At 38.8% G+C, this 51,810-nt stretch carries 56 protein-coding genes, 1 pseudogene and 2 riboswitches; of the genes and pseudogenes, 15 read left to right on the forward strand and 42 right to left on the reverse strand.

Features of this window, described 5'->3' with window-relative positions:
- The first annotated feature begins 54 nt into the window (after positions 1–54).
- The 4 genes from GJU40_RS12775 to GJU40_RS20715 all read left to right on the forward strand — a co-directional run bounded on the left by GJU40_RS12775 (position 55) and on the right by GJU40_RS20715 (position 2,914).
- Positions 55–1,416: an HNH endonuclease family protein gene (locus GJU40_RS12775; RefSeq protein ID WP_154308210.1), complete on the forward strand. Its 1,362-nt coding sequence runs from the start codon at positions 55–57 to the stop codon at positions 1,414–1,416.
- 2 nt (positions 1,417–1,418) lie between these two features.
- The gene (locus GJU40_RS12780; RefSeq protein WP_154308212.1) at positions 1,419–1,985 is read left to right on the forward strand and encodes an SMI1/KNR4 family protein; all 567 of its coding nucleotides are present in this window, start codon (positions 1,419–1,421) and stop codon (positions 1,983–1,985) included.
- Positions 1,986–2,522: 537 nt separating this feature from the next.
- Positions 2,523–2,621, forward strand: a complete 99-nt coding sequence (locus tag GJU40_RS21555) for a DUF6431 domain-containing protein (protein WP_425481226.1) — start codon at positions 2,523–2,525, stop codon at positions 2,619–2,621.
- A 29-nt stretch (positions 2,622–2,650) separates the two neighbouring features.
- On the forward strand, positions 2,651–2,914 hold the full coding sequence (locus tag GJU40_RS20715) for a hypothetical protein (RefSeq protein WP_170289400.1): 264 nt from the start codon (positions 2,651–2,653) through the stop codon (positions 2,912–2,914).
- A 27-nt stretch (positions 2,915–2,941) separates the two neighbouring features.
- Here the strand turns inward: GJU40_RS20715 and galU are convergent, their stop codons facing one another.
- From galU to GJU40_RS21265, 22 genes are all read right to left on the reverse strand, one after another.
- Positions 2,942–3,847, reverse strand: a complete 906-nt coding sequence (galU, locus tag GJU40_RS12785) for a UTP--glucose-1-phosphate uridylyltransferase GalU (protein ID WP_154308214.1) — start codon at positions 3,845–3,847, stop codon at positions 2,942–2,944.
- 329 nt (positions 3,848–4,176) lie between these two features.
- Positions 4,177–4,614, reverse strand: coding sequence for a VanZ family protein (locus GJU40_RS12790; RefSeq protein WP_154308216.1), 438 nt, complete (start codon positions 4,612–4,614; stop codon positions 4,177–4,179).
- Positions 4,615–5,041: 427 nt separating this feature from the next.
- A complete protein-coding gene (locus GJU40_RS12795) occupies positions 5,042–5,395 on the reverse strand; it encodes a GDP-mannose 4,6-dehydratase (protein WP_154308218.1) in 354 nt (117 codons plus the stop codon).
- A 75-nt stretch (positions 5,396–5,470) separates the two neighbouring features.
- The gene (locus tag GJU40_RS12800; RefSeq protein ID WP_154308219.1) at positions 5,471–6,496 is read right to left on the reverse strand and encodes a GDP-mannose 4,6-dehydratase; all 1,026 of its coding nucleotides are present in this window, start codon (positions 6,494–6,496) and stop codon (positions 5,471–5,473) included.
- Positions 6,471–7,847, reverse strand: a complete 1,377-nt coding sequence (locus GJU40_RS12805; RefSeq protein ID WP_154308221.1) for a UDP-glucose dehydrogenase family protein — start codon at positions 7,845–7,847, stop codon at positions 6,471–6,473. Before GJU40_RS12805 ends, GJU40_RS12800 begins: the two co-directional genes overlap by 26 nt.
- Before the next feature lie 282 nt (positions 7,848–8,129).
- Positions 8,130–9,425, reverse strand: a complete 1,296-nt coding sequence (locus GJU40_RS12810) for a lipopolysaccharide biosynthesis protein (protein ID WP_154308223.1) — start codon at positions 9,423–9,425, stop codon at positions 8,130–8,132.
- Positions 9,426–9,507: 82 nt separating this feature from the next.
- Positions 9,508–10,674: a glycosyltransferase family 4 protein gene (locus tag GJU40_RS12815; RefSeq protein WP_154308225.1), complete on the reverse strand. Its 1,167-nt coding sequence runs from the start codon at positions 10,672–10,674 to the stop codon at positions 9,508–9,510.
- A gap of 14 nt (positions 10,675–10,688) precedes the next feature.
- Entirely contained in the window at positions 10,689–11,933 is a 1,245-nt protein-coding gene (locus GJU40_RS12820; RefSeq protein WP_154308226.1) for an O-antigen ligase family protein, read from the reverse strand.
- A 55-nt stretch (positions 11,934–11,988) separates the two neighbouring features.
- The gene (locus GJU40_RS12825) at positions 11,989–13,065 is read right to left on the reverse strand and encodes a glycosyltransferase (protein ID WP_154308228.1); all 1,077 of its coding nucleotides are present in this window, start codon (positions 13,063–13,065) and stop codon (positions 11,989–11,991) included.
- 46 nt (positions 13,066–13,111) lie between these two features.
- Positions 13,112–13,759: a DUF1919 domain-containing protein gene (locus GJU40_RS12830; protein ID WP_154308230.1), complete on the reverse strand. Its 648-nt coding sequence runs from the start codon at positions 13,757–13,759 to the stop codon at positions 13,112–13,114.
- Between the two features lie 39 nt (positions 13,760–13,798).
- Positions 13,799–14,896: a glycosyltransferase family 1 protein gene (locus GJU40_RS12835; protein ID WP_154308232.1), complete on the reverse strand. Its 1,098-nt coding sequence runs from the start codon at positions 14,894–14,896 to the stop codon at positions 13,799–13,801.
- A 129-nt stretch (positions 14,897–15,025) separates the two neighbouring features.
- Complete coding sequence (locus GJU40_RS12840) at positions 15,026–15,919, reverse strand: ATP-grasp fold amidoligase family protein (protein ID WP_154308234.1); 894 nt, start codon at positions 15,917–15,919, stop codon at positions 15,026–15,028.
- 24 nt (positions 15,920–15,943) lie between these two features.
- On the reverse strand, positions 15,944–16,813 hold the full coding sequence (locus GJU40_RS12845) for a glycosyltransferase family 2 protein (RefSeq protein WP_154308236.1): 870 nt from the start codon (positions 16,811–16,813) through the stop codon (positions 15,944–15,946).
- Between the two features lie 18 nt (positions 16,814–16,831).
- Positions 16,832–17,701 carry an NAD-dependent epimerase/dehydratase family protein gene (locus GJU40_RS12850; RefSeq protein ID WP_154308238.1) on the reverse strand — a complete coding sequence of 290 codons (870 nt, stop codon included), beginning with the start codon at positions 17,699–17,701 and terminating at the stop codon, positions 16,832–16,834.
- On the reverse strand, positions 17,702–18,325 hold the full coding sequence (locus GJU40_RS12855) for a sugar transferase (RefSeq protein WP_154308240.1): 624 nt from the start codon (positions 18,323–18,325) through the stop codon (positions 17,702–17,704).
- Positions 18,326–18,863: 538 nt separating this feature from the next.
- On the reverse strand, positions 18,864–19,244 hold the full coding sequence (locus GJU40_RS12860; RefSeq protein ID WP_154308242.1) for a prepilin-type N-terminal cleavage/methylation domain-containing protein: 381 nt from the start codon (positions 19,242–19,244) through the stop codon (positions 18,864–18,866).
- 496 nt (positions 19,245–19,740) lie between these two features.
- Positions 19,741–21,561: a polysaccharide biosynthesis protein gene (locus GJU40_RS12865; RefSeq protein WP_154308244.1), complete on the reverse strand. Its 1,821-nt coding sequence runs from the start codon at positions 21,559–21,561 to the stop codon at positions 19,741–19,743.
- Positions 21,562–21,832: 271 nt separating this feature from the next.
- Positions 21,833–22,597, reverse strand: coding sequence for a tyrosine-protein phosphatase (locus tag GJU40_RS12870; RefSeq protein WP_154308303.1), 765 nt, complete (start codon positions 22,595–22,597; stop codon positions 21,833–21,835).
- Positions 22,598–22,731: 134 nt separating this feature from the next.
- Complete coding sequence (locus tag GJU40_RS12875) at positions 22,732–23,439, reverse strand: CpsD/CapB family tyrosine-protein kinase (protein ID WP_425481225.1); 708 nt, start codon at positions 23,437–23,439, stop codon at positions 22,732–22,734.
- Positions 23,429–24,175, reverse strand: a complete 747-nt coding sequence (locus GJU40_RS12880; protein ID WP_154308246.1) for a YveK family protein — start codon at positions 24,173–24,175, stop codon at positions 23,429–23,431. The genes GJU40_RS12875 and GJU40_RS12880 overlap by 11 nt, the downstream gene beginning before the upstream one ends.
- Before the next feature lie 247 nt (positions 24,176–24,422).
- On the reverse strand, positions 24,423–24,554 hold the full coding sequence (locus GJU40_RS21260; protein ID WP_281350705.1) for a hypothetical protein: 132 nt from the start codon (positions 24,552–24,554) through the stop codon (positions 24,423–24,425).
- Between the two features lie 22 nt (positions 24,555–24,576).
- Positions 24,577–24,662, reverse strand: a riboswitch (cyclic di-GMP riboswitch).
- A gap of 144 nt (positions 24,663–24,806) precedes the next feature.
- Positions 24,807–24,935, reverse strand: coding sequence for a YwzD family small protein (locus GJU40_RS21265; protein WP_281350706.1), 129 nt, complete (start codon positions 24,933–24,935; stop codon positions 24,807–24,809).
- A 225-nt stretch (positions 24,936–25,160) separates the two neighbouring features.
- On the opposite strand from GJU40_RS21265, the gene GJU40_RS12885 reads away from it, so the two are divergent.
- Both GJU40_RS12885 and GJU40_RS12890 read left to right on the forward strand, forming a co-directional pair.
- Positions 25,161–26,765 carry an SWIM zinc finger family protein gene (locus tag GJU40_RS12885; protein ID WP_170289401.1) on the forward strand — a complete coding sequence of 535 codons (1,605 nt, stop codon included), beginning with the start codon at positions 25,161–25,163 and terminating at the stop codon, positions 26,763–26,765.
- Positions 26,758–29,511, forward strand: a complete 2,754-nt coding sequence (locus GJU40_RS12890; RefSeq protein ID WP_154308250.1) for a DEAD/DEAH box helicase — start codon at positions 26,758–26,760, stop codon at positions 29,509–29,511. The genes GJU40_RS12885 and GJU40_RS12890 overlap by 8 nt, the downstream gene beginning before the upstream one ends.
- A gap of 289 nt (positions 29,512–29,800) precedes the next feature.
- Here GJU40_RS12890 and GJU40_RS12895 read toward each other — a convergent pair whose 3' ends face one another.
- Positions 29,801–30,148 (reverse strand): single-stranded DNA-binding protein, encoded by a 348-nt coding sequence (locus GJU40_RS12895; protein ID WP_343031544.1) that lies wholly within the window; start codon positions 30,146–30,148, stop codon positions 29,801–29,803.
- 1,412 nt (positions 30,149–31,560) lie between these two features.
- On the opposite strand from GJU40_RS12895, the gene GJU40_RS12900 reads away from it, so the two are divergent.
- Positions 31,561–32,001 carry a YwpF family protein gene (locus GJU40_RS12900; RefSeq protein ID WP_154308252.1) on the forward strand — a complete coding sequence of 147 codons (441 nt, stop codon included), beginning with the start codon at positions 31,561–31,563 and terminating at the stop codon, positions 31,999–32,001.
- A gap of 56 nt (positions 32,002–32,057) precedes the next feature.
- Here the strand turns inward: GJU40_RS12900 and GJU40_RS12905 are convergent, their stop codons facing one another.
- The 5 genes from GJU40_RS12905 to GJU40_RS12925 form a co-directional block, all read right to left on the reverse strand.
- Entirely contained in the window at positions 32,058–32,324 is a 267-nt protein-coding gene (locus GJU40_RS12905; RefSeq protein WP_154308254.1) for a hypothetical protein, read from the reverse strand.
- Between the two features lie 241 nt (positions 32,325–32,565).
- Positions 32,566–33,000: a 3-hydroxyacyl-ACP dehydratase FabZ gene (fabZ, locus tag GJU40_RS12910; protein WP_154308256.1), complete on the reverse strand. Its 435-nt coding sequence runs from the start codon at positions 32,998–33,000 to the stop codon at positions 32,566–32,568.
- Positions 33,001–33,089: 89 nt separating this feature from the next.
- Positions 33,090–33,371 carry a DNA-directed RNA polymerase subunit beta gene (locus tag GJU40_RS12915; RefSeq protein ID WP_154308258.1) on the reverse strand — a complete coding sequence of 94 codons (282 nt, stop codon included), beginning with the start codon at positions 33,369–33,371 and terminating at the stop codon, positions 33,090–33,092.
- 23 nt (positions 33,372–33,394) lie between these two features.
- Positions 33,395–34,213 (reverse strand): flagellar hook-basal body protein, encoded by an 819-nt coding sequence (locus GJU40_RS12920; protein WP_154308260.1) that lies wholly within the window; start codon positions 34,211–34,213, stop codon positions 33,395–33,397.
- 15 nt (positions 34,214–34,228) lie between these two features.
- Positions 34,229–35,068, reverse strand: a complete 840-nt coding sequence (locus GJU40_RS12925; RefSeq protein WP_154308262.1) for a flagellar hook-basal body protein — start codon at positions 35,066–35,068, stop codon at positions 34,229–34,231.
- A gap of 316 nt (positions 35,069–35,384) precedes the next feature.
- Positions 35,385–35,473: riboswitch (cyclic di-GMP riboswitch) on the forward strand.
- Positions 35,474–35,515: 42 nt separating this feature from the next.
- Here GJU40_RS12925 and GJU40_RS12930 point away from each other — a divergent pair.
- On the forward strand, positions 35,516–36,391 hold the full coding sequence (locus tag GJU40_RS12930; RefSeq protein WP_154308264.1) for an amidase: 876 nt from the start codon (positions 35,516–35,518) through the stop codon (positions 36,389–36,391).
- 408 nt (positions 36,392–36,799) lie between these two features.
- Positions 36,800–37,279, forward strand: a complete 480-nt coding sequence (locus tag GJU40_RS12935; protein WP_154308266.1) for a DUF4825 domain-containing protein — start codon at positions 36,800–36,802, stop codon at positions 37,277–37,279.
- A 38-nt stretch (positions 37,280–37,317) separates the two neighbouring features.
- Here the strand turns inward: GJU40_RS12935 and mreB are convergent, their stop codons facing one another.
- Both mreB and spoIIID read right to left on the reverse strand, forming a co-directional pair.
- Positions 37,318–38,319: a rod shape-determining protein gene (gene mreB / locus GJU40_RS12940; RefSeq protein WP_154308268.1), complete on the reverse strand. Its 1,002-nt coding sequence runs from the start codon at positions 38,317–38,319 to the stop codon at positions 37,318–37,320.
- 147 nt (positions 38,320–38,466) lie between these two features.
- The gene (gene spoIIID / locus GJU40_RS12945) at positions 38,467–38,742 is read right to left on the reverse strand and encodes a sporulation transcriptional regulator SpoIIID (RefSeq protein ID WP_343031545.1); all 276 of its coding nucleotides are present in this window, start codon (positions 38,740–38,742) and stop codon (positions 38,467–38,469) included.
- A gap of 363 nt (positions 38,743–39,105) precedes the next feature.
- Here spoIIID and GJU40_RS12950 point away from each other — a divergent pair, with 363 nt between their 5' ends.
- From GJU40_RS12950 to GJU40_RS12960, 3 genes are read left to right on the forward strand one after another with little or no spacing between them, the layout of a single operon-like run.
- On the forward strand, positions 39,106–39,831 hold the full coding sequence (locus tag GJU40_RS12950) for a tryptophan-rich sensory protein (RefSeq protein ID WP_154308272.1): 726 nt from the start codon (positions 39,106–39,108) through the stop codon (positions 39,829–39,831).
- A complete protein-coding gene (locus GJU40_RS12955) occupies positions 39,828–40,568 on the forward strand; it encodes an NADPH-dependent oxidoreductase (protein WP_154308273.1) in 741 nt (246 codons plus the stop codon). The genes GJU40_RS12950 and GJU40_RS12955 overlap by 4 nt, the downstream gene beginning before the upstream one ends.
- A gap of 53 nt (positions 40,569–40,621) precedes the next feature.
- Positions 40,622–41,062: a GNAT family N-acetyltransferase gene (locus GJU40_RS12960; protein ID WP_154308275.1), complete on the forward strand. Its 441-nt coding sequence runs from the start codon at positions 40,622–40,624 to the stop codon at positions 41,060–41,062.
- Positions 41,063–41,078: 16 nt separating this feature from the next.
- On the opposite strand, the gene GJU40_RS12965 is transcribed toward GJU40_RS12960, so the two are convergent.
- Both GJU40_RS12965 and GJU40_RS12970 read right to left on the reverse strand, forming a co-directional pair.
- Positions 41,079–41,591 (reverse strand): hypothetical protein, encoded by a 513-nt coding sequence (locus GJU40_RS12965; protein ID WP_154308277.1) that lies wholly within the window; start codon positions 41,589–41,591, stop codon positions 41,079–41,081.
- A 67-nt stretch (positions 41,592–41,658) separates the two neighbouring features.
- On the reverse strand, positions 41,659–42,219 hold the full coding sequence (locus tag GJU40_RS12970; protein WP_154308279.1) for a hypothetical protein: 561 nt from the start codon (positions 42,217–42,219) through the stop codon (positions 41,659–41,661).
- Positions 42,220–42,535: 316 nt separating this feature from the next.
- Here GJU40_RS12970 and GJU40_RS12975 point away from each other — a divergent pair, with 316 nt between their 5' ends.
- On the forward strand, positions 42,536–43,468 hold the full coding sequence (locus GJU40_RS12975) for an SH3 domain-containing protein (RefSeq protein WP_170289402.1): 933 nt from the start codon (positions 42,536–42,538) through the stop codon (positions 43,466–43,468).
- A gap of 741 nt (positions 43,469–44,209) precedes the next feature.
- Positions 44,210–44,410, forward strand: a complete 201-nt coding sequence (locus GJU40_RS12980; RefSeq protein ID WP_154308283.1) for a helix-turn-helix domain-containing protein — start codon at positions 44,210–44,212, stop codon at positions 44,408–44,410.
- A gap of 329 nt (positions 44,411–44,739) precedes the next feature.
- On the opposite strand, the gene GJU40_RS12985 is transcribed toward GJU40_RS12980, so the two are convergent.
- Positions 44,740–45,075: an Imm32 family immunity protein gene (locus GJU40_RS12985; RefSeq protein WP_154308284.1), complete on the reverse strand. Its 336-nt coding sequence runs from the start codon at positions 45,073–45,075 to the stop codon at positions 44,740–44,742.
- A 15-nt stretch (positions 45,076–45,090) separates the two neighbouring features.
- On the reverse strand, positions 45,091–45,558 hold the full coding sequence (locus GJU40_RS12990) for a hypothetical protein (RefSeq protein WP_170289403.1): 468 nt from the start codon (positions 45,556–45,558) through the stop codon (positions 45,091–45,093).
- A gap of 67 nt (positions 45,559–45,625) precedes the next feature.
- Here GJU40_RS12990 and GJU40_RS12995 point away from each other — a divergent pair, with 67 nt between their 5' ends.
- Positions 45,626–45,826, forward strand: a complete 201-nt coding sequence (locus GJU40_RS12995) for a helix-turn-helix domain-containing protein (RefSeq protein ID WP_154308288.1) — start codon at positions 45,626–45,628, stop codon at positions 45,824–45,826.
- A 368-nt stretch (positions 45,827–46,194) separates the two neighbouring features.
- Here GJU40_RS12995 and GJU40_RS13000 read toward each other — a convergent pair whose 3' ends face one another.
- The 8 genes and pseudogenes from GJU40_RS13000 to GJU40_RS13035 form a co-directional block, all read right to left on the reverse strand.
- A complete protein-coding gene (locus GJU40_RS13000) occupies positions 46,195–46,728 on the reverse strand; it encodes a hypothetical protein (RefSeq protein WP_154308290.1) in 534 nt (177 codons plus the stop codon).
- 11 nt (positions 46,729–46,739) lie between these two features.
- Positions 46,740–46,991 carry a hypothetical protein gene (locus tag GJU40_RS13005; protein WP_154308292.1) on the reverse strand — a complete coding sequence of 84 codons (252 nt, stop codon included), beginning with the start codon at positions 46,989–46,991 and terminating at the stop codon, positions 46,740–46,742.
- A gap of 148 nt (positions 46,992–47,139) precedes the next feature.
- Positions 47,140–48,302 (reverse strand): annotated as a pseudogene (locus tag GJU40_RS13010) (IS110 family transposase).
- A 148-nt stretch (positions 48,303–48,450) separates the two neighbouring features.
- Positions 48,451–49,227, reverse strand: coding sequence for a recombinase family protein (locus GJU40_RS13015; protein WP_154308294.1), 777 nt, complete (start codon positions 49,225–49,227; stop codon positions 48,451–48,453).
- 574 nt (positions 49,228–49,801) lie between these two features.
- The gene (locus GJU40_RS13020) at positions 49,802–50,257 is read right to left on the reverse strand and encodes a hypothetical protein (RefSeq protein WP_154308296.1); all 456 of its coding nucleotides are present in this window, start codon (positions 50,255–50,257) and stop codon (positions 49,802–49,804) included.
- Between the two features lie 12 nt (positions 50,258–50,269).
- Positions 50,270–50,542, reverse strand: coding sequence for a hypothetical protein (locus tag GJU40_RS13025; RefSeq protein WP_154308299.1), 273 nt, complete (start codon positions 50,540–50,542; stop codon positions 50,270–50,272).
- 301 nt (positions 50,543–50,843) lie between these two features.
- Positions 50,844–51,302 (reverse strand): hypothetical protein, encoded by a 459-nt coding sequence (locus GJU40_RS13030; protein ID WP_154308301.1) that lies wholly within the window; start codon positions 51,300–51,302, stop codon positions 50,844–50,846.
- A 14-nt stretch (positions 51,303–51,316) separates the two neighbouring features.
- Positions 51,317–51,810 (reverse strand): EndoU domain-containing protein (locus GJU40_RS13035; RefSeq protein ID WP_212029832.1); only part of this gene is annotated, 494 nt, incomplete at its 5' end.

Genomic DNA, 51,810 nt, shown 5'->3' on the forward strand with positions numbered 1-51,810 from the left:
ACAAGCGTGAAGCTGCCAAAGTTAAAGGTAGAGAAATCTGAAAGTCAAACCGTGATGCAGCCTGCACTGGCGGGAGTGCCTGCATATGGTTATAAGATCCCATACAATACATTTAACTCAAATACCTTTTTGAGCGATTTGAGAAACGGTTTGACTGTGAAGTTTGCTTGGGATGGTGGTAATAAGGGTCCAGTGGGTCCGGTTAAAGCAGGTAAGAATGATGCCGGTAAAACTAATGTTGATGAATATAGGAACAAATCCAATGTGTCAAAAACTGAAACAGCTCCAATCGTCGGAACAAAAGGAGTGGATAAGCAGGTAGAAGGCAGCAAGCAGCCGAGTACGATTACAAAAGAAAGACCTGAAGGTCAAGCTGTGATGCAGTCTGCAATATCGGGAGTGTCTGTTGATCAATTAAGGAAAAAATTCAATCTGTCAAAATCTGTAGCTCCTGTGGTTGGAACAAAAGGAGTGGATAAGCAGGTAAAAGGCAGCAAGCTGCCGAGTAATACTGCAAAAGAAAGACCTGAAGGTCAAGCTGTGATGCAGTCTGCGATATCGGGAGTGTCTGTTGATCAATTAAAGAACAAATTCTATCTGTCAAAATCTGTAGCTCCTGTTGTTGGAACAAAAGGGATGGATAAGCAGGTAAAAGGCAGCAACCAGCCGAGTAATACTGCAAAAGAAAGACCTGAAGGTCAAGCTGTGATGCAGTCTGCAATATCGGGAGTGTCTGTTGATCAATTAAGGAACAAATTCTATCTGTCAAAATCTGTAGCTCCTGTTGTTGGAACAAAAGGAGTGGATAAGCAGGTAAAAGGCAGCAAGCAGTCGAGTACGATTGACGAAGAGACAATACCTGAAGTTCAAACTGCTAGGCAACTGGCAGTTTCGGGATTGCCTGAAAGAATGAATGATATTCCTTATAACACATCTATTGAAAATACGGTTTTGAAAGATTTGAAGCCCAATGTGAAGTTTGATGGTGATGGGGGTAGTAAGAGTACTAAGGGTATAGATAATCCCAAAACAAGGTTACCAAGAACAAATGGTAAATGGGAAGGAGAACCTGGTAATGGGAAATGGTATTCTGATAAACCTGAAGTTAAAAAAATAACGAATGGTGAGGGTGTAGAATTTATTAATGGTAGACCTAACTTCACACCTTGGAGTAAAGGTTCTATTAAATTTAAAGAAGGTATGTTAGATGGCTCTAAAAATGATTTTAATTTAGTGTATGAAAAAATTATGCAGTTAAAAGGTTTTAAGTCACAAAATCAAGCAAAGTCCTGGTTAAAGGAAAAAGGCTTAACGCCTCATCATAAAAGTTCTACTGAAATTGAGTTAATTCCAACAGATTTACATGCTAATATACCGCATATAGGTTCAGCATCAGATTTAAGAGGAGGAAAATAAAAATGAACAAAATAATAAAGCAAAAATTAGATGTAATAATTGATTCAGAAGTGGTTGTATCAAAAAAAGAAAATTCATATAAGTCAATCGAAACAATTGAAAGGTTGTATGGAGTTGATTTACCATTAGACTATAAAGAGTTTTTACTTGAATATGGAGGATGTTTTGTTAAAGAAAACAGAATGTATCAGCCAATTGAAGCTACCCCTGTAACTCCAGAGGATGGTTTCGATTCGATAGGTGGCTTTTATGGTATTAGTAATAGTGCTTATAATATTGAATCAATAATTCAAACGTATAAAGGAACTTTAGGAAATATTGTAATGCCTATCGCAGATGCAGATGGGGGAGATTTAATATGTATAGGCTTAAAAGATAAATACAGGGGTAAAATTTATTATTGGTATCATGAAAACGAAACGACTGATGAAGGTGGAAAAGAATATTATTACCTTATAGCAAACTCATTTGAAGAGTTTATTTCAAAGTTTTCATTTCATGAAAGAAAAAAAAATGTCAATTTAGATGACATCGAACTCTTCTTAGACGAAGATTTACTAAAAGATTAGTATCCATCAATAAATTAGAAAACCTTGATTGGGTGGGGCTACCTAGTGCCGAATAAACAGCATTCTAGCTGCAAGAAAGAGATAACCCATATTAGCCCTCTATGATGTATTTCCAAATTATAAAGTACGTACAACAACTATAAAACGTATAACCTATTTAATGTATCCCATAATGTATCCTAGCTATTAGAAGTTGTTAATGCTGTTTAAATACGTCCAGATATTGACGGTTTTGTCTGACCGGGAATTGACGGATATAATGTCCTTCATCACCCTGAAGAAAGGAAAAGACGCCTTCCATAATGTCGGCCATTACCAGTGGCGCGACGGAAGACGTCCCTCAAAAAATATGATTGTTGTAAACAAATTATATCATATTGAAAGCTGCCGATTAAGGGGTTTTTTATTAAATGTGCAGAAAAGGTTCCTTGTCCCTGTTGTAATCATCAGGTGTTTAAGGGAGAGAAAGTTAAAAGATGAAAGAGGCATGACAGAACAATTATCATCAGGATGCTGCGTTGCCAGCAATGTAAGTAGATTCACCACGAGCTTCCTGATTTAATGATCCCATATAAGCGATACGCTGCAGATGTTATTGAGGAAACCATTTACCCAGCTGACGGTGGCAGCAGATGATTCTCCGATTTACAGGTGGAGGAAATCAATTGGTTTTACTGGTTATTTACTTACTGATTCAGCCTGAGCAGAATGAGACTCCGGCAGTCGATCTATCCTGTCGGCTGTTGCTTTACGACAATGGCTCGCCAAAGCACGTGGATGGCTCGGAAAAATTGTCGATCCAGTCGCGAATCATCACTTTTGGATACATACCCGTTCTGCGTTTTTGTCCGCTTACCCATGATTCCCACTTCAATTATCAAGAAAAAAACGCCAGGCCAAATCTGGCCCAGCGGGCAACCTTTTATTAGGAAAAACACGGCATATAAATACAATCTTTATAAACCAACGGGCTCTTCTAATTTCTCATTCTTTGTTTCCTTTTCAATGGTTTTAACTAGATAGTTTAAAAAGTCCTCACGCAAATCTTCTCTTCGAAGTGCAAACTCAACTGTAGCTTGTAAAAATCCTTGCTTATCCCCTACATCATATCTTTTTCCTTCAAAAATATAGGCATACATTGCTTCTTTTTGAGCTAGTACCTTTAAAGCGTCGGTAAGTTGAATTTCTCCACCTTTTCCTGGCTCAGTCTGTTCTAAGATGTCAAAAATAGCAGGGGTAATGACATATCTACCGAGAATGGCTATATTAGAGGGAGCTTCTTCTACTGCTGGTTTTTCTACTAATCCGTTAACCTTGTAAACTGAATCCTCAATTTGTTTTCCATCAACTACCCCATATTTACTAACATCTTCCATCGGAATTTCTTGAACGCCTAAAATAGTAGTCTTATATTGTTGATACATTTCCGTCATTTGTTGTAAACAAGGTTTATCATTTTCTACAATATCATCACCTAGCATAACAGCAAATGGTTCATTTCCGATAAAACTTTTAGCACAATAAATTGCATGCCCTAATCCTCTAGGTTCTTTTTGGCGGATAAAATGAATATTTACCAAATCAGATATTTTTCTCACTTCTTCTAATAACTCATATTTACCTTTTGCTTCTAACTCAAATTCTAGTTCTACGGATTTATCAAAATGATCCTCAATACTTTTCTTATTTCTCCCCGTAATAATAAGAATTTCTTCAATTCCAGATTTAACTGCCTCTTCAATAATAAATTGAAGTGTAGGCTTATCAACTATTGGTAACATTTCTTTTGGCTGTGCTTTTGTTGCTGGTAAGAATCGTGTTCCAAGACCTGCTGCAGGAATAATTGCTTTACGTACTTGCATTCTCAACACTCCCTCTATAGATATTGTTGTATCAAAATACTTTTGACACACTTTCTAACAGATAATAATAAATATGTGATTATCTCCTAAATAAAAAAGCAAGTTAAGGACAATTATTTGTAGTAATACATATACAACTAATTCTACTTTCCTTAGCAAAATGTATAGAAAAAGAAGCCTCCCTCCCTATTAACGCAAAGGCTTTAAACTTGGTAATAAAAGTGTGTCCTGCCAATGTGAACACTCGAGGAGGGCAAGGACCCTCCAACAAACAAATGATGGCCCTAATTCAATTAAATGGGTCACTGTGACCGTTCCGATTACCTCCTCTAAATAACCCTCGCATCCTTATCTCGTTTTAATAATCTCCTCAAGTCCTTGATAACAACATATAGGATAATAAAAGCAAGTACACCCATCACATCAACCATTACATCCTGAACCCTTGCCTCCCTCTTAAAGAAAGCTTGGACAAATTCAGTAAGAAAAGCATAGCCCATACCAATAACAAAGGTAGGCTTTAAATTACTATACACACGGAACAGTAAATAGGCTAGCACAAAGAAAAAGAAGAAATGGCCGATTTTTTGCAATACGGTAAAGGAACCAATGGTATTAAGGCTATAAAAATAAAACACATGTGACAAATTAGGTATTATTTCAAATTGAAAGCGCACCTTTCTATCTACTAATAATCCTTTAAAGTCAGAGTTAAACGTAAAGATAAAGAGCAAACATGTCCAGATAAGCAGGAATAGTCTATTCACTGGCTATTTCTACATTTCTGCTAAGAAAAGCTACATAGTTAACAATTGATACAAGCATTGAACTTGTTTTCAGCTTACTTATGTAAAATAGTTGTTTGCCCATTCTGTTACCTTCGCATGATTAATTTGCTGAAAAGTTGAACCTATACCATCAATTTTTCTTTAGTCTAATCACCCTTTATTGTAATTACTAGCTCCTGTGACCTTAATCCCCCTGCCTTCCAGAAACAAACAAAGTGGTGTGTAAAATTACACACCACTTTGTCTATTACAAGATGATAGCTTTGCCTTATTGGCAGAAGACAAAAGTTAAGTTAACCTAAAATTAATAGTGAGTTTTTATTCCATTCATTGAGCTACTCAATAAGTCGTTCGCCAGAGAAAAGGGTAATGATTAATCAAAATCTGTCTAGTCATAAAGTTACTTTTAACTTTTCACTTCGCAGATTTGTTCAAACCGACATGCATCATGGCACATTGCAACAATGTCACGCATAGCAGTCCATCCTAGTTCTCTTTCAGCTTTAGAAGCATCAGCATAACTTGATGCTATGTCACCGGGTCTGAGATCGACAATTTCATAGGCTACTTCTACATCATTTGCCACCTCAAAAGCGTATACTAACTCTAATACACTAGCTCCGTGGCCTGTGCCTAAATAGTAGATACGAACACCTTCATTTAAATTGTCTAGTGCTGCTACATGGCCTTCAGCTAAATCCATAACATGTATATAATCTCTAACGCCAGATACCCAGCATAGCTGGTTACCAAAGTTCATAGACTTACAAACTTTTTAATTTCTGTTTAAAAAAAGGATTAAAATTAACCTAAGTTTTAAATATGAAAATGAACATTACCGTTTCTTATAATAATCCACGTACCAATTAGCAAATTGCTGTAATCCTTCTTCAATTGATGTTTTTGGTTTAAAACCCACTGCTTTTTGCAATAAATCAGTTGACGCATATGTAGCAGGTACATCTCCTGGCTTAATTGGCTCAAACACCTTTTCAAAGTGCACTTCTCTTCCTAAAGCTTTACTTAAAGTCTTCTCCAATGTATTAATAAACGTCATCAACTTTTCCGGATTATTGTTACCGATGTTAAACACCTTGTGAGGAACGGCATCAACCGGCGGTTTACCGATAAGTCGCTCTATTCCTTCGACTATATCATCAATATACGTGAAATCACGGTAGAGGTCATTATCAAAATCACCATTATTAAAGATCTTAATTGGTTCACCAGCAAAATATTTATCTGTAAAACCAAAGTAAGCCATATCTGGTCTTCCTATTGGACCATATACTGTAAAGAAGCGAAGACCTGTGGCTGGAATTTTATATAAATGGCTATACGTATGAGCCATTAATTCGTTAGATTTCTTAGTAGATGCATAAAGTGATACAGGGGTATCTACAAAATCGATTTCTTCAAATGGAACCTTTTTATTGGCTCCGTATACAGAACTAGATGAAGCATATACAAGGTGCTCAACAGGGTAGTGTCTGCATGCTTCAAGGATGTTATAAAAACCGATAATGTTGCTTTGGATATATACATCCGGGTTTTCTATTGAATACCTAACTCCAGCTTGAGCAGCTAAGTTTACTACAATATTAGGCTTGTACTCTTCAAATACACTATTATTCATGGGCTTGTCAGAAATATCGCCCTCAATAAAAGTAAACTTATCAAATGGTTGAAGTTGCTCTAGACGAGCGTGTTTAAGTTTCACATCATAGTAATCATTTACATTATCAATACCTATTACTTTGCAGCCACTTTCTAGTAGTTTCTTAGATAAATAATATCCGATGAAACCAGCAGCTCCAGTAATAAGATAAACTTTACTAGGATCTAACGGCTTGTAACTCAAGATTTCTCGACTCCTTTACAACTTCTCTCTCTACAGCTTTTCTTCCAATCGAGTGATACTCTACCCCAGCTTCCTGCATTTCCGTAACATTATAGATATTTCTTCCGTCGTATACTAACGGAGTTCTCATTAATTCCTTATACTTACGAGGAATCACTGATTTTACTTCGCCCCACTCAGTAAAGATAAAGCAAACATTCGCACCATCTAGTGCTTCTTCAATATTAGAAACATACGTAATGTTACCTTTACCATGCTTTCCTTCAGGGTGGACTTTTGCAAAGTTTTCAGCGCCAACAGGATCAAATGCATAGATATCTGCACCTTGCTCTAGTAATAAAGGTACATTCTCAAGAGAGGCAGCTTCTCTTAAATCATCAGTTCCAGGTTTAAATGTTAACCCAAGTACTGCAACTTTCAAGCCATTAAAAGTGATAAGTCTCTTGCTAGCTTTCTTATATAACATTGTTTTTTGATCTGTATTTACTTCAATTGCAGCCTTAACCGTTCGCAACTCATACCCATGCTGCTTTGCAATATTCTCTAGCGCTTTCGTATCCTTAGGAAAACATGAACCGCCATAACCGATACCTGCGTTTAAAAACTTACTTCCTATACGTGCATCATAGCTCATACCTTTTGCAACGTCTTGTACATCCGCCCCTACTAGTTCACATAGGTTAGCGATATCATTCATATAGGAAATCTTTAGAGCAAGGAAATCGTTTGATGCATACTTGATCATTTCAGCAGATCTTCTATTAACCGATACGATAGGTAAATTAAAAGGCTCATAGAGTTTCATAAGCAACTCTTCAGCCCATTTACTCTCTGTACCAATAATAATTCTTTCTGCATGAAGTGAATCATGTACAGCAGACCCCTGTGCTAAGAATTCAGGATTTGATGCCACTTCTACCTTAACATCATTTACTAGAAAGTCCTGAATAAACTGCTCAACCTTATCATTGGTTCTGACTGGAACGGTGGACTTTACTACAACTAAGCAATCCTTTTCAATCGACTCCGCGATTTGCCTTGCTACTGTTGCAATGTATGAAAGATTCGCAGAACCATCTGGCTGCTCTGGAGTACCAACTCCAATAAAGATTGCATCTGCATCTTTATAGGCAGACTTATAATCTGTTGTATAATCAATTCTTCCAACAGCATAGTTTTTCTGCATTAACTCTTCTAAACCCTGTTCATATATTGGTGAGACTCCAGATTTCATAAGGTTAACTTTATTTTCATCAATATCTACGCAAGTAACTTGATGGCCAACTTCGGCAAAACAAACCCCTGCGACCAAACCAACATAGCCTGTTCCTGCAACTGCTATTTTATACATAATTGTAATCCCTTCCTATATAAAGTTAATTCTAAAATAATTATAGATTATAGAGCATAATTATCTATGCTAACTGGAATAATGAAAATCCTGCTTTACTTTAAATAATTCAACGTCTGAAACAATATTACCTTATTTAGGACCAAACTTACTTATCTCTACAGCAAATCACTTGAGACATTTTTAATGTTCAAGTTAACTTATTGTCTTTATTTAATTGGTAAATAGCACCCAATATTTAGTTTGTGAAAAGAATGAATAATATCATATATTTACTTAATTTTAACCTTTCCTCGCAACCAAAATATTTTTTTCGAAATTCTCAACAGCATCATTTAGAATTTTTTGGGCTAATAAATATTGAATAAAGTAAATTAAAGCCATAGTTAAACTGTATAAACCAACAGTCCAATAAGTGTTTAATAATAAGTATTTGGATGTTCCAAATACTGCTAAAACAAGAACTAGCCTAAGTACATTCAGTATTAATGCTGTTTTTTGTTTTTCAAAAACATCAAAAATATTACTAATAGGTTTAAAGATTAATCTTGAAAAAACTGCAATTGATAGTAAGCTAGCATAAATCCCAGCTTCACTCCATTTGCTCCCAAAAACAATAGAAAATAAATATGGTCCAAATAATAATAAAACTATTAGTGGAATAAATCCGATAAAGATTAAATTTCTCAATAGCTTATTTGAAATTTTTTTTAATCGGGCTGGATCTGTTGCCCTTAATGATGCAGACTCTGCATAAAAAACGCTACTAACAGAAGTGCCTACTAAATTCATTGGTAACTGTATTACACTATTAGCTAACCCAAATAGACCCGCTTCTTTTGCCCCATATAAAGAAGTAATAAATAATACCGGAAGTACTATTGTTATATCTCCTAAATACCTCCGAGGAGTTGTATATAAAGGAAACTTACTATAACGCTTTGCTGCCCAGATTAAGTAACGTTTATTAATTTTTGTAAATAATCCTCTTTCCTTTTTAACTAATGGATTAAGTAAGGAGGATATTCCAGCACTTTGTCCAACTATTTTCCCTATTAATAGGCCAATTGAACCTATTCCAATTACCCCAAGCCCTATAGTACTAAGATTTTGTAATATAGCTTGTTTGTATTTTGTTTTTGTTATAACTTTAAATCCTTTTCTCCTAAACGCCCATTGTGTAAGAATATTATACAATCCAATAAAAAAAAACCCTATTGGTAATAAGTATTTGTATTCAATAAGGGTTTCACTATTTAAAAGTATTAGAAATTGATCACCAATAAAAACAAACAATAAAACCAAAACCATAAAAGATATAGTCAAAGTTAGTATACTCAAGAATAGTACATTTATCGCCTTTTTTTCACTTTCTGCTATTGGAATTGCCAATTCATAATTCATTGATCCCAAAATGCCCAATAAACCTATAATCGATGCGTAAACTGCAAGTACTCCGTATTCTTGGGGAGTATAAACCCTTGTTATAATTGGTATTAGAAGAAAACTTAAAGCCTGAGCAAAGGCTGTACCTCCTGCAAGCATGAAAACATTTTTTCCGAAATTACCTATCTTCATTCCAATAATATTCCACCTATTTTAAGAATTTTTAGTATATTTCGTGCTTATGGTAACTTTTATCATAACTATTTGCATTACATTAAATATCAGATTTAAATTCTTTTCGAACAATATGCCTTAGCCTTTCAAGGTATTTTTCGAAACCACAATTTTCTCGAATATAGTTTAAAGCATTCTTCCCATAATAACTTATCTCTTCTTGATGTCCCAAGAAATATACTAACTTACTGGCAAGATCTTTGGCGCTAGTGTTGTCAAAAATTAAACCTGCATTTCCTTCTAAAACATAAAACGCTGTCCCATTATTATCTGTACTAATTGTGCAAAGACCATTTGACATGGCCTCAAGGACAGAAATACTGGCTACTTCCTTTTTACTTGGGAGAACAAAGATGTCATGATCTGTATATAATTCCTTCATTCTACGATATGGAATATTTTTTAATAATGTGAATTTACCCTGCAAGTTATAATCCTGAATCATACTAGCAAGGCTATCAAAATATTCTTGCTCATCTTCGTTTGAAACTTGGCCAACTATAGTAATGTGGAAATTTTTACGTTCTTTTATCAAAGAAACTGCCTCTACTAGGATTTTATGATTTTTATAATCTCTATATTTTCCTACATCTAAAATACGAATAATTCCATCTTTAACGTATTTTTTCTCTTCAGGTATTATATTAACCTCTTGAACAAAAGGAGCGAAATATGCATGCGAATTCACAGGTATTGTAGGAGAAGAGTAAGAACTATTTAGTAAATTAACATACTTCACAGGAGAATACCTAACTTTAGGAAACACTATTTTAGCCAACATCTGTTTAAGTCTTTTCCCTCTCCACTCGTCCGCATTTATAGGGTTTTGGTTATATAATATCACGTTTCGTATACCTAATAATTTACAACATGCATGTACAATCCGTGATTGTCTAGAACGTTCACGAAGAATCACGATATCAGGCTTAGAAGTTCTCAAGTAATTAAGAATTTGAATATATCCTGGCTTATAATTACGAAGCATCCAGTTTTCAGCGTATACCTCCCCTCTTCGTTTACGGATTATTTTGTATACTGTTCTCAGTATTATTGGAGTTTTTAGAATATCAGGTTTTAATGCTTCGTAGTTTTCTGAGACCCCTTTGTACATGGCAAGAAACCGAACTTGATATCCAGCTTTAAGTAGTCCTTCAGTAATTGGAATCTGGTTTGTGTGGTATCTTGGAGCAACATATAAAATCAACAACCTGAATTCCTCCTCTATTCAATGATTAGCTGTTTCGACTTCTTTAAAGCTCTTAGACTCTGTAAATATACCAACATTAAGACCCATATCATCATGAACTTCCTCGAATAGTATGTTACTTGCCAATATTCCAACGTAATCATTACAATTGCTAATAACAAGAATACGTTAATCATGTTCTTATCTCTATCTCCCGCATATTTTCGGTAAATCCATAAAGAAACTATTATATATAAATATTTAAGATAGTAAATTACAAATCCAATCCACCCTCCGCTAACAAGAATCTCTAGAAAGTTATTATGTGAGTAATATCCTCCATTGTTAAAAATATAACGAAAATTGTCCAGCCCCCATCCCATAAGTGGTCTTTCCCATAATGCAGATTTTGCAGCTTCAATCAACGAAAGCCTTGTTAGTAATGACGCGTCATCAATATCATTCTTATCATTGGTTATATACTCAACCACATTTTCGAGCCGATAACCAACAATTGAATATAAAGTAGCGTTATAAATAGTTAGATAGTAACCTATAATACATAAGGTGAGAACTACGATCATATTAGCGAATAGTTTAAAAATATTCCTACGATGTTGCCCAAAATAAAACCAACCCAACATCGCAACAGGTACAAACAAAAATGCTTTTCTCGTACCGGATGAAACAAGGGCAAGTAACAATAGTAAAAAGATTATCCAAAATTTCTTCTTGTCGTTCTTATATAAAATAGTTGCTAGTACCATACATATACCTGCCATCCAACCAACACTAATTGATATAACTCCTCCAATATTAATGCCACCTATTTGAATTCCGTTACCACTACGGTTTTCAAAGAGTGTTCCTACGTCAATTAATAGGTTAATCAAAATTGCCCACACGAAAGACAAGAAAAATAATTTTAGAACATGCTTAAAATTGTTCCTGAAGATTGCATAGTTATATACACAAATATATACTAGAGTACACACTAAAAGAGTTTGTATCATATCCTTCGATACATTTTTATCTACTGTTACACCAATTAAAATTTGCAAAATGCAATATCCGATAAAAATAATTTCTAAGGCAAAGTAAGTCGGAAGTTTTACTATCCTTGCACGTATTATAATCATAAATATACATATAACGATAAATAAAAGCATAGTAAGCCGACCAAGATTCGTACGTTCTGAGAGAAACGACATCACTAGAAATAAACAGAATAAAGTATCTGCTACATTTCCTATTCCAATTTTTTTCCTTAGTGTACTCATAAGTTATCTAATCCTTATTGTGTTAATATTTAAAATAAAAATGTAGCCAATATCCTTACTTGTTAAACACTACAAACTTAATAAACTTCAACCATTCCTCTGCGATAACAGTGGCATCCAACCGTTCTCTAATTTTCAAAGCATTTCTTCCTAGTTTTTTGGCTAGAATACTAGATCCTGCTACTTTGCACATAGCTTCAATCATAGCATCTAAATCTCCTACTGGTACAAGCAAACCGTTTACACCATCATCAATTAGTTCTGCTGGTCCTCCAGTTGGACAATTAGTGGAGATAACTGGTACACCCATTGCCATGGCTTCTATTACTACATTAGGCATACCTTCATAATCTGAACTAAGTACAAACATTGCTCCCCCATTTATCCGCTCTAATAAATCTTCTTTTCTCCCTGGAAATTGGAAAGCACCTTGTGGTAGCAGTGAAGAAGCAAGCTCATTTAGTTCATTTCTCAAAGTACCTTCTCCATATATTGTTAATACGTAGTCCTTATTAGTTTCATAGAACCTTGCAAAAGCTTTTATCAATAACGGGAAATTCTTTTGCTTATCTAACCTACCAGCTCCTATGATCTCTTTTCTCCTCTCACTTTTTAATACTGGGATTTGATTTAAATCCAATGGGTTCGGTAAGATTACACTTTTTTCTCTTATCTTCTTTGAGAAAAAATTTGCGGCTCCTTCTGTTTGAAAGACAAATCCCTTAGCAAAAGGATAGAATATATTCCTAAGAAAACGTGTCTCTTTTTTCCAGGGCATAACCCAGGGATTATTTCTCTCTGAAACAACAACAGGTATGTTAGTACCTAACAGTGAAGGTATTACATAAATGCCTATATCTTCAGGAAGGGTTAATACTAAATCTGGTTTTGAATTCACCACATAATCCCTAAGCTTCTTATACCTAAGAACTTTATCAATAGATGCATTTGAAGACTGCTTCCCTATAGGCTGTATTTTTACTCCTTTAGGAATATCGTACAATATCTTTTCATCGTCAATAGTTATTATTTCACAATTAATTTGTATTTTGGTGAAATGCTTAACAAGTTCTGTAATTACACGCTCCGCTCCACCAGCCCACATACTTCTAGTAATAAATATAACTTTCAATACAGATACCTACCTTTACAAAAAATACTAGTATAAGATAGTATTTTTATATTGAATTTATTAGCCTAGTTACATTTAAGTATCTTGACTTACCGAATGGCTCTTGAGAAGCAAGAACATATTTTTGTTTCTTTGCTGATTTTATAAATATCATTGAATTTGAATTAGGAAATTCACTAGAAGTAAAACAAATTTTATTCTTAAATTTCAGTTTATCAAATCTATTTAAGTGCTCCTTTGTACAACCATTTTGATCATTGAATTTAATTAGTAATCTTTCCCAATTAATTCGTTTACATCTTTTATTCCACTTCTCATAAGCATCTTCCTCACTAGTATAATGAAGAAATATTATTTCAATATCTTTTAATAGACCAATAGGGTACTCACCAAATTTTTCACTTTTTTTAAGAATCTCAAAATAGCGAGATTCTTTGGGATCGATAAAGGTTAACTCCGACTCTATATATTCTTTTAAGTTTAATACAAATTTTATGTAATCTTCTGCCATAAAGTACAAACCTATTGTTGGAGAATTATATGAAATTCCATAACTTTGATATATAAAGCCACCCCAACAATTGTTTGATATAATTGTAAAATTAGTATATTCCAATGATTTTCTTCGCAATTTTGCAGATTCTTTAATGTACTGCCTTCTTAACCTTAATTTAAGCCCTTCAAGACTAACCACATTTTCACTCTCCTTTATCTAACAACAATAGTAATAATATTAATTGTTAGTAAACTTATAGTATAAACTTTGTAATGTCTTTGCATTTTCTTCAATATTGTATCCTGAATCAGTAACTTGGAATGCGTTTTTTTCATTGATTATTTCTCGATTTACCTTTACAGTATCATTTATTAATTTCGCCCATTCTTCAGCTGTTTTTTCTAAAGAAATATATTCAATTAATTCAGTTACCCTTACCTCTTCTGTTATTACATCAGATACAAAGCACTGGAGGCTAGCTGATTGAGCTTCTAATAGAGTTAGTGGTAACCCTTCAAAACGTGAGGGCATGACTATAACATCCATAACTTGCATAAGATTTGGTACTTCCCTTGATTTACCGGTAAAGATAACAGCATTATTTAGCCCTAAACTGTTAACTTTATTTTCAAGGTCAGTTCGAAGTACACCATCACCAACTAGCAAAAGTCTATATGATTTATCATATTTATATAACTCAGAAAAGACATCAATTAGAAATTCATGATTCTTTTGGTAATTAAATGCACCTACATTACCAACTACCTTACATCCTACTAATCCATATTTTTTTCTATACTTCTTACGATGGTCGTCATTATACTTAAACTTATTAACATCAATCCCGTTGTTAATAACTGTAAAAGACTTTCCATTATATAGCCACTCACCAGCTCTAACGCCACAAGCAAACCCGTTTGTATAGTTTTTGTCAAAAGTCTTTCTCAGTAATTTATGAACTATTTTATAGTTAGTTGTTGTATTATGACTATGAGGAATACGAACTTTTACACCGCCTATTTTAGATGCAAGCATTTCAATAGCAAGTGTACAACTATTTCCGTGAGCGTGAACTATATTATAGTCACCCAACTTCACAATCTCTGTGACTTTCTTCATATATTTTAACGGAGATTTTAAGCGATAATTTAATTCGTATAACTTGCTTCCATTATCAATTATCTCTTGCCTTAATTTATCGTCAGTACACCTCTTTACAACAAAATCCATATGAACTTTAGATTTATCTATTGAATTATAATAACTCATTATCACATTTGAAATTCCGTCACCAAACCCAAAATTTACAGTACATATAACTAATACTTTCAACATTTTAAAACTCCAATTTGTTTTAATTTTGCTTTAAATCCTTTTAATTACCTTCTAAATATTTTAACCAATGTACCTATAACCCTCCACATGTGAAGAGAAACAAAATTTTATAAGGTTTATTCATTTTCTTTACTTTACAGGCAACTTAATCCAACTACCCATTTTTTCATTCAAACTGTAAGGACTAATTTTTCCAAATCCAGCATCACTAATAAATGTTATTTCTCCAAAGTATATCTCGTTATTTATAACATAGAAATCAACTCTTGCATGTGGAAACGGTTTTGAAAGTTTTTTTGCATAATTTTTCATCTTATCATATTGTTTCGGTTTTTCAAAACTATTTGCATCGTCATAAGGAAAATTTATACACTGATTTTCAAGTATGTTCCAGTCGCCATCATAAACTTTCCTTTTATGAAATGTAAATCTGTCTGTATCTATTGCTGTCAATGCAACTCCATGCTCTCCTCCAAAATTATTAAAACAAAACATTTTGTAGTCAACTGGCACATTTGAATTATCTTCCGTTAGGAATTTCTCTATGATAATCCGAGGTTTAATTACTCCATAAAACCACTCGCCATAACATGGTAAGTATTTCTGTTTTAGCCACTTGTTTACATGTTTGATAGTTCTTTTTTTATCTAGACTATCCTTATTGGTACAAATAATGTTATTACCAGATCCGTGTGTGACTTTAATAACAAACCGTTGAGGTAAGTCTTCGAAAGGAATATCACGTGCATCATACCCTTCCCATAATAACTCATTAAGAATTTCCTCACACCCGCAATCTTTCACATATTGACGAACAGTGTATTTATCAGTACATAACGGCATTAATTCATTTTTATAGTAGAGTTTCATCCAATTTAACTTTTCGTTATATGTCTTAGGATTATCTATATTTAGCTTATATTTATGTTTAATATAAAAAAGAGCCTGAAACACTGCTTTAGGACTAATTTTATAAACAACATTTACCGGGGTTAATAATATTCTTTTTAACTGTTTATGCATATAAATCCTCCACTATATACTAATTCAATCATTAAAAGCTTTAAGCTTCTCCAATTCTTCTATACTTTTCTTTTCAAATTCATATATTTTTGCATCAACTAAATATCTGTACCAATAGCATTCAAAGTAATGGTATATATAGCCTTCTTTTCCATCTAAGAAACCTAATCTAAAGTAGTAATTATATACGAACCATAACCATGCTCTAAAAAATCTTGGTGCCTTATAGTATAATCCAAATTTCTTTTTTCTTGTACTTTGGATTTTTTTATCCGTTTGAATTTCGCTAGTATTTCCTTTTTTATAAGCTATATAATCTTCCATTTCACGAGTGGCGTAATAATTATATTTTGTTATAAAACTATTAATATCTTTAAAATCATGATGGATAAAACGTTCTTTTAATGCGACAGAACGACCATATGATAACACGCTATGAGCATCCCTCTTTCGGTCCTCTATCCTACCAATTCCTCGCTTGAAAATCATTAGTTTTCTCTTTTTACTAGCACCGTATTTTAGACGTTTACCTAAAAAGTATAACCACGCTTCCATTGTTATACCGTTAACATCATCTTCATCTGCATGTTGGGCCATCAACATTTCAGCTTCTTTGCATAGTTCTGTGGTAAATCTTTCATCAGCATCTAGGCGTAGTATCCATTTTGTTGTAATACTTGTATTGTCGATTCCCCAATTAAATTGCTGAGCATAATAATCAAATTTATTAATAAAAACATCTGCACCATGTTTTTGTGCTAATTCAACAGTTTTGTCAGTACTCCCGCTATCAACAACTACTACTCGTTCAGCAAAACCTTTAATAGACTCTAGACATGCTACTATATTTTTACTTTCATTTTTCGTTAATACAATTGCTGTTAAATCTGCCATAAAACATCCCTCACAAAATTATTTGAAGTTTTCAGACTGAACTATTGAATCCTTTAAATCCCTAATTCGATATTCAAATTTATAATCACTCATATCCGAATCGTATACTAAGTTACCAAATAGTTTGTTCATAATACCCAAATTAAGCTTAGTAGCTAAAATATTCAAAGCTGGATTAAAGAGCTTCGTTAATTTAATCTTGTTCCCATGCGCCTCAGCAATTAACTGTACCATTTCACTTGTCTTCACATGTTCCTTATTTTGTGGAAAAAACAGTCCACTTTCTTCATTCTCAATCATTATTCGAATAAATTCACATAAATTATCAATGTGAAGCATACTTCGCTGATTATCAATGTCAGGGAAAAAAGGTAACTTCTTTGCAACCTTTGCTAACTTTGGATAATTCCCTTTTGAACCTTTTCCGTAAATCATAGGTGACCTAATAATTAAAACTTTAAACTCATCACTCTCTAAAGGCTTTATACCTTCTTCAGCCTGCAGCTTACTATCACCATAAAAATTACTTGGTTTAGGTACTGTATTTTTATCAATTACCTTGATTTCACTGCTACCATCACCATACACAATTATGCTGCTCATAAACATAAATTGTTTTACACCTTCTGCTTTTGCTTTTTTAGCAACCTCAATTGTAAGGTCACGGTTTATTTTATAATATAGACCTGCCATCTTAGGGTCGGATGAGACATGTGCTATTCCTGCTACATGTAAAACTGCATCATAGCTGGAAAATTTTTTTTCCTTCCATGATTCTTTTCTTAAACTTATAGAATCTATATAATATTCATCTGGGTAACGTTGCACCCATTTTTTGAAACTTTTACCGACATAGCTGTTTACACCAGTTATTAAAATCCTCTTCATTTAATTAACCTTCTCCTTATTCCCTGCTAATTTTTTTACGCCCTTTCCACCTTCAACAACGCCATCACTTTTTACAACACTTACAATCGTTTTAAAAAAGCATTTAATATCCATACATAATCCAATTTTTTCAACATACTCCCCATCTAACTTTGCCTTAATATCAATAGGAAGTTCATCCCTACCATTAATCTGCGCCCACCCTGTTAATCCCGGGGGCACATCATTTGCACCGTACTTATCACGCTCAGCAATAAGATCGTACTGATTCCATAACGCAGGCCTAGGACCAATAATACTCATCTGTCCAACAAAGATATTCCAGATCTGAGGCAATTCATCTAACGAAGTTTTTCTAAGGAACTTGCCCATTTTAGTAATATATTGATCTGGATTATCTAATAGATGTGTCGGTGTATCTTTTGGAGTATCAATCCTCATCGTACGGAACTTTAAAATATTAAAATGTGTTTTTTTATTTCCGACACGTTTTTGTTTGAACAGGACAGGACCTTTTGAGCCTAATTTAATTCCTAAAATAAGAATTAAAAAAATAGGGGACAGCACGATCAACCCTACTAAAGAAAGAACTATATCTATTAATCTTTTTATTTTCATGTACATAACCGTTACACTCCTTGAAAGTTTGTTAGTACTTAATTGAAAGCTCCTTTCAACCAACTACTAACCTACTATAACTAATCTATAATCAATCCCCACTTCGTAATATCTATTCAATCAACAACATTCAATCACGTTGTTTTTTCACTTTCACTATAACTTCAACCTTGTTTCTTCCTGTTAAACTACCATTCAATCAACTCTTAAAAACTACCAAAAACACTCGGAAACCATATGCCCCAAGACTTTCAGCATCTTATCTGATTACGATACTCAGTTCCCAATGTATATTCAATATTATTCCATGTTTTACAAGCTGGAAAAGACTGATAAATCAACTTTTTCAAATTCAATTTTAGCGTTTTATCTTTTTCTAATCGTCAGAAGACCAGTATGGTACACAGATAAAACCTCATATATAGTACATGAACTTTATCTTGTATTTTTTCACGTTTTTAAGACTATATGTTGTGGTTCTTTATTTACCAATAAGACTTCCCAATAATTAAACAATTATCACCTGATCCGCAAGTTCAAGTCCTCACAAAAACGGCACTACAACATCATCTTCCTCAACATCCCCTGCTTCTGAATGCTCACTACATAAAACTTCTCCATCATTATAACGAACAATCCCACCTACAGGACAAACTACGCCAACATTTATTAAATAATCCTCAAACAGTACATCCATATGTGCCAAATCCCTAAGAACTAACTCCCTCTCATAATCATTCTTAAGCACCATTCTATTATTCAAACACACATCTGCCTCAGTTTTTCCAATCAGACTTAACACAGTAGGCACTGCTATACCTGCAAGAACACCCAGCACAACAATTAAAGCTAGTAACTCTACCAACGTTAAGCCACGACTATCCTTCATCGCTTTACCAATTCTCTTGCCTAAATTAGTTTCCACCTAGACCTACCTCCTTAAATTTTAGCAACAAAGCAGATCTAAGATGTTACCCAATATGAGTAGTTAGTAGTTGGTAATTAAGTTTAATCTTTAACCAATCTATTTCCGCACTACAAATACCCCTCGAATAGAACACAACCTATTTCCAATTCTCGGGGTATAATGTATTTATCTTTCAAACTTTTGCTTTCACTTACCTTCAGAATCATAAGCACACACCAGTTGGATTAAGTTATCCACTCGAAAACTGCGACCATTCAGTACAGAAGAATCTATTATCCCACTATCTGAGACTGTCTGCATCCAATTACAGATGCTGACCAATGCTCTAGCGCCGTTACAATAATAATATTCTCTATGCCAACTGCTAAAGTTTTTCCACTACAAACTGTAAAGTTAGCTTATCAACAATAATAGCTTTTGTGGCCGGCAGAAATTTTGTGAAATTCTCGCGCCGTACTATCCCTTGCTTTACTCGCTTCATCTTAGTCTTTCTCTATTCAACAAGTGCAAGTATCTTATTTTCTCTTCGATTCGCAATATTCACGACAAATTCTTTCAGTTCATCTTGCGTGAAGCTCTCAAACTTATGCAGCAAAAACTGTATCTCCTGCTCCTGATCAAGCAAAGCTTTCCCAATAAAAATCTTCGGAAAAACTGGCTGAGGATGAATTTCTTTTTCGTTAAGAAGCTCTTCAAACATCTTCTCTCCAGGACGCAATCCGGAATACTGAATACCAATCTCTTCTACTGTATAGCCGGATAGTCTAATCAGATTCTTAGCCAGATCCGTTATTTTAACAGGCTCTCCCATATCTAGTACAAATACCTCTCCACCGCGCGCCAATGATCCTGCTTGAATCACAAGTCGCGACGCTTCAGGAATTGTCATAAAATAGCGTGTCATATCAGGGTGAGTGACAGTAATCGGTCCGCCGTTTTGAATTTGCTTTTTGAATAGCGGAATGACGCTTCCACGACTCCCCAGTACATTTCCAAAGCGAACTGCAACAAATTTGGTATTACTGCTTTGATCAAGCTTTTGAATGATCATTTCCGCAATCCGTTTTGTAGAACCCATTACATTCGGCGGGTTGACTGCTTTGTCAGAAGAGATCAAGACAAATGTGTCAGTGCCGGCTGCATCCGCAGCTTCCGCTACATTTTTCGTTCCAAACACATTGTTTTTCACAGCTTCCTGAGGGTTATATTCCATTAATGGCACGTGCTTATGAGCAGCAGCATGATAGACAACCTTTGGCTTATGTTCACACAATACCGAAAACATCCGCTCGCGATCTTGAATATCCCCAATCACAGGCACAATTTCAATTGTTTTTCCAAAGCTGTTTCGCAATTCCATATCAATCGCATAAATACTGTTTTCACCATGACCGACCAAAACAAGTTTCTCTGGAGAAAACCTGCAGATCTGCCGGCAGATTTCCGAGCCGATAGACCCGCCTGCTCCTGTTACCAGGACAGTTTTCCCTGTAATTTTTTCTGAAATATTATCAATATCAAGCTTGACCGGCTCACGCCCAAGCAAATCCTCTACCTGTACATCTCTAAACGCATTAACCGATATGGTGCCAACCATGAGGTCTTCAATTCTCGGCATAATTTCTATTTTAGCATTCGTTTTTGAACATTCCTCAAAAATCCGGGTTAATTCCTCTTTTCCGAGTGAAGGAATTGCAATCACGATATGATCAATCTGGAGTTTTTCAACTGTTTGTTCAATAGAAGTCGCATCCCCTATTACCGGCAGTCCAAGAAAATGCAAACGATGTTTTCTAAAATCATCATCAATAAACGCAACAGGCTCTAGCTCAACGTCACGGTTATTCAACAACTGCCTTGCAACCATTGTCCCTGCAGCACCTGCTCCAATGATTAATGTTCGTTTCTTAATTGAGTGAGGCTTCATATAACGGTCACGAAATACTCTCCACGAAAATCTTGATCCTCCAATTAACAGGACATGAAGCATCCAGGCAATCAACAGTGTTCGTACATATACGTCTCCAAAAAACACCATTTGAACGATACCTGTCGCTAAAATGGAATAGCTGACAGCTTTCACGATTGAAACCAATTCTCTTACACTCGCATATTCCCATGCCTTATTATACAGTCTGTAAACGGCCGCAAAAGCATGGTGGCTTACCAGCAGAATAAGTGAGCTGAACAGAAGGGTTTCAAGCTTGAAAATTCCAAAGTGAGGATGAAGGATCCAATAGCTGAAATAAATGGCGGTCAACACAATCAGCGAGTCGAGCAGTGATAGTATTGTAATTCTTTTTCGGTACGTCAACGCAACGTTCCCCTTCCATATAAATAAAGATTTTTAAAATAAATAGTTAATGATAAATCATTCTCTGAACGATCTATCATTAACTATTTATAGTGTTTTATAGATTGAGTTAAAATTAAAATTGGGCATTTAACCCATCCTCACGCCATACCAGCGACAACACGCGTCTAAGGCAAGATATCTTGCCCACAGCATAACCGAGTGCCTCCATTGATAATGGCGAGGAGACATTGCCAAACAGGCTATGTAAGCCTGAAACATATATAGTAGTTTAAAAGATTCCGAGAAATTTCTTTTTCTTAATGTGCTGCGGCATTTCTTTATACACAGTCTTGTTTTCTGCTAGCAGCGCTGCATTTTCCGTAAGTAGATATACCAAGTCATTTCCGTATTCTTTATGGATTATATCCATTGCTTCAGTCAGCTTGAAAGTTCGATTTGAAATGTTATGAGCATCAGATGCAATAAAATGCGTTAAATTTGCTTCTATGAGCTGATGTGAGAATTTTTTGATGTTCTTACCGAAATATCCGCACACACTTGATGCGGTGATTTGGGTGAGGGCGCCTTTTTTCACAAGGTTGTATAGCTTGTCCGGATTCTCAGTAATCCCGGCATTTCTCTCTGGATGAACAATTATCGGCGTGTATCCTCGCAACTGAATGTCATAGAGTACTTTCTCGGTATATCTTGGGACAGAGTCGGAAGGCAATTCGATAAACAAGTAGTTTGAGTGATTGAGTGACAGAATTTGACTATTCTCTAGGTCTTCGACTATTTCACCGTAAATTCTTGTTTCCATGCCAGGGAGGACTTTCAGAGGAATGTTTTCCTGCAATAGTGTTTTATTTAATGTATCAGTACTTTCTAAAATATTTCGCCTGTTGTTGTTGTATCTTCCATTCTGATGATGAGGCGTTGCAATGATGCTGGAAATTCCTTCTGCAACAGCCGCTTTTGCCATTGTAAGGGAATCTTCCATTGTCTGTGCGCCATCATCAAGCTTGGGAAGAATATGGCTGTGGATGTCGATCATTTTGGTCATCCTTCCCTCGTAAATATAATTCTATTAAATGGTTATGTTGCATAAAATTGCGTTATTTTGGTAAAACATACATGAAGAAATATAACACGTTACCGGAGAAAAGGAAAGGGGGGAAATCTGTCGAATTATGACTTTTTTCCCCCGTAGTAGTAGTAATATTGACTCTCTTTTTGTTTTTTATTATTTAAAACGGTTCCAAGGATTTTTGCATTCACATTTTGCAGCTGCTCTTTCGCTTTCATTGCAGACTCAATTTCTGTCCTTCCTGAACTTACGACGAGCACAACACCATCTGCCATGCTGGACAATATTTGTGTATCTGTTACTGCCAGAACAGGCGGTGTGTCAAAGATCAGCACATCATATTCTTCCTTAGCTGCTTCTATCAAAGAGGTCATATTTTTCGAGCCCAGCAGCTCTGATGGATTTGGGGGAATTGGCCCGCTTGGTAAAATATATAGATTATCCTGCATAGAAGTGCTTACTGCATCAAGCAATGATAATTGCCTTGTCAGCACGTTTGTTAAACCCTGATGATTTTCCAGCCTGAACGTATAATGAACCGTCGGCTTTCTTAAATCAGCATCAATTAACAGCACTCTTTTTCCTTGCTGAGCAAACACAACAGCCAGATTTGCTGCAGTGGTGGATTTTCCTTCTCCTGGACCAGAAGAAGTAACAATCAACGAACGCAGCTCTTTATCCACCTGGGAAAATTGGATATTTGTCCGTATATTTTTATACTGCTCTGCAATCGGTGACTTTGGGCTGGTCAACGAAATAAGACTTCGGTTTTGCATTTGAAACATCTGCTTGCGGTTTTTACGAGCCAACTGACTCACCTCTCATTCTTGAAGCTGTTGGTTCCGGTACGTTAGTGGTCATTTCTGATTCATGATCAATCTGTGTAATTGCACCCAGCACTGGCAGCTCCAGCATTTTTTCAATATCTGTTTCATTTTTAATAGTGTTATCAAGATATTCCAGCAGGAATGCCAATCCAACTCCTGCCATTAATCCAACTACCAGGGCAATTGCCATATTCATCGACGGTCTTGGCTTAATAGGTGAGGGAGTTTCTCCTAGATCTGCTTGAGACAGGATACTGACATTGTCTACATTCATAATAGTTTGAATTTCAGTTTGAAATACACTTGCCGTAGTGTTTGCAATTTGTACAGCAAGGGCTGGATCTGGGTGTTCTGCTGTAATTCTAAATACCTGTGAATCCCGTTCATTTGCTACAGAGATCGAATTTCTAAGCTCTTCATTTGTCATATTCGTGTTTAACTGCTCTCGAACTTTATCTATAATTGTCGGGCTTGTTATAATCACACTGTACGTATTAATCAGCTGAATGTTCGTTTGTATTTCACTAACATTGTAGATTTGCTGTTCACCTTTCGACTGATTGACGAGGATTTGAGTAGATGTGGAATAAACAGGCGTTAGGAAAAAGTAACTGATGATACCGCTTGTTGCTGTTGCAAGTGCTGTGATAATGATAATGAGTGCAAGCCGTTTTTTTAGTGTTGAAAACAGCTCTTTCAGGCTGATTGTTTCTTCCATATGTACCTCCGCTTGGGAAAATTGTCTAAATATAAAAATACTTGTTCATTATAAACGGTTATTTATCATATATCTACACCACATAGCAAATTTCTCCTGAATTTTTTCTACAATTTATCTCTTTGTTTGCAATATAACCCCTTTCTCCTTCATATTTCCCAGGAAGATGGATGTGTGTACAATAGAAAAAAGCGGCTTCTGGAACTGTGACAAAATATTGTCAACTGCCCCATTGGCCGCTTTCTTTCTATAGCTTATTTAACAGCACTGTAATCAACGCGCTGAACAGGATGGCTGCAAATGGCAGTGACACAAGCCCCATTCTTTTCTTGAATTTTCGTTTGCGTTCCATTTCCTCCGGTGTAAGCCAATTACTCATCTCTCTCTATACCCCTTTCGTTTTCAGCAGCTGGCTGGCATGTCCTCACGGTGTTAGCCCCTCTAGCTTTGCGCCTCATGCCTTTCAGCATGGTTGCTTTTATGTAAACGGTTCCTGCAGATGTTGTCGAATACTGTCTTAAGAAGTTTTTCTACCAGTAATATCGACAGGAAGGAATACCCATGAATAGGCTTTAAGTCCTGAGTAAGCGCAAAGACCGCAAAGAATCCCTTTGCGGCCTTACACATTTATCTAAGTTGCATATACTTTTCTAATCTCCAAAATCAGGTCCTCAAGCAATTCCTTCGTGGTTACATTGGAACGTTCGCCCTTATTATAGGCATTCATGAGAATTTCAAGAAATTGTTCTTGTTTCATCATCCGCTTCTCTTCCATATCTTCATTTTACCCTTCCGTTTTACAATTTTTGCAAAACATATTTTGATTATAATAAGAGTTTGCCAGTTTCACAACTAGACATTTTTCCTGTTTACTGTCGTTTTCTGTATAACTGCCCGCTTTTTCTTTTTCTTAAACCTTTTATCACAGCTTTTTAAATAGGGTATAATAAAGGAATTGAATTTCTTTGTTAAAGGAGCCATGACGATGCTGAATCGGGAACTATACAAAGACGATGTGCTTCAGGCAGGAGAGCTGCTGAAGAAGGTGCTGTCTCCTGATATTGAAAGTGACCGGAATCTTTTTAAGAAAGGTTTACTGCTCTACCGCGGGGGCAGTGTGTATAATGTAAAATCTCATCCTTCCCTTGTCTCAGCGAAAGTGCAGGATGTGACGCCTGTGCATGTGGAGCTGCATCTGCCCTCCGTGGACAAAAGTACATGCTCTTGCCCCAATGGCTTTCCATGCCGCCATTTGATCGCTGTTTTTCTATATGTATATGCCGGCGTGGACCGGGTTGGCACGTATATAGAAGCCTGGAAAGAGGAAAGTAGCCCGGATATTCTGGCCCATTTGAAAAAAGGGGCGCTTGGAGCTGAGCCCGAATTAACAGATTCCTCGCTTCAAAGCTGGCTCTCCTATTTTGACTATCAGCATCAGCGCTGGGCGTCCAATCCGGATAATTTGCGTATGGCGTCCAGCAGCCTGTACCACAGGCTTTATCCAAGACTGAAAGATAAAAAACCGCGCTCATTTGATTTGCAGCGGTTTTATAGTATTCATACATCGCTCGCCGTGTTTCTCTATATATTAATGATACTGAATAAGTCGGAGCCCAGAAAAGAAACGTTACAGCACAGCACGTATTCTTATGTTGATCAGCTCCTTGATAACATATCGAGAGAGTTAACAGAAATGAAGCGCTATGCCCTGCCATTTGCGCTGGATCCGCTGCTGGATGATAGTGTGGATCGTTTTCGCGAGCTCTTGACGGCTTCGGATTTTCTTCAAAAGGAAAGGCTGCTTCTCTACAGAATGCTCTGGACCGCTCTTTTAAATAGAGACAAATGGATCTCCAAGGAACGCAGCTGGCTCTTGAGTAAAGCAGAAGAGGAAGATGATGAAGTGTATCAGCTGGCACTGATGCACATGGATTTTCTGCAGCGCAAAGATGAGCAGCTGTTTCAGAGGCTGCACAAACTGAGTGATGAAGCTTTCCCGGTTGTGCTCAACTGGTTTTCAGAGCTGAGTGCGAAAAAAGATTATAAAAGAAGTGCTGCCTGGGCTGAGTATCTCATCAGCAACGCGGGAAGCTATCTCGCCAGGCAAAAGCGCTATGAAGAAAAGCGCAGCGTTGTGAGAAATTTGCTGCCGATTATCCGTGATTACACTGATTTCTCAAAAGCAAACACCGTATTTGCCGAAGCCTGCCGCAGCATGCTGCCTTACAGCTATGGTGAGTACTCCATCTTCCTGCTGGATCAGCGGGATTATAAAACGTGGGTGGAGCTGCATTCTCTGCTCGGCTACAGCATCCATGATCTTGACGCCGTTACAGTTAAAGAAGCAGCCAAGGAGGTGCCGGAGTCGCTGATTCCGATTTACCACCAAAGCATCGCTTCGGAAATTTCATTCAAAACGCGGGAAAATTACCGCCAGGCTGTCCGTCAGCTGAAAAAGCTCCGCACTTTATATAAAAAGCTGAAGCGCGAAGAAGAATTTGAAAACTTTATGTTGCAGCTGTCAGAAAAGCACCGCAGATTGCGTGCTTTTCAGGAGGAATTGAAGAAAGGAAAATTGATACATGCATAACTACTCTATCACCGTGACCACAGAGGCTGTAGAAAATTTTCATTATTATGTGTGGTGCTCCACGTCAGAAGGAGAGCATCTCACTCTCCCGCACATGAAACGATTGCTGTTCACCTGGCATGAGTCGTCTTACTACGGAACCTTTCTTGAAGATATCAGCTATATCGGCATTCCTGCCTTTCTTCTGTCGCCGTGGCAGACTGTAGAGCTGTTCGCGAAGAACACAGGAAACTCGCTTGCAGACATTTCGTTTGAAGAAGAAACGGCAAAGCTACAGCACGCTGCTCAGCGAATTTATGAGCTGGTGGCTAGCGGAGACTTTCTTCCAGACTTCGACTCGTGGAGAGTTCAAGAAAGGTACTGGAAACCGCAGTCAGTGGAGCTGATCGGCTATGAAGGGGAATGGTTTTCAGCAGCCGTTGAAGATTTGATATCAAAAGATCCTTCATTAAAAAAGCTTTGGAAAGATATTTTGGAGCAGTTTCCGACACTGGAAACATATGAAGGACATTTTCTCGATGAGCAGGACTGGCTGGAGAAGATCGGCTGGTACAGTGACGACGCACCGTTCAGTATTGGCTTGCGCCTCAATGAGCCGGAATACGACGGAGATGACTGGAGATTAGAGCTGTTTTTGCGAAGCAAGGATGAAAGAGCTGAGTTTCAGGTTTTTCAAGGTTTTGAAGATTTGCCAAGTTCCTACACTCCTTACTACAGCAAAATTGAGCGAGAGCAGTCGCGTCTGCGGGATCTCGTGCCCTGGCTGAGCTTTTCAGGAGGCACAACATATATGTCAGAGGAAGAAGCATGGATGTTCCTGACAGATGCCAGCGAAATTCTCGTTAACATGGGGATCGAAATTCTCCTTCCTTCATGGTGGCAGGTGGTGAAAGAATCGCAGGCCAGCATGAAGGCGAAAATTTCCTCCACTCCAAGAGGGCCGTCCTATGTCGGCATGAACTCTCTCATCGACTTTAACTGGCGCTTTGCGACGAATGGCGTCGAGCTTTCCGAGGAAGAGTTTTTGCAGCTTGTTTCTGACAAAAGGCGCCTTGTCCACATTCGCGGACAGTGGATCAAGCTCGATCCTGCATTCATTCAGCATGTCAAATCTGTGCTAAAAAGAGCTGAAAAAGAAGGTCTTCATTTCTCAGACATTCTGCTGCAGGAGCTGCCGGAAAATGACGAAGAAGAGGAAGAAGAATTCGACCCGCGCTTGTTTGCAAACATTCAAATTGAAATGAATCAGCAAATGAAAAAAATGCTGCAGCAGCTCACTCAGCCGTCCGACATTCCAGCCACTATCGTTCCTCCTGAATTTCAGGGAGTATTGCGCCCATATCAGCAGCAAGGTGTGGATTGGCTGCTGTTTTTAAGGAACTCGCACTTCGGGGCGTGCCTCGCCGATGACATGGGACTCGGAAAAACGATTCAAATGATCGCTTATTTCTCTTATATAAAGCAGCATGAAGCCGTGAACATGCCGTCGCTCATTATTGCGCCAACCTCTGTGCTTGGCAACTGGCAAAAGGAATTTCAAAAATTCGCGCCGCATCTGGAGGTCAGGCTGCACTACGGTCCGAACCGTGCCAAGGCTGACGCTTTTGAAAACTCCCTATCTGGAGCAGATGTAATTCTCACCTCCTACGGGCTTTCTCATCAGGATTATGAAGAATTGTCCTCTGTCACATGGGCGACAGTCTGCCTGGACGAGGCGCAAAATATAAAAAATGCCCAAACAAAACAGTCGCGGGCAATCCGTAAGCTGAAAGGGCAGCATCACATTGCCCTGACAGGCACACCGATGGAAAATCGACTGTCAGAGCTGTGGTCCATTTATGATTTTCTCAATCACGGCTATCTCGGCAGTCTTCATCACTTTCATAAAAAGTTTGTGCTGCCGATTGAAAAAGAACGCGAAACGAAAAAAATTCAGCAGCTGCAGCAGCTCATTCAGCCGTTCCTGCTGCGCCGCACAAAACGCGATGAGCAGGTTGCCCTGAATCTGCCTGAAAAGCAGGAGCAAAAAGAATTTATTCCGCTCACTGTGGAGCAGGCGTCTCTCTATGAGCAGCTCGTTAAGGACACATTTGATCAGCTCCTCACTGTCGGAGGCATGCAGCGCAAGGCCTTGATCCTAAAAATGCTCGGCAAGCTGAAGCAAATTTGCAATCATCCGGCTCTTTATTTGAAAGAAGAGCAGGCAAGGGAGATTGTCAGCCGCTCTCATAAAACAGAAAAACTGCTGGAGCTCATCACCGCCATCCGTGAACAGAAAGAAAGCTGCTTGATTTTCACACAGTATATCGGAATGGGCGAAATGATTTCCTCACTGCTGCAGAAGGAATTCGGTGAAAGAGTACTGTTTTTGAACGGAAGTGTTCCTAAGCAAGAGCGTGACAGAATGGTCGAAACCTTTCAAAACAAGGAATACTCCATCCTGATTCTTTCCTTGAAAGCCGGCGGTACCGGCCTCAACCTGACGGCGGCAAATCACGTCATTCACTATGACCGCTGGTGGAATCCGGCTGTAGAAAATCAGGCAACAGACAGAGCCTACCGAATCGGGCAAAACCGCTTCGTTCATGTTCATAAGCTGGTCACGATCGGAACGATTGAAGAAAAAATCGATGAAATGCTGCAGAAAAAGCAGTCGCTCAACGACGAAATCATCACCAGCGAAAACTGGATCACCGAGCTCTCCTCCGACGAACTGGAAGAGCTGTTCACACTATCGCTGTCCTAAAGGAGGCGTGAACCATGGCAAGAAAAGCAAAAAAGAAAGAAGAAACATCAACAGATCCAAAAAAGGCGCCTCAGTGGGAAGCCTTGTACAAAAGAGTACAGCAAAAGCTAAAGGGTAAACAGGGATAGCACTAAGAGCTATCCTTTTTTTATGTAGAGAGGACCGTTATTAAGAACAACCACTTCTGAAAAATGCCAGCTGTTTTAGGGCTGGCCAAAATGAGGGGTGTGCGAGGGATGACAATTGATTTTCTCTAAGAAGTAAATAGAGGCGAGAGGGGGAACTCTTCTTACGGCTGAACTTCGGCAAGCTCGCGGGGCTTACCTCCCATAAATCTGACGGAATCGGCGATCACTTCTGTTACATACACCTTCTTGCCGTCACTGCTTTCATAATTCCTCGTCTGAATGCGGCCTGACACGCCGACAATGGAGCCTTTTCTGCAGTAGTTTGCGGTATTTTCTGCTGTTTTCCGCCAAAGCGTGCACTGAACAAAATCCGTCTCAATCTCACCAGATGCACTCTTAAAAGGGCGGCTGACAGCGAGCGTAATATGAGCAACAGGGGCACCCTCTGCGGTATAGCGAATATCGGGATCGCGAGTCAACCTCCCAACCAGCATAACAGTATTAAACACTTTGCACCTCCTCTCTCTTCCCCGTTATTGTATATGAAGATGAACAATACGAAAAATGAAGGTAATCCTGTTTCTTTGGATCATATTGCATTAGTTGATAGGGGGTATTCTTATTTTGGAAGACTTTTATGGAGTATCGCATGGTGATATATTAACTTTTGGGTGATTTATGCTTCTTTGTTCGGGGGCTGGGTTATTACGGTGCAAGCAGCGGAAGACACTATAACCTGCGGCAACAGAGGGCTTGCTGAAACCCCGCAGGCGAAGCCGAGGAGGCCTCAAACTTGTCCTTCAACGGGCTCATGAAGGACATTTCTGTTAACTTTCCACTCAGTTTTGTCCTTCATCGAGCTTATGAAGGACATTTCGTTGGCTTTTCCACCCAGTTTTGTCCTTCATCACCCTTATGAAGGACATTTCGCTTCACTTTTCACCCAGTTTTGTCCTTCATCGACCTTATGAAGGACATTTCGTTGGCTTTTCCACCCAGTTTTGTCCTTCATCACCCTTATGAAGGACATTTCGCTTCACTTTTCACCCAGTTTTGTCCTTCATCACCCTTATGAAGGACATTTCGCTTCACTTTTCACCCAGTTTTGTCCTTCATCGAGCTTATGAAGGACATTTCGCTGACTTTTCTTCACTGTTTTGTCCTTCATCGCCCTCCTGAAGGACATTTTGCTGACTTTTTCTAGCTGTTTTGTGCTTCATCGACCCATAGAGCTCTTAAATGTTGTAATCAACCAAGAGTGCAATGCAGCGGAAGACACTTGACTCCTGCGGGATATGAGGGAAGCCTGAGACCCCGCAGGCAAAGCCGAGGAGGCTCAACTCCCTCCCCGCGGAAAGCAAATGTCTGTAGCGCAATGGAACGAACTTGTTCAACCTAATCACTCAGGCTTTTCATTCTCTTAATTCAGCCAAAGTAGAACGCTTCCCCTAGAACCACAAAACTAGCTAATCAACCAGAGTGCAATGCAGCGGAAGACACTTGACTCCTGCGGGAACTGGAGGGAACGCTGAGACCCCGCAGGCAAAGCCGAGGAGGCTCAGCTCCCTCCCCGCGGAAAGCAAGTGTCTGCAGCGCAATGGAACGGACATGTTCAATGTAATTATTTTGGCTTTTCAATCTTTAATGACAAGGTAGAACGGTCCTGATAGAGTCTACAAGCAAACTACCAACCAAAAGTGCAATGCAGCGAAAGACACTCCACTCCTGCGGGATATGAGGGAAGGCTGAGACCCCGCAGGCAAAGCCGAGGAGGCTCAGCTCCCTCCCCGCGGAAAGCAAGTGTCTGCAGCGAAATGGAACGAACTATGCTCAACCTAACCACTCCGGCTTTTCTCAAGGTAGAACATTCCCCAATCTATGTTATAATAAGGAAAATTCCACGGAAAACGAGGTGGCCTTCATGAAAACATTCAAACTGGTTGGACTAAAAGTAGAACAAAGCGAACAGCAAGACAAACCCCTAAAAGAATACCCTCTGTCAGACGGACTCATCATCAACCGCGAAGACGGAGAAAACCGCTGGATGATCGAAGCGCTTCTCGATAAAACCTATGAATCAGACTTTGCCCCCTATCACGCCAAAAACAAAGATCTCTGCCTGTATGTAACCATCTCTAAAAAAGGCAACAATCCTGCTAAACTGCAAGCAACCATCTCCAGCATGATGACGCTGGACAACCATGTATCCATTCTGTTTGAAGGCAAAATGCTCACATCCCGCTCCAACGTTGACCCTGAAGAACTGCTAAAATCCCTTGTGGATGACGGCCTGTCAGGCGATGCCCTGCTCGAAACATTCAACGAACTTTATTATGAAAAACGAGTCATGTCTAAATCATAGTAATTCACACAAAAAAGCAAAGCCCGGAGGCTTTGCTTTTTCAACTATCACACTAATTAGTTGTTGTTCTCGTCATCGTCGTTCTCAAGAATCGGCTCTTCTGTCATGCCGTCCTCATCTGTACCATCTTGCATATCTGTTTCCATATCGTTTTCCATGTCATTTTCAGTTCCAGGCATACCGCCGTCATCTGCTGGAGGAGTTTCCTGCTCCATGTTGTTATTGTCTTCCGGAGGCGCTGGATCCTGATCATTCGCACAACCCGCTACCAACATAGCTGCAAGCACAGAACCTGTAAGCTTTAGTGTCCATTTTTTACTCATTTTCCATTCTCCTTTCGCGACCTTTTATTATTATAGTTTAGACGGTCTTTTTATAGGGTGCCCTGTTCATCCTCGGACATTCACCTATAGTTTTCTAATTGTTTTCTTTTGTGAGCGCTACACCCTTTATATATCCGTCTTACAATTGAAGTAAACTCGACCACAGAATAAAAGGACAATTTTCCTAGATAACTGGAAAAATTGTCCTTATTACTTAAAATTTAATGTAATTAGCAGTACTTTATTGGTTTTTTTCACCAAGTCCGAACATAATTTCTGTTTCACAAACAACTTGGCCATCTACTGTTGCGACACCTTTTCCTTTTCCAAGAGAGCCGCGCAGACGGAGAATCTCCACTTCCAGACGAAGCTGATCGCCGGGCTTCACCTGCTTTTTAAAACGGCAGTTATCAATACCCGCAAAAAAGGCAAGCCTGCCCTGATTTTCTTCCATTTTCAGCATGGCGACCGCTCCCACCTGTGCGAGCGCCTCTACAATCAACACTCCGGGCATAACCGGATAGTTCGGAAAGTGGCCGCTGAAGAATTCCTCATTGGCTGATACATTTTTAATCCCAATTGCGCGTTTTCCTTCTTCTACTTCCAAAATTCGATCCACCAGCAAAAACGGATAGCGGTGCGGAATGATTTCTTGAATAGCTTGAATGTCCAGCATGTTTTATAACCCCTTTACATGGAATATGTACTTCTGTTTATACGGCAAAAGGAAGGGAAAACCCTTCCTTTTTCATCACGTATAGTATTTTATTGATTTCTAACGACAAGGTCAATGATATGCTGCCATGTACTTCTTTTAAACACATCAAGAGGCTCGCCTTCCCCCAGGATGCCATAGCCGATGATTGCACCAAGGACGATTGCAGCAGCCATGCCAAGGAGCACAAGCAAAACACGTACCGGAATTGGGATGAGGCGCACCTTATAGCTTTCTTTTACAGGCTTTGTGCGTGTTTTTTTCCCTTTTCTTTCGCTGCTTTTGATTTTTTTATGTTCTTCTCGTGTTTTTAGTGCACCTTTAGCTGACAATATTGGATTCCCCTTTGAGCCCGTTATCTTACGCTGTTAATGAGCCCTAGCATTTGATCTCCAATACTGATGGATTTTGCATTCATCTGAAAGGAGCGCTGAGCTATCATTAAATCAGAAATCTCCTTGGATAAGTCCACATTGGAGGATTCCAGAAAACCCTGCTGCACATTCACTTCATTGCGGAGCGGGCCATTTAACAGTTGAAGCACTTCATCTAACGGTCTGTTGTTATCTATAGCATATAAATTTGAGCCCGTTTTTTCAAGGTGCTGAGGAGAAGTTATTTTCACAATACCTAATTGAGCGGTCTGCACAGGGCCTCCAGGTACTGCCGGAACTGTAGTAAGAACGCCCTGCTTTGAAATGACTATATCTTTAAAATTTTCTTCAAGAAGAATTGGGTTGCCTTCGCTGTCCGAAACCGGGAGCCCTTCTGCTGTCGCCAGCATCAGTCTGCCATCAGCGGCCGGCGACAGATAAAGCGCTCCATCTCTCGTGTAACGGATCCCGTTTTCTGTACTGATTTGGAGAAACTGATCCTGTTCGGCAAAAGCAAGATCAAGGTTTCTATCCGTTTTTTTCACAATTCCCTGCGAGAACACCGTTTTGATGTTCAGGTGCGCACCATTGCCTTCACGCAGTCCCATTGCTGAAGAGCGCCCAAGCTCGTTTTTCTCCTGCGGCTGGTTGTCCATTTGCTGGCGGATCATTTCCCCAAAGCTCGCTGATTCTTTTTTAAAGCCCTGCGTATCAATATTGCTGATATTATTTCCGATAACATCCAGCTGCTTTTGAAGCTGATACATGGTATTAGAGGCTGTGACCATCGTCCGAAGCATACTGTTTTCCCCCTATTATCTTAAACGTCCGATTTCATTAACCGCTTTTTCCATGCTTCTGTCGTAAGCTTGAAGCACCTTTTGATTGGCCTCAAAAGCCCGGTAGGCCGTCATCATATCAGCGTAGTTTTTCGTCACGTCCACATTTGAACCTTCCACATAGCCCTGGCGGATGCTGTAGCTGACTTCCGGATTATTCACTGCAGATTGCAGCACACCGTTATTTTCAACTGCATACAGCCCGTCATTTCTCTTCATCAGCAATCTGACATCATCAGCAAGCACAACATTGATTCTGCCTGCGCTGATGCCGTTTGACAGCACTTCCCCCTGTGCTGTTACTTCAAAATCACCTTTTACAATGATTTGCTCTCCTGTTGTGGAGAGCAGCGGTAATCCGCCCGAGGTAAGCTGATCGAGATTATTTATATCAAAGTGGCTGTTTCTTGTGTAAGCCCTCGTTCCATCGTCCTGAAGAACTTCAAAAAACAGCATTCCTTTTTGATTGGTTTCTGGAAACAGGGGAACATTCAGCTCGAGCAGAGCCAGGTCAGAATTTGAACCTGTTTCCCTCAGGTCACCCTGCGCAGTTAACGGAACCATTTCCTGCATATAAGCTCCTGTCGAGAGCGGTATGGGTCCAAGGCTTGAGGCAGACCCGAAGGAAGCACCGTTTTTAACAGGCAGACTGCTGCTCTCTGTCCGCTGCAGCAGCATTTCCGGAAAAGAGCGAATGCTGCTCTGATCTGCTTTGTAGCCCGGTGTATTCACATTGGCGATGTTGTTTGTGAGCATTTCCGTGCGGCGCTGCTGTGAAATCATTCCGGAAGCAGCGGTATAGAAGCCTTTTAGCATGATTGTTCCACCTTTAGTAGTTTGGAAAGTTTTTCTTTTATTATAAAGTACATATTTCCCAGACACAGTAATTATTTTTTAAAAAAGTCGATAAAAATTATTCCTTATACCCATAAAATCGGCAGAAATGACGAAATCTTTATAAGGGACAAGAAATTGTCCCTTTTCAAATTGTGTTGAGGGCTGATTCCCGTCAGCTTCTCTTTTTGATGGCATCTGAGAATATCAGGTGCCTTTTTTTTATTTTTTTAGCTACTTTTGACCCATTAACATTCTCACTGTTTTCGCTATAATTACTTTAATTTACAAAAATAACAACTGAAAAAGGCAAACCTGCTGAAAGGCAGGGACGCAAAGCCATGGGTCTAAACGGGTGCATTCCCGCATGATTGCCAGGTTGCCAGAGCTCTTCTTCTTGAGCTGCTGGGCTTCAAGAAGGAGAAGAAAATGAAAAAACTGTTATGTACCCTGCTTTCAGTACTTTTGTCGTTGGGAGTTTTAACCGCTATGCCTGCAACATCACAAGCTATTACTTCAAAGCCTGTCGCAACTTGGCTTTGGGACACTGCCTCAATTACTACAAAAGAAGCTGAGATTTTTAATTTTCTCACAGAGAAAAATGTCACTGATGTGTATCTTCAAATTAACTCCAGCATCGCCGTTTCCAAATATCAAAGCTTTATTGCTAAAGCGTCTTCGCTCGGTATCTCTGTTCACGCCCTTGACGGTGCGCCGCGCTGGGTGGAAAATACAACAGCTTTTAACAACTATCTGAACTGGGTGAAATCCTATCAGGCAGCCTCGCAGCCTCATCAGCGCTTTGCCGGACTGCATCTGGATGTCGAACCTTACCTGTCAACCACTTGGAATTCCAAGCGTGCGACAGCTATCCTAAATTACCAGAAGATCATTTCAACAGCTTACACAACAGCAAAAAGCCTGCAAATTTCTTTTGGCGCTGACATTCCCTTCTGGTTTGACGAACATACTTACAAAAACACATACGGAACCGGCAATCTTGCAGAATGGATTATTATGAACACAGATTTTGTCACCATCATGGCCTACCGCAATTTTGCTCAAGGGCCAAACGGCATCATTCAGCATGCACAGCAGGAAATTCAAAGTGCTGCACTTCACGGAAAACGTGTCCAGATTGGTGTCGAAACGATGCAGTCCTCCGAAGGTGACTATTTGAGCTTTTATCAGCACGGGCAGAATAAGCTGAACAATGAACTCAATCTTGTGCAAGAAGCTTTTCAGCAGACCGGAAGCTATTACGGCCATGCCGTTCATCATATGTGGAGCTGGAAAGAACTATAATAAACATATAGCCTGAACCGGGAAACCGGACGGGCTTTTTTTAGTTATTTTTCATGAAAGGATGGAGAGCCGCCCTACACATATAAACGGAGGAATTCAGCCTATTCAGAAGTAACAACGAAGGAAGTCTCAAATAAACGGAGAAATTCCGTCAATGCACCTACACAACAGCTAAATGGAGTATTTTCACAGCTTAAGCGGAATTCACTCCCTTATTTCCCCTAAAGATTGGGCCAATTTGAAAATAACCGGAATCCTTACGCTTATTTTTTTAGGATAAGGTGACTTTTAAATACAACGAGGAACAAAATAACCCTTCGTATTTTTTCGGACTTGATCTTACTTTTCCGGAAAATAATGGTTACTTTTATGATAAACTAAAGCTGAAAAGTACGGGGAGGGAAATTCATGAGAAAATTTGCTATCACGATTCTGTCAGCTGTTACGCTTGCAGCCTTGATCAGCGGCTGCAGCAGCGATGCTGACGCAAAAACAGATGTGTTTCAATATCAGCATTCTTATGTTGGCGACAACAGTGCGGTTGGGAGTATCCTGCGCCAGCTGAATTCTCATGGGGAGCTGGACAAAATATCTCTCCATACCAGCGAAAAGCCATATGGAATCACTGTTCAATATAAGGAACTTCAAGCTGAAAATCTTCAAGAGGAAAGCAAGGAAACTGCATTCAATAACGCTTCCTATTTGTTCACGCTGATACAAAACGCAGAATGGGTCACCTTTCAATTTCCGCATGATGAATACACAGTAGAGAAAAAGAGTCTGGAAGCATTGTTCAAAAAGAAACTCTCCTCCATTGAGAATGAAGAAGAGCTGAAGCAGCTGCTGAAAGAGTACAATACACAGGAAAATCTAGCGCAATTATTTTAGTAAAAAAAACAGCCGTGCAGTCGCCGGCTGTTTTCTTTTTATGCAAATTTCCTGGAGCTGAGCTTGTCCACGTTATCAAGCATAATGCCTGTTCCGATGGCTACACAGTCCATTGGGTTTTCAGCAACCAGTACGGGGAGCTTAAGTTCGTCTTGCAAAAGCTGGTCGATTCCGCTGATGAGTGCGCCGCCGCCTGTTAGGATCACGCCTCGGTCGATGATGTCTGCTGACAGCTCAGGTGGTGTGCGTTCGAGAACACTTTTTGCAGCCTGCACGATAAAGGCTACAGATTCACGGAGCGCTTCTTCAATTTCTGGTGAACTCACTGTGATTGTCCGGGGCAAACCTGAGACCATGTCGCGCCCGCGGATGGATATTTCTTCGTTACGCGCGCCTGGGAATACAGTTGCTACTTTCAATTTGATTTCTTCTGCGGTTCTTTCCCCAATTAAGAGCTTGTATTCTCTCTTAATGTAGCTGAGAATTTCAGCATCAAACTTGTCCCCTGCCATCTTAATTGAAGAGGCGGTGACGATGCTGCCCATGGATAATACAGCAATATCTGTCGTACCGCCGCCAATGTCCACAACCATGTTGCCGCTTGGCTGGAAAATATCCATGCCGGCGCCGATGGCTGCTACCTTTGGTTCCTCTTCAAGAAACACATTTTTTCCGCCGCTTTTTTCAGCAGCTTCTTTGATTGCTTTTTGCTCTACAGATGTAATGTTTGTCGGACAACAAATGAGCATGCGGGGCTTTGAAAAAATGCCTTTCACATTCAATTTGTTGATAAAGTGTTTTAACATCGCTTCTGTTACTTCAAAATCAGCAATCACACCGTCTTTCAACGGACGAATCGCAACTATATTCCCAGGTGTACGTCCAACCATTCTTCGTGCTTCTTCTCCGACCGCCAGTACTTTCCCGGTATTGCGGTCCATTGCTACTACTGAAGGCTCGTTTAGAACTACACCCTTTCCTTTCACGTGAATTAACACGTTCGCTGTACCAAGGTCGATTCCAATATCCCTAGCAAACATCTTTTTTATATCCTCCTTGCAAACTTCACATTCAATAGACGAAAAATCCATTCTCTACCCTAATTTCATATTGTATCATAATCTTTTGGGAAAAGTATGAAATTTACAATTAAATGTGAAAACTTTCTTACTTTTGAGGATATTCACTTATTTCAGTACTTCCTCCTGAAGGATATCTTCCTTTTTGTATTTCATTTTCGTGGCCTCTCCTCCCCGCAGATGGCGGATTGATTTATGATAATCGAGGATCTCCTTCACTTCATTGGCAAGTTCCGGGTTTATTTCAGGCAGCCTCTCTGTTAAATCCTTATGGACAGTACTTTTGGAAACTCCAAACTCCTTCGCAATCACACGAACTGTCTTTTTTGTCTCCACGATATACTTTCCAATCTTGATTGTGCGTTCTTTGATGTAATCGTGCACACCACTCGACCTCCCTATATGGATGTGAGAAGTGTGAAATGAGACTCGTATTCCAATATAACTTAGCAGTATGTATGCTGATACGTCTGAAAATGCCTTCTATGCTGTGTCCACAATAAACAACCACGATCCCTCACCTCAAACACTCTCTTTGTTAGGTTTGTAACATCATATTAGCTTGTGTCGGGATATATGCTACAAATGTCAAGAGGGACAAGGGTTTTGTAGGTTTTTTTAGTATGCATGCTATGTTTTGACAACTTTTTTATATATTGATCAGCATATTTCCCAAGAAATGTTGACTAGCTGCTCTGCTGTTGGGGTAAGGGTTACTACATCTTTTTAGAACGGAAAGGAGCCGCTATGAAAAAGGATCTATGGATAAAAGCTGCAAACATCGGAGGATTTCTTTTCATCATCTACATTTCCTTTTTCTCTTCACAGGGAGAAGATTTGCGTCAGGATGAAACACAGGAGACCATCTTTACGCCTGCCCCTTACGCTTTTTCAATCTGGGGCCTTATTTATTTGCTGATCTTGATCTGGATCATCAAAATGTTTACCGCCAAGGAACATGATCTGCGCGCTTATCGCAGAGTCGGCTGGCTGGTACCGATCAGCCTTGTCATCAGCGCTCTCAGTCTCACGGTCAGCACGACGGCCGCGATTTTCTTTATAACGGGGGCCCTGATTGTTCTGATGGTAATTTACACGACTATTCAACGAGCGGAAAACACCACCATTTTCTTCAGGGTGCCATTTTCTTTCTTCATTGCCTGGATGTCTGTAGCCGCCATTGTAGACATGTTCATTGTTCTGGAGCATAATAATATTAACCAGATTCTTGGACTTGGCGAACTTGCCTGGGCCAGCATCATGATCGGTGTTGGAGGAGTCATCGCACTGTTTTTCATGCATGCTCATGACGACATTATTTTTCCTGCAGTATTTATATGGGGCTATATTGCCCTGATCGTAAATCAACACCATCTGGCCGTCATCGTGATTACGGCTGGAACCATGAGCGCAGTTCTGGCTGCTGCAATTGGATGGAAGCTGCTGAAAAGATTCAAGGGGGAAAGAATATGAATAATATTATACAGATGATCAGCAATCACCGGTCTTTCCGGTCCTACACGGATCAGCCTGTTGAAGAGGCTTATCTTCATTCCATTATTGACTCTGCCCAGTCAGCACCTTCATGGATTAACGGGCAGCAGGTTTCTATCATTGCTGTAAAAAACACGAGAAAAAAATGGCAGCTTGCTGAACTGTGCGGCAATCAGGCTCACATTGAGCAGGCACCGATTTTCCTCATATTCTGTGCGGATTTTTACAGAAGCAAGCTGGCAGGTGAAATGGAAGGCATCCCTCAGCTGGAGGCTCTTGATGATGTGGATGCACTGCTGGTCGGTGCGACGGATGTCGGGCTGGCCATGGGAAATGCCATCACGGCTGCGGAATCCTTTGGTCTCGGAACAGTGCCGATTGGCGGAATCCGGCGAAATCCGCTTGAGGTGATAGATCTCTTAAAGCTGCCGGAATATGTGATACCAATTGCCGGCCTGTGCATTGGCTATCCGGCGGAGAATCCCGGACAAAAACCAAGGCTGCCGAGAGAAGCAGTTTATCATGAAGAGCAGTATGACAGCTCCAATACAAAGCTTCATCTGTTCAATTACAACCACACAATGCAGGAGAGGCTTGGCACATCATGGACAGCGCGCGTTGCTTCCTTTTATGAAAAGCCTTATTACGATCACATAGCCGACATGCTCCAGCAGCAGGGCTATTCCTGCAAAAACATAAAAAGAGATGAAAATTAGAGGATTACATACGAATTTGTAGAATAGACGAAGTGTATAGGAGGCGATTATTTATGGAAATAAAAAGAGCGGGCCTGGATGATTTAGACGCTGTTGCACAGTTATTCGATGAGTACAGAGTGTTTTACAACAAGGAGTCTGATGTGAAGGCAGCGAAGGCTTTTATCACTGACAGAATCGCAAACAATGAATCTGTGATTTTTCTCGCCCATGAGGGGGACACACCAATTGGATTTGTGCAGCTGTACCCCATCTTCACTTCAATAGGCATGCAGTGCAAATGGCTTTTAAATGATTTATTTGTCAACAGCAAGCACCGCCGCACAGGTGCAGGAAAAGCACTGATGAATGCAGCAAAAGAGCACGCGATCTTTACAGAAGCTGCGGGCTTGCAGCTGGAGACTGCGATGGATAATACCCGGGCGCAGGCACTTTATGAGTCTCTCGGATATAAAAAAGAGAAAGAAACTTACTTTTATACACTCACATTATAACCGGGCCTATCCCCGGTTATTTTGCTGTCAGCTCCTTCAGCTTGTGTACCCTGTTTCTGATTTCTTCTTTCTCAAACTCAAACAATTGAAGCGGAAGCGAAAAAACTGTTTCAAAAAAGATTTCTGCCCCTGCTATCAGGCCTCTGACTGCCTCTCTTCCCGGAAATTCAGCGCGCTGCTGAACAGAATCCTTAAATAGAATTTCCGTCATCAGCATCCCCTCTTCACTGATTTTCATCTGCAGAATCAGCGACTGATAAGTAAAGCCGGCATAGCCGTGCCCCTTCTCCGCCAAGCTCTCCAATATAGATAGTATCCCCAGCCACAATCCGTCCACACTATCATGATACTCCAAGCCGAGCGCCTGGTGATGTTCATCATGTAAAGAAATGTAGCCGGGATAAACTGGCTGCCTTAAGTTCAGCTGTTTTTGAAGCTGCTCTGTTTGATCCAGAGAGATAAAGTACTCAGAAGATAGAGACTTTACCACAGTGTTCGGTTTCAGGAAATAACTTTCCACTATAATCATCACCATCACTCCCTTTCTGCTATTGTAAAGAAAAAGCCCGCCGGCTGGCGAGCACAATCTACTGTCTTCAGCGAAGATCCTGGCCAAGGCCCCAGCCGTCAGGATACATGGTGATCACTTTTCCGCCTTTAATCACAAGCTTCACTTTGTTGCCATTCCAGGATCCGTAAACCGCTGTGCCGCTGCTCGTGTATCCAGATGCTGCGATTTGTGTTTTGTTGGCATTGATTGTGTCAGATACCAGAGTTTGAATGGATGCGATAGACTGACCCGGCCTGAAAAATGACTGAGTCCTTGTGATATTTCCTATAAATTGTTCAGGAACATGGCGGGATAAAATGTGCGTGATGCCGTATGTAGAGCAGTCGCCAAAGTCCAGCGCGATATTTCCGGATCCTACCTTCCATGTTGCAAGTGTTTGTGCGGAAGTTGTGTTGGGCAGACGGTAATGTCCCTGTGCGGAATTTTTGACGCTGCCGCATGACTTGTAAGAATACTGCTGGCCCGTTGCGATATACTGCATGCTGGAGCTGTACATATTCCATTCATATGCCGCTGCCTGTCCAATACCTGTGAATAATGTGAGGAATAGAAGAAGTGCTGCTAACCCGCCTTGAAGCTTTTTCATTATATGTCACCCTTTCAATTTTTCTTGCAGTCTTAAGCTTAAAGGTTATTTATTAACTTTTTATAGCATCCCTATTAATTTAGCGAGTCAGTTATGTAAAGGTAAAATTAACCTAAAATGGTGCTTGTCTCCCTTGTTTCTGCTGTTGCTTATCGCATACCCTGCTCTTCTTCCTGCTCCATATGTTTTCTTTTTTCTACCATATTCCCCGTTTTTCCTTTTTTATATTTTCTTTAGGATAAACAGCTTAATTATATTGGAATTGGGTATTTAGTGAGAGGAGGAGGGGAGCATATTGAAAAAAATATTATTGCTATTGTCTCTTATATCTGTCTTTTTTTTCAGTGTAGTCAGTTCAGCAAGCGCTGCCGCTGAGCCTTTTTTTGGGAGAACGGCCTCATCAATTCATTTACATAGGGGGGCCACAGCGGACTATGCTGTGACAACGACGTTGAAGGCTAATGAAGAACTGCTGGTTATTTCGTCCTTTACTAATAACAGAGGTGAAAAGTGGCTTCAGGTTCAGTCAAAATCTGCGCGAGGCTGGATAAAATCCGCTCATCTGCGTGCCTTTGGTATTAACGGTGTGGAGGTTCAGCCATTATCCGGCAATGTGAATATCCGACGGGGTGCCGATACTTCTTATAGGATTTCCGGCACGCTATCAAACGGTACATCTGCTTTTGTAATTGATTCTTTTACCAATCGAAAAGGCGAAAAATGGGTCAAAGTCACCAATCCGCTGAGAGGTCTTACTGGATCGGGATGGGTCAGGCTGGATGGGCTGCGCCTTCCTCAGGTGAAAACGGAAGTCGCGACCAAAGTCGTGTATTCTCACCCGCAGCATCCGGCAAAAGTATCCGCAACTGCTGCTCTGATGGAGAGAGTAGACAGCCTTGCTTATGGCACACCCGTAAAAATTACCGCTATCTTTGACGGTCCCGGCTACGACCACCCAGTAGCCAAAATCTCATACGGCCCGGGCTTTACAAAAACCGGCTGGACCGGCTATGAGGTCACCGCCCATTACTACCGTGATATGATGAACAAGCAATACACCATCACATCCAGCAAGGCCGCCTTGAGGTCGGGCGCGAGCGACACCTACCGGACTGTCGCCACCCTCACCAAGGGCACACCCGTAACCGTCACTGACGTCTACTTCACCTACAATCAGCCTGAACCTTTCTGGATAAAGGTAACAGCCCCAGGAGGCAAAACAGGCTGGGTGAATTTGAAGGATGTGTGAGGGGTTTCTTGAGATGATAAAACAGGGTTTCCATGCTTTGGTGGATGCCCTGTTTTTAGTTACGAGTGAAAAATAAATGTTTTATTAGCTTTAACCGGAATTCTTCCGTTTATCTTCAGTTGATGGGGATGCTGACGAAGGAATAGACGGAGGGTTTCCGCTTAAGCAGCAGATTGAGGTGAAAATCACCTCAATAGGCGGAAGAGTTCCGTCTATCCTCTTCAAAAAGCTCAAAATGGACGGTTTTTATTGACTTAACCGGAATTCTTCCGCTTATATTGCCTCAAAAGAGCTTCATTTTGAGTTTAACCGGAATTTCTCCGCTTATCTTCAGTTGATGGGGATGCTGACGAAGGAATAGATGGAGTATTTCTGCTTAAGCACCGGATTGGGGTAAAAATTACCTCGACGGAGGAAATCCGTCTCTATCCTCTTCAAAAAGCTCAAAACTTCCTCAATATTGAATGCGGCATACAGACTGCATTCCCGCAAAGGTTCAACCAGCTAAAAACGGAAATACTTCTCATTTTAAATTAAGAGCATCACTCTGCTTCTACTGTTCATCTAGGGGTAAAAATATTTTAAAAAGCGTTTGGGACATTGTACCTGTCCCTTCGTCCCACTTAAGATTAACGTAACGCTTAGCCGCTATATTTAATATAAATTCATTGTATGCGGCTTTAACGATACAAATTTATTGTGTATCGTAAAAGTAACATAAAGAGGAGAAAGGGTATTACCATGCCAATATCAATTAAACTCAAGGAAATCCTTAAAGAGCGTGACCTTTCACAGCGTGAATTGGCACGAATGACAGGGCTGAGATCAAATACAATCAGTCATCTTTGTTCAGACAATGTGGACAGAGTTTATCTTTCAACAATAGAAACAGTATGCAAAGTGTTAGACATCGACATTCAGGAGTTAATCGAGGTGGAGTAGCCTCTCTAGTAATCGTTCTATGTACGTTGCGAAAAATTTAAAAGGCAGGGGGAAAATGAAGGTAGAGTTTTGAAAAATAGAAATGGTGGTAACTAATGATTTTGTGATTATTTTCAGAAGATACATTACATAAAGTAGGGCATAAAATTTACAGTTGTTGTACGTACTATATAATTCGTAAAAACATAATATGGGGCTTACAGGGGTTACTCATATTCTCTGTATAAAATATGAATTATTCGTCACTCGGTAGCCCTACTAACAAAAAAGAAACCTTGAAAGGCATTTAGCCAATCAAGGTTTAGGGTCTATTTTAAATTTTTAATCCTCTAATCTTTAAAATATTCATCAATAACTTTTTCATCACTACAACCCACTATAAGTTCACAACTATCTGGTGTAAGAAAAACCCCCAATGTTTGAACTGTCATCTCTTTGCTTGCTGGTTCTAGGTGATAATGTCTTCCTTCTTTGTAATTATGAGCCAATCTAATCAACTCAGTTCCTAAGCCTATTAGGGCATTTTTGCTTAGAAATAATGATATTTTTGATGACTTAGTTATTTCGTTTCCATTGCTATCAAAAACTTGTAAAACACCTACATTATCTGCAAATCTTTCAAAGTCATCATTTTCATCGTTTTCGATATCAATCAAATATTTCACAACATTATCCCCCTTCTAAAATCTATCAATAATATTTCCATTCTTATCCACTATAATATGATATGACTCTCTAGATTTCCATTTACCAGCAGAGGTTTTAGTTTGTATTTCTACATTGTAATGGTCTACTGCATTAGGATACTTCGGCTTTATTGGATGTGCATTTTTACCTGTATCTTTTCTAAATATTACCTGAGTATTATCATCAATCTTGCTTATAATATTATTTCCTTTTATTTTACCATTTTTTATTAATGACTTTATTTTATCTAAATCAGATACAGCCTTACTAGTACCCTTATTCTGAGCCTTCTGAACCTTTGCTAAAGGAGCTTTAATGCTCCGCCCCATTGCAGGAGCCCCAAACCCAACCCCACTTGATTCAGCTCGCACGAACTTCGCCATTTCCCCGTCAGGGTCAATAAAACTAACTGGGTTATTTATGGCATAGATATAACTATTTTGAGTTGAAGGTTCAGACAAATACCCTTTAAGTTGGCTGTCTTCATTATTGGGACAATGTACCTGTCCCATCGTATCAGGGGAACACATGACAATACGGCTAAATCTGAATGAAATTATCAAAGAACGAAACATGTCACAGCGAGAATTGGCACGATTAACAAACCTACGCCCCAACACAATTAGTCACCTTTGTTCGGACAAGGTGGATAGGGTCTACTTAGATACGCTAGAAAGAGTGTGTAAAGCATTGGACATCAAGGTGGAAGAACTGATTATCATCGAATAGCAACAAGGGAAAAGGTATTTACATGCTAGTAATCGTTCTATGTGGGGGAAAGTTGCGAATAAATTTAAAAGTATTTTATTAGACAGGGGGAAAGTGAAGGGTAGGTATTTTACTTTAAACGTGGACGTAACTGATGATATTGGAGATGGAATTGCAGTAGAAGTTTATTAAATTAGGGCATACTTTTCAAAGTCTTGTACGTCTGAATAATTTAGGAATACTCTATACATATAGTGCATCGGTTATGTGAATTTTTATTGGTTAGTGCTTTTCATTCGGCACTCCACCCCATGTAAAAAGCCTTAAGAGTATATCTCCTAAGGCTTTAAAAGTGATTTAACTACCACTTAATAAAAAGGGAAAACAACTTAAAGCTTTTGATTAATTAAAACTAATTCATTTAAACTTTGCGATTTTAATAAATTTTTGTTAATTGTAGCAACGTCTTTAATAAACTGTTTAGTTTTAAGTTTAACTTCATTGATAAATTCTAATCTTTTAATATCAGTTGTCTTCCATTCATCTGAAAACTCTTCGAATGGCTTTGTGATAATAAATTCATATAGAGTTCTTTTATGATGGTTATCTTTCACTTTTTTTACTGAAATTAAATCTTCTTTACAAATTAATTCTATCCAGTAGTCATCAGTTTCCATTATGGGAAAAGCAACATAATCATTTGTATTAAGCGTTAAAACTACTTTATTTATGAGTTTAAACCATGAAATTAATAGCTCATTTCCAAATGGAATTTCTTCATGAACAAATCCTTGTTTGTATTCGTTAAAATTTAATTCAAATTGACCATATATTTCCCCATATTCGTCATCGAAACTACTTTCATCTAATTCTATGATATCATCAATACCTTCATTTGGAATATTATACTTTATTAAAAACAATCAATTCACTCCTAAAAACCAAAATCAGACAATTTATATTTATGTTGCCCCCACGCTGTTTGGAAAGTTCCATTATTTAGCTGTACAGTTATTTTTTCTCCAAAAACTGTTACAGTATGTCTCCCATTTGTAGCTCCTCTTTGTAGAGCCTGATTATATGCCATTTGTGTAGCCTCTGTTATTTTCGAATTTGACCAATTCTTATTAAAGAAACTTCTTTCTGCTATATCTCTTGCTACATCATTTCTAGAACGCTTAGACAATTCAAACCCTAGTTGATTTTTAACATTATTAAAACCATGTCTGTTTAAAAAATGCTTAGCTTTTCCACTCGAAAGTACAGCATTACCTATACCCTATGTTGTAATCTTAAAAGCTACTAAATAATAAAACAGCCAGTCTAAAACCTTATTAAACTACTTCTTTCTCTTTCATTATCGGCAATTCATAGGCTGTTTTGTGCTTCATCATGCCGTATATAATGTTCACAAGCCTTCTCATTATGCAAACCAATGCTTGCCCTTTTGTTTTACCTTCTTTTAGTTTGCGTTGGTAGTAAGCATGAAATACTGGGTTCCTTGGCAATTTACTTCTTTTGCTACTTGCACTTGTTGGACTGCTAAATTGTAAAATAACGCATGCAACGCCCGATTTCCCTGCTTGCTTTTTTGTTCCTTGCCTTTCCCACCAGAGCCAAAGTAAACAGGCGCAATCGCAGATGCTGTAACGAGGTCAATGCCTGGCATGGAGACTAGTTGAAAGTCTAATAAACTCATTAACTCTTTTAATTCGCCCTCCACATAGCTCATTTCCTTCTTTTTAAACGCAATGTCTCGAACGATGCTTCTTACTAGAAAGTCTCGCGTTTCTTGATGTTCTTTTGTTGTATGTCCATCTTCTTTCACTAGCCTCAATATGTCATTAGCCTTTTTCACTGAACATGCATTGTTACTGGCTTCTAATAAAAAAGTGGTCAATTTCTTCACACTTACACCGTCTAAACTTGAAGGTGACGGGTATTGTTTCCAAAATGCCAATGCCGTTTTTCCATCCACTTCTGAGAAAAACTTTTTATAGCTCGGGTAATGATGGCTCAATTGAATATGCAGTTGGTTCTTTAAAGCACCTTGTGCCTTTACTAATGCATTTCTTCTAGTGACCAATTGTTGTATCGACCAAAATAAATCATGCGGTTTTGCGTCAGGCAAATGGTTCAGTTTGTTCAACAAAATGCGTGCCACACATTCCGCATCCCAGCTGTCACTTTTTTGTGTGGTCATGTGGCTTTTTCGTTCAGCGTATGATAGAGCTGGATTCACTTCTTTCACAACCTGTCCATGGTCGGTTAAAAACTGTGCCAACGCTCGTCCATAGCCACCTACATCTTCTAAACCAAATACAGGTGTCAATCCCTCTTCTATCAGTTTATCAATATTTAGTAAAAATGTTGAGAAAGCGGACGGTTTATTTTCAAACTTTATTTCCCCTAGCTGCCAACAATTAATGACCACTGCCACATGATGTTGCTTATGCAAGTCTACTCCAACATACAAGTGTTTCTGTTTTTCATGCATATTCTCATCCCCTATTCAATTAAATGAAAATGCCGGCAACCTTAGTTCGAGCGTTCACCATCCGGTGCGCATTGGTACGAAAGCCTATCCATTTTCATGCCCTCATAAGAATATAAAAGAAAATAAGCGCTTTTTTTAAGTTAGCTTATTAAATAATTGCTTCGTGTTTACCATTTGCTTGTATTTGTCCGTATGCATACACCCCTTGATAAAAGCTATCTCGGTCTAATATTCGCTTCACTTGTACTTTTGTAAATGCCTTACCTTGAGTAGTTCTATACCCTTCATCATTTAATGCTTCTGCCAATCTAGATAGTGACCATTTCTTATGTAGCTGTTTAAGCTTAAACAACCGTTTAACTACTTCTGCATGACCGTTATGTATCTTTAATTCCTTTTCACCCTTTTGTTTCGTATAGCCAAATGTTACCCGTCCTCCTGCATATCCATTTTCCTTTGCCTTTTTATTTCGACCTTTCGTTAGTTTGAGTGCTATTTCAAGCCGTTGATATTGGTCTAATAACTCCATTAAGCCGTTTACCAAAAAGGCATTTGGATCTTTCTTATGGATACTGTAAAATGGTTGTTTAATACTTTTAATATCACAGCCATATTTCTTCAACTCTCGTTGTATCAACACCTTTACAATATCCGACCGCCATAATCTGCTTGTGTTTAGCACCACCACATACTGTATTTGGATAGACGAAAGGTGAGCCAATATTTCCTGTAAGCCCACCCTGTCTATTTCTAGTGCTTCTTCATTCAATTTGGCACCGCTAATTCCTTCATCTCTAAATATGTGTATCAAGTTCAAGCCTTGTTCTTCACAGTATGCTTTAATCTCATCTTCTTGATATTTCAAGCTATATCCGTCTCTTGCTTGACCTTGTGTTGAAACTCGTAAATACCCAACAACGTTCAACTTTTCACCCTCCCGTTACGAAAATTACAATTTATGTAACGCTTTTTATACGAATAGCGAGTATTATACGACCGTCTCTAGTAAAAATACAATCCAAAAATTTATTAGCCAACGCAGAATAAGAATCACTTTTTACGTTACCCATTGTTTATCGCCACGAGCTTTGTCATTCTCGTTAGTTTGTCAGCTATTCCATGTCATAGCTACCCCTGCCATGTAAATTGTCATCTCGCCCAATTATCGTATTTGTCAGCCAATCCACGTATTAACATGTTACTCCATGACGGTACAACCATCATGAGTTATAAATAATGGTTCTATTTGTCCCACTCTAAAATCCTTATTTCCCTTCTTTTCTCTCCTGCCTTGTGATTCCCGTATGTTACCACCTTTAGCATTACATTCTTTGTCATTCTCGTGTGCAAATATAAGTCGGGTAGTAAATGTTTTAATTATTATTCATCACATCATGGCAATCTCATATACCTCTTCTAACCAAAAGCTACTTTCTAAATTAAAAAACCTTGAAAGACTAATAGCCCTTCAAGGTTTCATGTAGTTATTTCAAATCACATCATTCACTTAAAAAAATAGCGTATTTTTCATAACCAATTTCAAATGTTATCAATTCAGAAACAAAGTTGAGAAAAGATAGTTTTTTTGAAGTTGAAATCATGGTAATTATATTACCTTCTGATAAATCGAGAGACATTATTCTTCTATTTTTACTCTCAATAATTGATAAACCATGACTAATTGAATTTGTACTCTTTAATTGGAGTTGCTCAATACTACCAAGATCCTCGTTTGGATTGGTGAGTAAATTTAGACTGTTAATCATTCTTATATATTGTACACCTTCAAAAAAAATAGTTATATTTTCAAAACTTTCTTCGCCACTGTCCCTATTTGCTTTAGGGTGCTCATATGTTATTTTGGCATCAATGTGAAGTGTTAATGAACAACTAATTGGATCAATAATAATACCTGTCAAATAACTATGTTCAAATAAATACCATTTTAAGTCCATACTAAACCCCCTCTATTTAAAAATTATTGGAGTATGGTTACCTGCACTCTTCCGTGTTACCGGATTACCAAATGGGTCAATTCTTTGACCACTAGAATTTTTTATTTCTACATGAGGTCCTGCACTTCCAGGGGCTCTGTCACTACCACCCTTTATAGTAATTCTTGCAATACCATTTTTATCTACCCATTTCTCTGGTCCATTAGATGTTTGCGTTTTTTTCCAACCACGTGACTCAGCGTATTTTCTTAAATCTGAAGCCTTAATAGTTTTTGAAGCATCCATACCAAATATGTTTTTTGTAACCTTACCCGTACCCTTAGTAAAACGTACTCTTTACAAAAAGTAATGGCGGTAGCTGTTATTTTAGCTACCACCATTGTATCAAACGGCTTCGGGTGGAACTGCAGTAAATGTTTATTGAATTAGGGCATATTTTTCAAAGTAATGTACTTCAGGATAGTTTAGTATACTCTATACAAATGGAGCATTGGTTATGTGATTTACCGCCCGATGAAATCCTTCATTCGGCACTCCGTCCATAAAAAATTAAACTCCAAAGGAAACCCTTTGGAGTAACTATTATTTATTTTTTTAAAATATTCCACATTTTCTCTAATTCTTCGATATCGTCTGATTGCCAATTTCTTTTTTTTATATCTTTCAATAACTGTTTGGTACTATTTAATAAAGTTTTTTTAAATTTCTTGATACTAGTTTGACATGTAAAAAAAATGTGTTCAGAGTCTTTCTTTTCTTTGATAAATTGCAATTCTACAATATCATCTGATAATTTAATACCTTTAACTAATAATGGTCCATCCATAAATTCAAATTCTTGAACAATTCCATTTTGACGACTACTAATTAAATTTATCATTGCTTTGTGCCACCAAGTTAAAATCACAACAATAAAGTCATCCCAACCTTTTTCGGGAAAATAGTGGTCATTATATGAAAAGTAGATTTCACCAGTAATAACATTGCGATTATTTATAGATAAAGTATCTAAACATATGTTAATTTCAATTTCTACCAAATCCACAATATTCACCTCACTTAAAACTTAGGATACGCAGTTTCTATAACTTTAGTTTTGGTATTAACCCACATTTCTATCGTTATCCCACCGCTTTTCCCTTGTACTTTTACTCTATCTCCTTGTGTTTTTACCTTCTTTCCATGTTGATAAGCATTTCTAATAGCATTTTCTATTTGCTTTTGACTCATATTACTAGGGAATAAGTCTTTCATTCCACTTTGTGCTGCTCTTCCACCTGCTTTAGAGTGCCCTGACATAATATGCCCCATATCAATGCTTACTTTTTTATAAGAAGGTAAATTAATAGCTTTACTTGTACCCTTATTTTGAGCCTTCTGAACCTTTGCTTTAGGAACTCTAATGGTTCGCCCCATTGCCGAACCCCCAAAACCAGCTGTCTCAGTCTGCACATGTTTCGCCATTTCCCCGTCAGGGTCAATAAAACTAACTGGGTTATTTATGGCATAGATATAACTATTTTGAGTTGAAGGTTCAGACAAATACCCTTTAA

Source organism: Metabacillus lacus (genome assembly GCF_009674805.1).
Classification (GTDB): Bacteria; Bacillota; Bacilli; order Bacillales; family Bacillaceae; genus Metabacillus_C; species Metabacillus_C lacus.

What these genes read in the sequence shown, in the direction of transcription:
- GJU40_RS12970 (WP_154308279.1), bottom strand. Translation starts at nt 42,219, where the DNA reads ATGAAAAAGCTTCAAGGCGGGTTAGCAGCACTTCTTCTATTCCTCACA.
- GJU40_RS12960 (WP_154308275.1), top strand. Translation starts at nt 40,622, where the DNA reads ATGGAAATAAAAAGAGCGGGCCTGGATGATTTAGACGCTGTTGCACAG.
- GJU40_RS12870 (WP_154308303.1), bottom strand. Translation starts at nt 22,597, where the DNA reads ATGATCGACATCCACAGCCATATTCTTCCCAAGCTTGATGATGGCGCA.
- GJU40_RS12890 (WP_154308250.1), top strand. Translation starts at nt 26,758, where the DNA reads ATGCATAACTACTCTATCACCGTGACCACAGAGGCTGTAGAAAATTTT.
- GJU40_RS12840 (WP_154308234.1), bottom strand. Translation starts at nt 15,919, where the DNA reads ATGCATAAACAGTTAAAAAGAATATTATTAACCCCGGTAAATGTTGTT.
- GJU40_RS12810 (WP_154308223.1), bottom strand. Translation starts at nt 9,425, where the DNA reads ATGAAGATAGGTAATTTCGGAAAAAATGTTTTCATGCTTGCAGGAGGT.
- GJU40_RS12920 (WP_154308260.1), bottom strand. Translation starts at nt 34,213, where the DNA reads ATGCTTCGGACGATGGTCACAGCCTCTAATACCATGTATCAGCTTCAA.
- GJU40_RS12820 (WP_154308226.1), bottom strand. Translation starts at nt 11,933, where the DNA reads ATGAGTACACTAAGGAAAAAAATTGGAATAGGAAATGTAGCAGATACT.
- GJU40_RS12775 (WP_154308210.1), top strand. Translation starts at nt 55, where the DNA reads ATGCAGCCTGCACTGGCGGGAGTGCCTGCATATGGTTATAAGATCCCA.
- GJU40_RS13025 (WP_154308299.1), bottom strand. Translation starts at nt 50,542, where the DNA reads ATGGATGCTTCAAAAACTATTAAGGCTTCAGATTTAAGAAAATACGCT.
- GJU40_RS21260 (WP_281350705.1), bottom strand. Translation starts at nt 24,554, where the DNA reads ATGAGTAATTGGCTTACACCGGAGGAAATGGAACGCAAACGAAAATTC.
- GJU40_RS12850 (WP_154308238.1), bottom strand. Translation starts at nt 17,701, where the DNA reads ATGAAGAGGATTTTAATAACTGGTGTAAACAGCTATGTCGGTAAAAGT.
- GJU40_RS21265 (WP_281350706.1), bottom strand. Translation starts at nt 24,935, where the DNA reads ATGATGAAACAAGAACAATTTCTTGAAATTCTCATGAATGCCTATAAT.
- GJU40_RS12905 (WP_154308254.1), bottom strand. Translation starts at nt 32,324, where the DNA reads ATGAGTAAAAAATGGACACTAAAGCTTACAGGTTCTGTGCTTGCAGCT.
- GJU40_RS12935 (WP_154308266.1), top strand. Translation starts at nt 36,800, where the DNA reads ATGAGAAAATTTGCTATCACGATTCTGTCAGCTGTTACGCTTGCAGCC.
- GJU40_RS12885 (WP_170289401.1), top strand. Translation starts at nt 25,161, where the DNA reads ATGCTGAATCGGGAACTATACAAAGACGATGTGCTTCAGGCAGGAGAG.
- GJU40_RS12930 (WP_154308264.1), top strand. Translation starts at nt 35,516, where the DNA reads ATGAAAAAACTGTTATGTACCCTGCTTTCAGTACTTTTGTCGTTGGGA.
- GJU40_RS12925 (WP_154308262.1), bottom strand. Translation starts at nt 35,068, where the DNA reads ATGCTAAAAGGCTTCTATACCGCTGCTTCCGGAATGATTTCACAGCAG.
- GJU40_RS12845 (WP_154308236.1), bottom strand. Translation starts at nt 16,813, where the DNA reads ATGGCAGATTTAACAGCAATTGTATTAACGAAAAATGAAAGTAAAAAT.
- GJU40_RS12780 (WP_154308212.1), top strand. Translation starts at nt 1,419, where the DNA reads ATGAACAAAATAATAAAGCAAAAATTAGATGTAATAATTGATTCAGAA.
- GJU40_RS12835 (WP_154308232.1), bottom strand. Translation starts at nt 14,896, where the DNA reads ATGTTGAAAGTATTAGTTATATGTACTGTAAATTTTGGGTTTGGTGAC.
- GJU40_RS12855 (WP_154308240.1), bottom strand. Translation starts at nt 18,325, where the DNA reads ATGTACATGAAAATAAAAAGATTAATAGATATAGTTCTTTCTTTAGTA.
- mreB (WP_154308268.1), bottom strand. Translation starts at nt 38,319, where the DNA reads ATGTTTGCTAGGGATATTGGAATCGACCTTGGTACAGCGAACGTGTTA.
- GJU40_RS12995 (WP_154308288.1), top strand. Translation starts at nt 45,626, where the DNA reads ATGACAATACGGCTAAATCTGAATGAAATTATCAAAGAACGAAACATG.
- GJU40_RS12805 (WP_154308221.1), bottom strand. Translation starts at nt 7,847, where the DNA reads ATGTATAAAATAGCAGTTGCAGGAACAGGCTATGTTGGTTTGGTCGCA.
- GJU40_RS13020 (WP_154308296.1), bottom strand. Translation starts at nt 50,257, where the DNA reads ATGGACTTAAAATGGTATTTATTTGAACATAGTTATTTGACAGGTATT.
- GJU40_RS12900 (WP_154308252.1), top strand. Translation starts at nt 31,561, where the DNA reads ATGAAAACATTCAAACTGGTTGGACTAAAAGTAGAACAAAGCGAACAG.
- GJU40_RS12880 (WP_154308246.1), bottom strand. Translation starts at nt 24,175, where the DNA reads ATGGAAGAAACAATCAGCCTGAAAGAGCTGTTTTCAACACTAAAAAAA.
- fabZ (WP_154308256.1), bottom strand. Translation starts at nt 33,000, where the DNA reads ATGCTGGACATTCAAGCTATTCAAGAAATCATTCCGCACCGCTATCCG.
- GJU40_RS12965 (WP_154308277.1), bottom strand. Translation starts at nt 41,591, where the DNA reads ATGATTATAGTGGAAAGTTATTTCCTGAAACCGAACACTGTGGTAAAG.
- galU (WP_154308214.1), bottom strand. Translation starts at nt 3,847, where the DNA reads ATGCAAGTACGTAAAGCAATTATTCCTGCAGCAGGTCTTGGAACACGA.
- GJU40_RS12950 (WP_154308272.1), top strand. Translation starts at nt 39,106, where the DNA reads ATGAAAAAGGATCTATGGATAAAAGCTGCAAACATCGGAGGATTTCTT.
- GJU40_RS12795 (WP_154308218.1), bottom strand. Translation starts at nt 5,395, where the DNA reads ATGAACTTTGGTAACCAGCTATGCTGGGTATCTGGCGTTAGAGATTAT.
- GJU40_RS12955 (WP_154308273.1), top strand. Translation starts at nt 39,828, where the DNA reads ATGAATAATATTATACAGATGATCAGCAATCACCGGTCTTTCCGGTCC.
- GJU40_RS12980 (WP_154308283.1), top strand. Translation starts at nt 44,210, where the DNA reads ATGCCAATATCAATTAAACTCAAGGAAATCCTTAAAGAGCGTGACCTT.